The sequence below is a fragment of the bacterium genome, assembly GCA_026708055.1.
In the GTDB taxonomy this organism is placed as follows: Bacteria; Actinomycetota; Acidimicrobiia; order Acidimicrobiales; family CATQHL01; genus VXNF01.
Window position 1 is genome coordinate 1 of sequence record JAPOVS010000038.1, and the last position, 57,671, is coordinate 57,671.

At 72.1% G+C, this 57,671-nt stretch carries 44 protein-coding genes and 1 pseudogene (1 of these 45 running past the window's edge); 25 read left to right on the forward strand and 20 right to left on the reverse strand.

Translation table 11 applies throughout. The features are described 5' to 3' along the window. The 10 genes from OXG55_07160 to ccmA all read right to left on the reverse strand — a co-directional run. A partial coding sequence (locus OXG55_07160; protein ID MCY4103020.1) for a S8 family serine peptidase occupies nt 1-4,429 on the reverse strand: 4,429 nt, incomplete at its 3' end. Nucleotides 4,430-4,554: 125 nt separating this feature from the next. Then, a complete protein-coding gene (locus OXG55_07165) occupies nt 4,555-5,715 on the reverse strand; it encodes a tetratricopeptide repeat protein (protein ID MCY4103021.1) in 1,161 nt (386 codons plus the stop codon). A 4-nt stretch (nt 5,716-5,719) separates the two neighbouring features. Then, nucleotides 5,720-6,235: a cytochrome c-type biogenesis protein CcmH gene (locus OXG55_07170; protein ID MCY4103022.1), complete on the reverse strand. Its 516-nt coding sequence runs from the start codon at nt 6,233-6,235 to the stop codon at nt 5,720-5,722. Continuing rightward, entirely contained in the window at nt 6,232-6,837 is a 606-nt protein-coding gene (locus OXG55_07175; GenBank protein MCY4103023.1) for a TlpA disulfide reductase family protein, read from the reverse strand. Before OXG55_07175 ends, OXG55_07170 begins: the two co-directional genes overlap by 4 nt. Further along, complete coding sequence (gene ccsA, locus OXG55_07180) at nt 6,834-8,849, reverse strand: cytochrome c biogenesis protein CcsA (GenBank protein MCY4103024.1); 2,016 nt, start codon at nt 8,847-8,849, stop codon at nt 6,834-6,836. Before ccsA (OXG55_07180) ends, OXG55_07175 begins: the two co-directional genes overlap by 4 nt. A gap of 47 nt (nt 8,850-8,896) precedes the next feature. After that, nucleotides 8,897-9,505, reverse strand: a complete 609-nt coding sequence (locus tag OXG55_07185) for a cytochrome c maturation protein CcmE (GenBank protein MCY4103025.1) — start codon at nt 9,503-9,505, stop codon at nt 8,897-8,899. Nucleotides 9,506-9,511: 6 nt separating this feature from the next. Then, the gene (locus OXG55_07190) at nt 9,512-9,658 is read right to left on the reverse strand and encodes a hypothetical protein (protein ID MCY4103026.1); all 147 of its coding nucleotides are present in this window, start codon (nt 9,656-9,658) and stop codon (nt 9,512-9,514) included. Further along, on the reverse strand, nt 9,655-10,473 hold the full coding sequence (ccsA, locus tag OXG55_07195) for a cytochrome c biogenesis protein CcsA (protein ID MCY4103027.1): 819 nt from the start codon (nt 10,471-10,473) through the stop codon (nt 9,655-9,657). The genes OXG55_07190 and ccsA (OXG55_07195) overlap by 4 nt, the downstream gene beginning before the upstream one ends. Before the next feature lie 22 nt (nt 10,474-10,495). After that, nucleotides 10,496-11,164, reverse strand: a complete 669-nt coding sequence (locus OXG55_07200; GenBank protein ID MCY4103028.1) for a heme exporter protein CcmB — start codon at nt 11,162-11,164, stop codon at nt 10,496-10,498. Further along, nucleotides 11,157-11,840, reverse strand: a complete 684-nt coding sequence (gene ccmA, locus OXG55_07205) for a heme ABC exporter ATP-binding protein CcmA (GenBank protein ID MCY4103029.1) — start codon at nt 11,838-11,840, stop codon at nt 11,157-11,159. Before ccmA ends, OXG55_07200 begins: the two co-directional genes overlap by 8 nt. A 114-nt stretch (nt 11,841-11,954) precedes the next feature. Between ccmA and OXG55_07210 the strand changes: the two genes are divergently transcribed. Then, nucleotides 11,955-13,745 (forward strand): sortase, encoded by a 1,791-nt coding sequence (locus OXG55_07210; GenBank protein MCY4103030.1) that lies wholly within the window; start codon nt 11,955-11,957, stop codon nt 13,743-13,745. Further along, a complete protein-coding gene (locus OXG55_07215; GenBank protein ID MCY4103031.1) occupies nt 13,745-14,392 on the forward strand; it encodes a septum formation family protein in 648 nt (215 codons plus the stop codon). Before OXG55_07210 ends, OXG55_07215 begins: the two co-directional genes overlap by 1 nt. Before the next feature lie 210 nt (nt 14,393-14,602). On the opposite strand, the gene OXG55_07220 is transcribed toward OXG55_07215, so the two are convergent. The 4 genes from OXG55_07220 to OXG55_07235 form a co-directional block, all read right to left on the reverse strand. Further along, nucleotides 14,603-16,828, reverse strand: coding sequence for an arylsulfatase (locus OXG55_07220; protein ID MCY4103032.1), 2,226 nt, complete (start codon nt 16,826-16,828; stop codon nt 14,603-14,605). 96 nt (nt 16,829-16,924) lie between these two features. Further along, nucleotides 16,925-17,773: an ABC transporter permease gene (locus tag OXG55_07225; protein ID MCY4103033.1), complete on the reverse strand. Its 849-nt coding sequence runs from the start codon at nt 17,771-17,773 to the stop codon at nt 16,925-16,927. Continuing rightward, nucleotides 17,761-18,576, reverse strand: a complete 816-nt coding sequence (locus tag OXG55_07230; GenBank protein MCY4103034.1) for an ABC transporter ATP-binding protein — start codon at nt 18,574-18,576, stop codon at nt 17,761-17,763. Before OXG55_07230 ends, OXG55_07225 begins: the two co-directional genes overlap by 13 nt. A gap of 37 nt (nt 18,577-18,613) precedes the next feature. Beyond that, a complete protein-coding gene (locus tag OXG55_07235) occupies nt 18,614-19,612 on the reverse strand; it encodes an ABC transporter substrate-binding protein (GenBank protein ID MCY4103035.1) in 999 nt (332 codons plus the stop codon). 345 nt (nt 19,613-19,957) lie between these two features. Here OXG55_07235 and OXG55_07240 point away from each other — a divergent pair, with 345 nt between their 5' ends. Both OXG55_07240 and OXG55_07245 read left to right on the forward strand, forming a co-directional pair. Continuing rightward, nucleotides 19,958-20,524 (forward strand): hypothetical protein, encoded by a 567-nt coding sequence (locus OXG55_07240; GenBank protein MCY4103036.1) that lies wholly within the window; start codon nt 19,958-19,960, stop codon nt 20,522-20,524. A gap of 141 nt (nt 20,525-20,665) precedes the next feature. After that, on the forward strand, nt 20,666-22,354 hold the full coding sequence (locus tag OXG55_07245) for a D-alanyl-D-alanine carboxypeptidase (GenBank protein MCY4103037.1): 1,689 nt from the start codon (nt 20,666-20,668) through the stop codon (nt 22,352-22,354). Between the two features lie 35 nt (nt 22,355-22,389). On the opposite strand, the gene OXG55_07250 is transcribed toward OXG55_07245, so the two are convergent. Then, nucleotides 22,390-23,532: a hypothetical protein gene (locus OXG55_07250; GenBank protein MCY4103038.1), complete on the reverse strand. Its 1,143-nt coding sequence runs from the start codon at nt 23,530-23,532 to the stop codon at nt 22,390-22,392. A gap of 17 nt (nt 23,533-23,549) precedes the next feature. On the opposite strand from OXG55_07250, the gene OXG55_07255 reads away from it, so the two are divergent. From OXG55_07255 to OXG55_07280, 6 genes are all read left to right on the forward strand, one after another. Beyond that, entirely contained in the window at nt 23,550-25,088 is a 1,539-nt protein-coding gene (locus tag OXG55_07255) for an N-acetylmuramoyl-L-alanine amidase (protein ID MCY4103039.1), read from the forward strand. Between the two features lie 105 nt (nt 25,089-25,193). Beyond that, nucleotides 25,194-26,222, forward strand: coding sequence for a glycosyltransferase (locus tag OXG55_07260; protein ID MCY4103040.1), 1,029 nt, complete (start codon nt 25,194-25,196; stop codon nt 26,220-26,222). Nucleotides 26,223-26,347: 125 nt separating this feature from the next. Then, complete coding sequence (locus tag OXG55_07265) at nt 26,348-27,292, forward strand: ABC transporter ATP-binding protein (GenBank protein ID MCY4103041.1); 945 nt, start codon at nt 26,348-26,350, stop codon at nt 27,290-27,292. After that, the gene (locus tag OXG55_07270; protein ID MCY4103042.1) at nt 27,289-28,185 is read left to right on the forward strand and encodes an ABC transporter permease subunit; all 897 of its coding nucleotides are present in this window, start codon (nt 27,289-27,291) and stop codon (nt 28,183-28,185) included. The genes OXG55_07265 and OXG55_07270 overlap by 4 nt, the downstream gene beginning before the upstream one ends. Beyond that, complete coding sequence (locus OXG55_07275; protein MCY4103043.1) at nt 28,182-29,120, forward strand: ABC transporter ATP-binding protein; 939 nt, start codon at nt 28,182-28,184, stop codon at nt 29,118-29,120. The genes OXG55_07270 and OXG55_07275 overlap by 4 nt, the downstream gene beginning before the upstream one ends. Next, entirely contained in the window at nt 29,117-29,815 is a 699-nt protein-coding gene (locus tag OXG55_07280) for a hypothetical protein (GenBank protein ID MCY4103044.1), read from the forward strand. Before OXG55_07275 ends, OXG55_07280 begins: the two co-directional genes overlap by 4 nt. A 19-nt stretch (nt 29,816-29,834) precedes the next feature. Here OXG55_07280 and OXG55_07285 read toward each other — a convergent pair whose 3' ends face one another. Further along, complete coding sequence (locus OXG55_07285; GenBank protein MCY4103045.1) at nt 29,835-30,593, reverse strand: class II aldolase/adducin family protein; 759 nt, start codon at nt 30,591-30,593, stop codon at nt 29,835-29,837. 328 nt (nt 30,594-30,921) lie between these two features. On the opposite strand from OXG55_07285, the gene OXG55_07290 reads away from it, so the two are divergent. The 8 genes and pseudogenes from OXG55_07290 (at nt 30,922) to OXG55_07325 (ending at nt 42,834) form a co-directional block, all read left to right on the forward strand. Beyond that, nucleotides 30,922-32,103 carry an amino acid ABC transporter substrate-binding protein gene (locus tag OXG55_07290; GenBank protein MCY4103046.1) on the forward strand — a complete coding sequence of 394 codons (1,182 nt, stop codon included), beginning with the start codon at nt 30,922-30,924 and terminating at the stop codon, nt 32,101-32,103. Between the two features lie 298 nt (nt 32,104-32,401). After that, entirely contained in the window at nt 32,402-33,580 is a 1,179-nt protein-coding gene (locus OXG55_07295; protein MCY4103047.1) for an ABC transporter permease subunit, read from the forward strand. Continuing rightward, a complete protein-coding gene (locus tag OXG55_07300; protein MCY4103048.1) occupies nt 33,577-34,995 on the forward strand; it encodes an amino acid ABC transporter permease in 1,419 nt (472 codons plus the stop codon). The genes OXG55_07295 and OXG55_07300 overlap by 4 nt, the downstream gene beginning before the upstream one ends. 35 nt (nt 34,996-35,030) lie before the next feature. Continuing rightward, complete coding sequence (locus tag OXG55_07305) at nt 35,031-35,753, forward strand: amino acid ABC transporter ATP-binding protein (protein MCY4103049.1); 723 nt, start codon at nt 35,031-35,033, stop codon at nt 35,751-35,753. Nucleotides 35,754-36,118: 365 nt separating this feature from the next. Further along, nucleotides 36,119-37,408 (forward strand): DUF4143 domain-containing protein, encoded by a 1,290-nt coding sequence (locus OXG55_07310; GenBank protein ID MCY4103050.1) that lies wholly within the window; start codon nt 36,119-36,121, stop codon nt 37,406-37,408. Nucleotides 37,409-37,530: 122 nt separating this feature from the next. Next, a pseudogene (locus OXG55_07315) lies at nt 37,531-37,767 on the forward strand (helicase-related protein). A 400-nt stretch (nt 37,768-38,167) separates the two neighbouring features. Further along, nucleotides 38,168-39,463, forward strand: a complete 1,296-nt coding sequence (locus OXG55_07320) for a DUF4143 domain-containing protein (protein ID MCY4103051.1) — start codon at nt 38,168-38,170, stop codon at nt 39,461-39,463. A gap of 206 nt (nt 39,464-39,669) precedes the next feature. Then, nucleotides 39,670-42,834, forward strand: coding sequence for a valine--tRNA ligase (locus OXG55_07325; GenBank protein ID MCY4103052.1), 3,165 nt, complete (start codon nt 39,670-39,672; stop codon nt 42,832-42,834). Nucleotides 42,835-42,910: 76 nt separating this feature from the next. On the opposite strand, the gene OXG55_07330 is transcribed toward OXG55_07325, so the two are convergent. Continuing rightward, entirely contained in the window at nt 42,911-44,023 is a 1,113-nt protein-coding gene (locus tag OXG55_07330) for a mechanosensitive ion channel family protein (GenBank protein ID MCY4103053.1), read from the reverse strand. A 322-nt stretch (nt 44,024-44,345) separates the two neighbouring features. On the opposite strand from OXG55_07330, the gene OXG55_07335 reads away from it, so the two are divergent. From OXG55_07335 to OXG55_07360, 6 genes are all read left to right on the forward strand, one after another. Continuing rightward, complete coding sequence (locus OXG55_07335) at nt 44,346-44,789, forward strand: helix-turn-helix transcriptional regulator (GenBank protein MCY4103054.1); 444 nt, start codon at nt 44,346-44,348, stop codon at nt 44,787-44,789. Nucleotides 44,790-44,857: 68 nt separating this feature from the next. Beyond that, nucleotides 44,858-45,703 carry a molybdate ABC transporter substrate-binding protein gene (gene modA, locus OXG55_07340; GenBank protein ID MCY4103055.1) on the forward strand — a complete coding sequence of 282 codons (846 nt, stop codon included), beginning with the start codon at nt 44,858-44,860 and terminating at the stop codon, nt 45,701-45,703. An 89-nt stretch (nt 45,704-45,792) separates the two neighbouring features. Further along, the gene (modB, locus tag OXG55_07345) at nt 45,793-46,575 is read left to right on the forward strand and encodes a molybdate ABC transporter permease subunit (GenBank protein ID MCY4103056.1); all 783 of its coding nucleotides are present in this window, start codon (nt 45,793-45,795) and stop codon (nt 46,573-46,575) included. Between the two features lie 206 nt (nt 46,576-46,781). Beyond that, nucleotides 46,782-47,396: an ATP-binding cassette domain-containing protein gene (locus tag OXG55_07350; protein MCY4103057.1), complete on the forward strand. Its 615-nt coding sequence runs from the start codon at nt 46,782-46,784 to the stop codon at nt 47,394-47,396. 450 nt (nt 47,397-47,846) lie between these two features. Continuing rightward, nucleotides 47,847-50,153, forward strand: a complete 2,307-nt coding sequence (locus tag OXG55_07355) for a ribonucleoside-diphosphate reductase subunit alpha (protein ID MCY4103058.1) — start codon at nt 47,847-47,849, stop codon at nt 50,151-50,153. Nucleotides 50,154-50,301: 148 nt separating this feature from the next. Beyond that, nucleotides 50,302-51,261 (forward strand): ribonucleotide-diphosphate reductase subunit beta, encoded by a 960-nt coding sequence (locus tag OXG55_07360; GenBank protein MCY4103059.1) that lies wholly within the window; start codon nt 50,302-50,304, stop codon nt 51,259-51,261. A 132-nt stretch (nt 51,262-51,393) separates the two neighbouring features. Here OXG55_07360 and meaB read toward each other — a convergent pair whose 3' ends face one another. From meaB to OXG55_07375, 3 genes are read right to left on the reverse strand one after another with little or no spacing between them, the layout of a single operon-like run. Further along, complete coding sequence (gene meaB, locus OXG55_07365) at nt 51,394-52,428, reverse strand: methylmalonyl Co-A mutase-associated GTPase MeaB (protein ID MCY4103060.1); 1,035 nt, start codon at nt 52,426-52,428, stop codon at nt 51,394-51,396. Then, a complete protein-coding gene (scpA, locus tag OXG55_07370) occupies nt 52,425-54,587 on the reverse strand; it encodes a methylmalonyl-CoA mutase (GenBank protein MCY4103061.1) in 2,163 nt (720 codons plus the stop codon). The genes meaB and scpA overlap by 4 nt, the downstream gene beginning before the upstream one ends. Then, nucleotides 54,584-56,050 (reverse strand): methylmalonyl-CoA mutase family protein, encoded by a 1,467-nt coding sequence (locus tag OXG55_07375; GenBank protein ID MCY4103062.1) that lies wholly within the window; start codon nt 56,048-56,050, stop codon nt 54,584-54,586. Before OXG55_07375 ends, scpA begins: the two co-directional genes overlap by 4 nt. Before the next feature lie 47 nt (nt 56,051-56,097). Here OXG55_07375 and OXG55_07380 point away from each other — a divergent pair, with 47 nt between their 5' ends. Beyond that, a protein-coding gene (locus OXG55_07380) for a PQQ-dependent sugar dehydrogenase (protein ID MCY4103063.1) crosses the window boundary here: on the forward strand, nt 56,098-57,671 show its 5' portion. It continues 55 nt past the right edge of the window; only the first 1,574 of its 1,629 coding nucleotides appear in the window; its start codon is at nt 56,098-56,100; its stop codon lies off the right edge, out of view.

A 57,671-nucleotide genomic window follows, 5' to 3' on the forward strand; every position in this document is an offset into this window, starting at 1 on the left:
CGCTGTACTGCGCCGAGCCGCCCGTGGGCACCATCACAGTCTTGGAACCCGTTGAGACGCCGTAGTCGCCGCGCTGGGTGACGGTCACCGAGACCGCCAGCGGGGCCTTGGGCGCGGGGCTGGCGCTGACGGTGAAGGAGGCATTGCCGCCCTCGGTTATCCCACTGCCGGCGAGCACGCTGATCTCAGGGGTCGGGGTGGGCGTCGGATCGTCATCGTCGGAGACGGTGACCGATGCCGCGCCCTGGGACGGGGAGACGGTGTAGCCGCTGCCGGTGTTCGCCGTGAGGGTGACCGCGCCGTCTTCCTCGTCGCTACCGTCGTCCACCGTGGCCACGGCATGGCTGACGCTGCCGCTTGTGGGTATGGTCACCGTCTGCACCCCCGTTGAGACGCCGTAGTCGCCGCGCTGGGTGACGGTCACCGAGACCGCCAGTGGGGCCTTGGGCGCGGGGCTGGCGCTGACGGTGAAGGAGGCATTGCCGCCCTCGGTTATCCCACTGCCGGCGAGCACGCTGATCTCAGGGGTCGGGGTGGGCGTCGGATCGTCATCGTCGGAGACGGTGACCGATGCCGCGCCCTGGGACGGGGAGACGGTGTAGCCGCTGCCGGTATTCACCGTGAGGGTGACCGCGCCGTCTTCCTCGTCGGCGGCGTCGTCCACCGTGGCGACGGTGTGGCTGACGCTGCCGCTGGTGGGGATGATCACGGTCTTGGAACCGGTTGTACCCGGCGCGGCGTAGTCGCCCGTCTGGCCGATCGCGACGCGCACGGTCAGCGGTGCCGCGGGCGCGGGGTCGGCGGTCACAGCGAAAGCGGCAGAGCCGCCCTCGGTTATGCCGGTGCCTGCGGTGACGCTGATCCGGGGGGTCGGCGTCCGGCTTCGCGCGTCGTTGTCGTAGACCACGGCGCCGGCCGAGATGCGGGACCGCGAGACGGTGTAGCCGCTGTCTCGTGCCACCATGACGATGATCATGCCGTTCGATTCGGCGACGGCGTCGTCGTCGGTGGCGACGCTGTGCCGCGCCGAGCCGGAGACGGGGATGGTCACCTGCTGGACGCCGGCGGCTCCCGGCGCCACATGGTCCCCGATCTGCAGCACTTGCAGAGAGACCGTCAGCGGAGACGAGGGCGCGGGGCTGGCGGTGACGGTGAAGCGCGCGTCGTCGCCCTCGGTCAGGGAGACGGCGACGGCGGTGACGCCGACCTCCGGCCCTGACGTGTCGTTGTCGGCCACGGCCACCGTGGCCGCGCCCTGCGACGACGAGACCGTGTAGCCGCTGCCCGCATTCAGGGTGACGGTCACCGAGCCGTCGGGCTCGTCGGCGCTGTCATCCACCGTGGCGACGGTGTGGCTCACCACGCCGCCGATGGGGATCGTCACCGTCTGCCCGCCCGTCGCCACGCCGTAGCTGCCCGTCTGCACAACGGTCAGCGACACGGTCAGTGGAGCGGACGGGGAGGGAGTTGCGATGAACCTGAAGGAGGCGCTGCCGCCCTCGGTCACGCCGGGGCCGGCGGTGACGCTGACCACCGGAGGTGGCCGGTCGTCGTCCGCGACGGCCACGCTGGCCGCGCCGTGCGTGGCGGAAACGGAGTAGACCTGCCCCGTGCTGAGCATCGCACTGATGGCGCCGCGGTCCTCGCCAAGGGAGTCGTCGATGGTCGCCACGGAGTGCTGGACAGCGCCGCTCACCGGTATCGTCACCGTCTGCGCGCCCATTGTTCCCGCCGCGGCGTAGTCCCCCCGCTGGAAGACCATCAGCGAGACGCGCATCGGCGCCGTCGGCGCCGGGTCGGAGGAGACGGTGAAGACCGCGTCGCCGCCCTCGTCGATGGCACCGCCGGCGGTGATGCTGACCACCGGTTCATTGTCCGACACGGCCACGCTGGCCGCGCCGTGAGTGGCGGACACGAAGTAGCCCTGCCCCGGGTTGAGCATCGCGCTGATGGAGCCGTCGGCCTCGCCGGTGGAGTCGTCGGCAGTCGCCACGGAGTGCTGGACGGCCCCGCTCGTCGGGATCGTCACCGTCTTTGCGCCGACGGCGCCCGTCGCCGCGTAGTCCCCCCGCTGGGAGACCGTCAGCGAGACCGTCAACGGGGCCGCCGGCGCCGGGTCGGAGGAGACAGTGAAGACCGCGCTGGCGCCTTCTGTCACAGCGCTGCCCGCCGTGATGCTGACCTCTGGCCCTTGCTGCGCCGGTGCCGCGTTCTGCACACCGGTCGTCGTGAGCGTGAACGGTCCGGTCCTCCCATTTTGTCGGGTGGTCGCCTCGATGGTGTAATCCCCGGTGGGCAGCGACTGGCTGATCCGCGCGTCTCGGAGATGGCCGCTGTTATCGTCGGAGTGCAACCACGGGCCGGTTCGTTGTCCCCGCCCGCTCCGCAGGTAGAGGTACGTATCTCGTATTGGGGCATCGAGGTCGATCGTGACTTGGCGCTGCTCGTCCAGACTGAAGTTGTAGAAGTGGCTGTGTGCGCCGACGTTGGTGGACGGGCAGACTCCGTACCATCTCCCCTGGACAGTCCCTTCGCCGGTCAGGTCTGTCACGCAACCGACCTCGGGCAGGCCGGTGCCGGGCAGTCGGGCGAACCCATGACCCCATTCGTTGTCCGGGCCCTCGGCGCCGTGATCGGCTGCATTGGCCTTGAGATAGTCGGCCACCTGTGTGGGCGTGAAGGCGGGGTTCCGCTGCAGCACGAGGGCGGCCAGACCGCCGAGGTGCGGTGCCGCTGCGCTGGTGCCGCAGAAAGGTCGGCTGCCGTAAGAGCCCAGCGAGACGGACCCGCAGCCGAGGGCGACAAGGTCGGGCTTCATCCGCCCGTCGGGCGTGGGGCCGCGGCTGCTGTAGGTCGCAAGATGAAAAGAACCGAATGTCGGGGCATTCCTCAGTTCCATGGCGCCGACGGCCAACATCCCCGGACTGGCGCTGTCAGCGGGCGTCATGATGCTGTGGTGCGTGGTGTGATACTCCAGCGGCCGCCACCCCCATGTCCCCAATTGCAGCCATGACGGCGCCGCGCTGGCGCCCTTCTTCGTGACGAAGACGGCATACTCGCCCGCGGGACCCTCGTAGTCCACTATCGCCTCATACGGATAGTCCGTCGACCCGCCGCCCTGGCCGTCCGCACTCGCCGCCACCACTCGAAAGTCATTCTGGCTGTCGGGACGATACAGCAGCCCCAGGTCCAGGTCCTTGGCCGCGCCGCCCCAGGTGTCGTCCCAGCGCAGGAAGATCGTCATGCGGACTGGGCCGGCGAACCACCGCGCCTGGGTCTCGTCTCTGACGGCGTTGCGAGGCCCCCACTCGTGATAGCCGTTCATGTCGGTGTCCTTGAATGAGCCGTACCAACCGTGCCCCGCCCCGTTGCCGGCCGCGTTCACCCAGACGATCCCGTTGTCGGTCGCCCACTTGACGGTGTTCAACGGGCTCGGCGTGAGCGGCGACGTGCCGTCGGCGGCGCCGTGGAAAGTCCAGCCGATGGAATAGACGATCACCTTCACGCCCTGGGCGTGCATCCATTCGACCGCCCGCTGAAGGTCGGCCCAGGTGGAAGCGTTGGAGATGTACAGCGACGCCCGTGGGGCCATGTCCATCACCGTCTCCGCAACCCGGGTGCCGTGCTGAACTCCCCCCGGCCGGTCGCAGTCGGCCAGATCGAACGTGGCGCTTCCGGGGCCGGGGAAGCACAGTCCTTTCACGGTCCGCGGCAGCCCGACCCCCATCAAGGCGCGCAGACCAGTGAAACCGTCCGCCCCCCATCTCCTGACGCCGTTGCGGTCCTTCGGCCTCGAGACCGCATCGATCACGCCGATCTTGACGCCCTGCCCCTCGTACCCCGCGGCATGCCACCGGCCGGCCTGGTGCACAGGCACGCCCTTGGTGAAGACATTGTCCAGCAGCCGTCGCGGCGTGGGCATCTCGCGCACGCGCGCCACCCCGGTCTGCTCCGCCAGCGACGCCAGCAGCCCCGGCGGCAGCTCGACCTCCAGGTAGTTGGAGAGGGCGTTGGCCGGTGTGATGCCATGCCCGGCCAGAAACTCGACGACCTCGTCCTGGTTGCCGTCGAGCTGGATCGTGAGCAGCATCGGCTCACTCGAGTTCAAGGTCGAGTTGGTGCCGCCCGGTGGCGTCGGCGGCCCCGCGCCCTCGGTCATGTCCGTGTTAGGTGGACCCCCCCCTTCAGCGCCGTATTGACGAATGTCGGCGGCGACCGCGAGCGCGCTGAGCTGCGAGCCGAGATTGGGATAGGTCTGACCTGAGTCGGATGGGGACATCTCCGGGTCGAGGGTGTCAGGCAGCAAGCCCTCGTCCGGCGGCGTTGGATCCTCCGCGGTCGAGGAGCTGGAGACGTCCTCGGCCTGGGGCTGCGCCGCAGCGTCGCCGGAACCTGGAGCGAACACGGCGATGGCCACAACCAACGCCACCGCGGCACGCGGAGTCCGTAGACGAATCGCAACGCGGAGAATCGCCTCCAATCCGTTCCTCCTGTATCGATAAGTCGCTGTCGCCGGGCGCAGGCTAACTGTGACAACCCGAGAGGTTGTCACAACTAGCCGCTCTGCGCGGCGGCTCGGACCTCTTCGGCGAGGCGGGCGCCCTCGTCCAGCAGGCCGGCGGGGGCCGGGAGTGTGGCCAGATGGTCGAGGTCGGCGAGGGCGTCGTCGAAGAGACCCAGGCGGGCCAGGGCCAGGCCCCGCCAGAAGCGGGCCTCGGGGTTGTCGGGGGACAGCTCGACGGCCCGGTCCAGGGCACGCATCCCCTCGGCCAGCAGGTCCTCGAAGGCGGCGAAGTCCGACCGGGTCAGCAGCGCGCCGCGGCCCACCAGCGCCGCCACGTTGGTGGGGTCGGCCGCCAGGGCGCTGCCGAACAGCCGGGCGGCCAGCACCACCTGCCCGTCGTCGGCCAGCAGGCGGGCGGCGGTCGCCATGTCGTCGGACGTGGCGCCGGCCAAGAGTGTCTCGACGGCAGCCGTGTCGCCGGCCTCGGTGGCGGCGGCGAGGCGGCCCGCCAGGATCCGCTCGCGCAGCTCGTAGGACGCCACGAGCTCCACCATGATGGGCGCCGGGTCGAGGCCGTCGAAGACGTCGAGATGGGCGGCGGCCGCCTCCAGCCAGCCCAGGCGGATCGCCACGACGGCGCCGAAGACCCTGGCGTCGGGATACCGCGGATCGGTCGTGACCGCCGTCTCCAGACGCTCGGCGGCGGAGGGCAGGTCGCCCCGCAGGAAGTCCAGCCAGCCCCACCAGGCCAGCGCCTCGGCGCTGGAAGGTTGGGCGGCCACCACCGCCGCGTAGATCTGCTCGGCCTCGGCGAAGCGGCCGGCGGCCATGTGCTCCTGCGCCTCGAAGAGTTGGCCGCGGGTGCTCTGGCGGATGTCGCCGGTGGCGGTGTCAAGCGACGAGCGGCTGCCGAGCGCCGACGCCAGCCCCACCCCCAGCCCGCCGCCGACCATGGCCACGATCACCAGAACCGCGACCACGCGGCGCCAGTTTCGCGGCGACCGAGCCGGGCGGGCCGCGGCGGAGCGGTCCGAAGCGAACCCGGCCGCGGCCCCGCGGCGGCGCACGGCTGCGACGCGTTCGGCGTAGAGCGTCGAGAGCGAGCGGTAGTCGCCCTCGCTGATGTCGCCGGCGGACCGCTCGGCGTCCAGGTCGTCGAGCGATCGCTCCAGGAACTCCAGCTCCTCCCGGTCGGCGTCGTGGTCGCTCACGGCATCACCGCCAGCGCCGGAAGGCGAATCCGAGTGCCGCGGCGGCGGTGACGCCGACGGCGGCGGGGAGGATCCAGACCAGGCTGCCGAACCCGGTGGACGGCGGCGTCAGCAGGATCGCCTCCCCGTAGAGGGTGGCGTAGGCGGTCCTGATCTCGTCGTCGCTCTGACCGGCGTCGACGCGCCGGGCGATGTCGGCGCGGATCTCCCGCGCCACCGACACGTTGGACTCCGCCACCGACTCGCCGGCGCACTGCGGGCAGCGCAGGGTGCGGGCGATGGCGGCGGCCCGCTCGGCATCGCTCGGCGTGCCCCGGTCGTCGAGCGACCCGAAGGTCAGCAGGACCGCCAGGGCCACCAGCGCCAGCCCCCAGCCCAGGCGGCGGGAACGCGCCCGCCGGTCCCCGTGTCCGGATTCCGGCCTTCGCCGGAATGACGACGCCCCCGGGTCGCCGCCATCGGGTTCGGGGGCCCGGCCGACGGATTCCGACGGCGGAGGGACGATTCCGGAGGTGCTCATGGTGCGGTCCCGGCGGGATCGGCGAGGGCCTCCAGAGCGGCGATGCGACTGTCGAGCTGGTCGGCGGTCACCCCGGTGGCGCCGACGAGCTTGTCCACCACGTAGCCGGCCGGCGACACCAGGTAGGTCTCGGGCACGGCGGTCACGCCGTAGTCCACGGGCACCGAGCCGACGTCGCCGGCCAGCACCGGCCAGTCGCCGCCGGCGCGCTCGAAGAAGCCGCGGACCGCCTCGGGCGAGTCGTCGAAGGCCACCGTCACCACGATGGCGTCGCCGATGGCGTGGCGCTCGCTGAAGGCGACCAGCTCGGGGTGCTCGATGATGCAGCCGGTGCACCAGGTGGCGAAGAAGTTGACAACCACCCAGCGGCCGCGGTGGTCGTCGAGGTCGAAGAAGTCGCCGCCGAGCGTCGGGCCGCTGATCGGCGGCGCCGGCTTGCCGACCGCGGAGCGCCCGATGAGCGTGCCCCGCTGGGGATCCCCCGCCGCCAACACCGCCACGAGAATCGCCGTGACCGCGGCCACCGCCAGCGCCACGAGGGCCACCGACCGCGCCCTGGGGCGGCGGGACCGGCCGCCTTCGGCAACCATCTCGGCGCTCACGGCGACCCGCCTCCCTGCCCTCCGGGGCGGGGAGAACCCGTCGCCACGCCTGCAGGAGCCTCGACCGGTGCCGAATCGTCCAGCGCCGAGGTGGGGGCGGTGGGACGGCGTCGCCGGCCCGGGAAAGCCGCCAGCACGATGCCCACCAGCATCACCGCGCCGCCCACCCAGAGCCACACGATCAGCGGCTGCACCGTGATCCGCAGCACCAGGCTCCCGCCGGTCTCGGACGGGAGGCGCACCATCGACAGCTGCACGTCGCGGCGCGCCGATGTCAGGGTGGCGGGGTGGCCCACCACCTGCCCCCGCAGCGTGTAGCGGCTGATGGCGGGGGCTGCGCAGCAGGCACCGTCGACGGCGATCTCGGCGCGCACCTCGAGGCGCTCGTCGTGGACCACCTCCCGCACGCCCACGAAGCTGAACTCCTGGCCGGCGAACCGCACCGCCTGGCCCTCGCTGAGGGCCAGCTCGGCCTGCTGCAGGTAGGACCCGCTGGCCGCCAGTCCGACGGCGATGACAACCACCCCGATGTGGGTGACCATGCCGCCGTTGGCGCGCCCCAGCAGGCCCCGCCAGCCCTGGCGCCGGGACGCCAGGACAAGCTGCCGGGCCGCCGCCCCGCCGGCGAAACCCCCCAGCGCGAACGCCACCAGCGGCGCCGGCCCCCGGGCGCCCAGCCCTACCGCCACCGCCAGGGTGCCGACCCCGCACCACATCGGCCACAGCAGGCGCCGACCCAGCAACTCCGTCGAGGCCTTGCGCCACGGCAGCACCGGGGCGGCGGCCATCAGGAACAGCAGCAGCATGCCCAGCGGCATCGTCATGCGCTGGAAGTACGGCCCCCCGACGCTGAGCCGCTCGCCGGAGACGGCCTCGGCGACCAGCGGGAAGACCGTGCCCAACAGCACCACGGCGGCGAAGAGGGCGAACAGCAGGTTGTTGGCCAGGAAGGTGCCCTCGCGGCTGAAGAACGAGTCGAACCGCCCGGGGGCGCGCAGCCGGTCGCCCCGCCAGCCGATCAGCAGCACGCAGGCGGCGGCCACCACCCCGAAGAAACCCAGGATCGCCGGGCCGATGCCGGAGGCTGTGAAGGAGTGCACCGAGTCCAGCACCCCCGAGCGGGTGATGAAGGTGCCGAGGATCGTGAGCGAGAACGTGGCGCACACCAGCGACAGGTTCCAGACCCGCAGCATGCCCCGCCGCTCCTGCACCATGGCCGAGTGCAGGTACGCCGTCGCGGTCAGCCAAGGCAGCAGCGAGGCGTTCTCCACCGGGTCCCACGCCCAGTAGCCGCCCCAGCCCAAGGTGTCGTAGGACCACCAGGCGCCCAGCACGATGCCGGCGGTGAGGAATCCCCAGGCGAACAGCGACCAGCGGCGCGTCTCGGCCAGCCAGTTCTCGTCGGTGCGGCCCAGGGCGAGGGAGGACACGGCGAACGCGAACGGCACCGTGAAGCCCACGTAGCCCAGGTACAGCATCGGCGGGTGCACCGCCATGAGCGGGTTGTCCTGCAGCAGCGGGTTGGGGCCGGGCCCGTCATAGCCCGGCGGCGGGTCGAAGGCCACGAACGGGTCGGCGGGTCCGACCATCAGGCCGAAGAAGAACAGCACCACACCCAGCGCGCACATCAGCGCGCAGACGACCAGCGGGTCGTCGCCGCGCCGCCGGAAGCGCACCGAGGCGGCCACCACGAATCCCGCCAGGACCAGCCCCCAAAGCAGGATCGAGCCCTCCAGTGCCGCCCAGGCGGTGGCGACGTTGAACAGCGGGGCGGTGGCCGAGCTGCCGTTGTCCGCCACGTAGGCGACGGTGAAGTCCCGGTTGACGAGCGCCCGCTCCATGGCCGAGAAGGCCAGGGCGGCACCCACCAGCACCAGCCAGAGCAGGCCCCGCCCGATCGCCAGGAAGATGCGGTCACGCCGCCACAGGCCCAGCCCGAAGGACACCAGGGCGGCGAAGGCCGCGGCGACCGCGATCGCGATGCCCAGGTCGCCGAGTATGAGGTTGCTCACCGTCGGGCCGGTCCCAACCTCAAGTGCCCAACTTCAAGAGGCCGAACTCAGCAGCCTGCTGCGGTGCCGCCGGTGCCCGCCGCCTCGAGACGGTCGGGGTAGGTGTCGCGGTACTCGTTGTCGTGCTTCACCAGCATGTGGTCGCTGGCGAAGTAGTACCCGTCGTTGACACCGCAGGCGAACTCCGCCAGATCGGGGGGGCGGCCCTCGACCCAGCGCCCCTCCAGCACCACCGGCACCCCCGGCGTGAACAGGTCCGGTGGGCTGCCGACGTGCACCACGTCGGCGGCGACGCCCTCGAAGGACACCGTGAAGGCCACGGCCTGCTCGAAGTCCAGCTGCGTCGCCAGGACGCTGTGGGCCACCGGCGTGCCCTGCATGCGGAACCGCTGACCCGCCAACTCGTCGCGGCGCTCCACCGCCTCGTCGGTGTTCAGGAAGAACAGCGAGGCGTCGGTCACCAGGCGCACGAGGGCGAACGTGATGCCGCCCACCGCAGCGGCCACGACCAGCAGCGAGATGATCCGCCGCGCCGTCGGTGGCCGGCGGCCGTGGCGACTCTCGGCGCGGCGGGGCGTGAGATCAAGGCCCGGCGCCGCGTCACCGTCGGTGGCGCCCGCCGGCGGCAGCTCCGGATCGCCGGGAGTCTCGGGCACCGCCGGTCAGTCCTCGGCGGTCATCCAGCGGCGTCGGCGCGCCGGCACCCTGCCGCTGAGCCGGCGGCCGCGCAGCAGGATCATCACCGCATAGGACACCAGCAGCGCGGCGCTGATCGACCACCCGGCGGCGATGTAGCCGGCGTGGGTCACGGGTTCAGCCCCTCTGCTGCGGCGGCGGCCTCGGCGCGCCGCTCGGCGAGGGCGGCCTCCAGCCCGGCGCTCTCCGCCTCGGCCTCCAACCAGGCCACCCGGAAGCGGTGCACCGCCAGCCACAGCGCCAGGAGGCCCATGACGAGGATGCCCAGCACCAGCGTGAACAGGGTGAGATCCTCGATGCGCAGCTCCTCGAGGGTGGACTGCTGGTGCAGCGTCCGGTTCTCCCACCACTCCACGGAGCGGTTCACGATGGGGATGAGGACGGCGCCGCCGGTGCCCAGGATCGCCGCCCGGCGGGCGCGGGCCTCCGGCGCCGCCGGCACCGAGCGCAGCGCCAGGTAGCCCGCGTAGACCAGGAACAGCACCAGGGTGGTCACGACGCGCACGTCGCCCCACTCCCACCAGGTGCCCCAGACCGGTCGCCCCCAGATCATCCCCGTGAGCAGGGTGACCCCGCAGAACACCACGCCGATCTCGGCGCACGCATGGGCCAAGCGGTCCCACCAGGGGCCGCGGCGCCACAGGTACACCCCGCTGGCCAGGGCGCAGGTGCCGAGCGCCACGTAGGTCCAGATGGCGGCGGGAAGGTGGACGTACATGAGCCGCACGGCGTCGAACTGGCCGATGCGGGTGCCCGCCTCGGGGCCGGGCCGGGAGTCGGGCGGGCTGAAGATGAACGCGCACAGGCAGAGACCCACCAGCCCCGCGAGGGTGGCGACGCCGAGGATCCGCGTGGTGCGGGAGCCGGTGTCGGCGGGCGCGGCGTCCGGCGAGGAGCGGTCCGGGGAACGGCCCAGCAGGATGCTCATGGCGCCGTCGCAGTAAGTGCGATCACGACTCAGCCTCCAGCAGCGGACCGTAGGCCAGGGCGCCGAACACCGCGTAGACCAGGGCGAACAGGCCCAGCAACCCGAACCACGCCCAGCCGTTCACCGCCGCGGTTCCCAGCGCGTCGCCGAAGGCCCGGGTGGCGCCGATGAGCACCGGCGCGAAGACCGGCAGCAACAACACGGGCAGGAGGGTCTCGCGAACTCCGAGAGGGGCGGCCAGCACGCCGTAGAGGGTACCGGCGGCCGCGATGCCGACCGTCGCCGCGGCGGCCGACGCCACCGCCAGGCCGAAGTGCTCGACGCGGGCGTCGTACAGCACCACCATGGCCACGCCCAGCAGGGCCTCCAGGACGGCCAGCTGCGCCGCCAGCGCCAGGGCCTTGCCGGCGAAGATGCGGGACGGGCCGGTGGCGCTCAGCAGCAGCGCGTCGGCGGCGCGACCGGCGTGCTCCACGGCCACAGAGCGCTGGGCGGCCAGCAGGGCCGTGAGCAGCACCGCCACCCAGAACAGGCCGGGGCTGAAGTTCCGCAGGGCCGCCCGGTCGGCGTCCAGCGCGAAACCGAGCAGCACCAGTGTGGCCACGGCGAACGGCGCCACCTGGAACAGCAGCACCCGAGAGCGCAACTCGATGCGCAGGTCCTTGCCGGCGACCAGCAGCACCTCACGCATCGGCCGCCTCCGGCGAGGCCGATCCCGCCACAGCGGCGAGACCGGTGACGATCCCCCCGACGAGGTGGACGGTGCGCGTCGCCACCTCGGCAGCGGCCGGGGCCTCGTGGCTGGCCAGCACCACCGTGGCACCGCTGCCGGCGGCGTCGAGCACCAGCCGGTTGATGGCGCTGCGCCCGGACTCGTCGAGACCGGCGTGAGGTTCGTCCAGCAACCAGAGGCGCGGGCGGCGCAACGCCAGGGCGGCCGTGGCGACCCGCTTGCGCTGACCGGCCGAGAGGCGCCGCAACGAGACGTCACCGAGGCGCGGCGCCACCTCAAGGCGCTCCAGAGCGGCCCGCGACTCCGTCTCCGATGCGCCCGCCAGGGCGGCGAAGAAGCGCAGGTTCTCAACCACCGTGAGGTCCTCGTACAGCATCAGGTCGTGGCCCAACAGCCCGACCTGGGGGCGCAGCGCCCGCCGGTCGCTCCGCAGGTCACAGCCCAGCACCGTGCCCCGGCCGCCGTCCAGGGTCGCCAAGCCTGCAAGCAGGCGCAGCAGCGTCGTCTTGCCCGCACCGTTGGGGCCCCGCAGCAGCAGGATCTCCCCCTCCGCCACGTCGAGGTCGACGCCGGCCAGAGCCGGGAAACCTCCCCGGCAACTGACGGCATCACGAAGCCAGACAGCAGATTCCACGACGACCCCTTCGGAGAGAACTGCAGGCTACCGGTCCGGGCCACCCGTGCCCCGGTCGCCGGGACGCCGGTGGCCCGTCGCGGGCGACGCGAGGCGTGTCGGTACCATCGGGACGTGACGCTGCCGCGGATCCTCAGCGCCGTCGGGCGGACGCTGGCGATCCTCGGTGTCGTGATGCTCCTGTTCGTGGTGTTCCAACTCTGGGGCACGGGGCTGCAGCAGGCGCAGGCTCAGAGCAACCTGGAAGACGACCTCGCCGAGCGTTTCCGGCTGGCCGCCGCAGCCGGCCAGGCCGCCGGCCGGGTCTCCCCTGCGGCGCCTGCGGCTGCCGCAGCATCGCTGGAGCCGGAGGTCGGCCGGCCCTCCGCCCGGCCCGCCACAGCGGCGCCGGCCACGCCGGAGCCGGTGGTGGGGGAGGCCGGCGGGGCGCCTGCCGGCCCACCGGACGCCGCAGCGGGAGCCCCGCCGGCGGACGCGGAGACCGCACCGGCGTCGGGACCGGACACCCCGGCGGCGGAGACGGCGGGGCCGGAACTCCCGCGCATCGGCGAGTCCTCCCCCGAGCGGTCTGCGGCGCCGGCGACGCTCCCCGAGCTGCCGAGCCTCCCCTCGGTGGTCAGCCAGATCTCCGAGCCGGCCGCGGCGCGGGCCGTCGCCCGCCTCCTCGGGCCGGAGGTGGAGGAGCTGTTGCCGCTGGTCTACCCGGAGGCCGGTGAGGCGATCGCCCGGATCGTGATCCCGTCCATCGATCTCGACGCCATCGTCGTGGCGGGCGTCGAGATCGACGACCTCCGCAAGGGGCCCGGCCACTACAGCACCACGCCGCTGCCGGGCCAGCCCGGCAACGCCGCCATCGCCGGTCACCGCACCACCTACGGGGCGCCGTTCGGACGGCTGGCGGAGCTGAACGCCGGCGACGCGATCATCGTCGAGACGCTGCAGGGCAGGTTCGTCTACCGGGTGCTGCCCGGCCAGCCGGGTATGGCCGGCCACACCCTGGGGTTCCGGATCGTCGCCCCGACCGCCCTCGAGGTGCTCGACGACGTGGGCGACAACCGGCTCACGCTCACGACCTGCCATCCCAAGTACAGCTCCAAGAAGCGGCTCATCGTGCATGCCGCTCTCGTCGGCGATCCGGTGGTGCGCCTGCCCCGCCCCGGTGAGCCAATCGGCGCGGAGTTCGTCCGGCTCGCCCAGCCCGCGGGGCCGCTACCGGTCCCGCTCAACGTCGCCCCGCCGCAGGCGCCCACCCCCGAGGCGGACGCGCCGCAGGCGCCCGCCCCCGAGGCGGACGCGCCGCAGGCGCCCACCCCCGAGATGGCCGTCCCGGAGGCGGGCACCCCGGAGACGCTCGGACCGGACGAGGGCGAGCAGGCCCGCACCAGCCCCGGCACCGCACCCGAACTCGCCGGCGCCGGCGCGACGGCCGACGACGCCGCCGCAGGGCTCGCGGCCGGCGAGATCGACACGCCCGCAGCCACCGAGGCCCGGGATGACCCCGCAGTCGCCGCCGGGACCGCGGCACCGGGACCAGAGCCACCCAGCCCACCCCCGGAACCCGGGACACTCCCCTCGGGCGAGGCCATCCCGGCGGCCGCCGGCGACGTCCCCGGCGAGAGCCGGTCGGAACAGGGAGCCCCCCGGCAGGCCGCGGAGCCGGCAAGCCCGACGGCGCCGCGGGCTCCGGTGACCGACGTCGGATTCGGCGAGGGCCTCAGCGGTGACCGAGGCGCCATCCTGCCGGCGGTGCTGTGGGGGCTGGCCGCGGCGGCCGTCTGGGGGCTCGGCTGGAGCTTCGGGCGGTCGGGTCGCCGGGCATTGCGGTATACCGTCGCTGTCGTGCCGTTCCTGGTGGTCGTCTACGTGATGTTCACGTACGTCGACCGGGCCCTGCCCGCCTACTGATGCCGCGTCGGCCCGCACGCGGCGACGCCACCCGGCGCAGCAGCCGGACCCGCCGGCTCCTGGCTGCGGCGACCGCGGCGGTCGCCCTCGCCGGCGTCGTGGCCGCCTGCGGCGAGCAGGAGGAGGAGGCCGGGCCCGACGACCTGTCGCCGGTGCGGATCCTGCGACCCGACCCCGAAGCCGCCGACGACACCCAGACCCAGCGGCGCGACGGGCTGCCCGTGGTGGAGGGGACCGACCGCCTCGAGGGCCTCATCGTCAACCCCTTCGACCTGGAAGCCGGCCAGTGCTTCAACAACTACCTCACGGCACTGGGCGACAACACGTTCCAGGAGCTGACCACAGTCGTGGACTGCAGCGGACCCCACGACGGCGAGGTGTACTTCCAGGTCTTCCACCCGGCCGAGGCGGGTGAGCCGTACCCCGGCCCCGACGAGATGCCGGCCTGGGCGCAGCAGCACTGCTACGCCCAGTTCGAGGGCTTCGTGGGCCAGGAGTACGAACTCTCCGAGCTGGACATCGGCATCCTGCATCCCACCGAGCTGACCTGGTCCGATCCCATCGGGCGGCACCGGGAGGTGACCTGCTACGTCGAGGCCTGGCGGGGCGGCCGCCTGCTCGGCTCCATGCGCGGGAGCGGCTTCTGACCCGGTTGCCTCGACCGGTCGGGGACCCGGGGTGCCGTTCGCTCCTTCGCGCGGGCGCAAGGCGTCGCGAATCGCCCCCCGGTCTCCCTCCCTCGTTTCTTGCGACGGTCCGGTCGGGGCCGCCGGTGGCCGTCGGCGGATCGTCTGGCGAAATCGATCCGGCGCCGTCCCCCGGCGTCCCCTCCCTCGGTTGTTGCTGCGGGAGATCCGTCAGTCGTCGAGGGGGAGGTTGAGGGGGGTTTCCGGTCTGTCGAGTTCGATGGTGACCTTGTGGAGGTTGCCGGCGAAGGGGAACGGGGCGTCGTAGGAGGTCGAGACGGGGCTGAGGGCGTTGCGGCCGACGTCCGTTCCGCTGAGGGCCAGGAAGGCGAGGGTGCGTGGGATCTCGAACCAAGCGCCGTAGTGGCCGTTGGCGCCGAGGCGGGCGCGGGCGGAACGGTCGGGGTTGATCTGCATCTCGAAGGTTGCGGTGATGTCGTCGACCTCGGGCAGCGGCAGCGAGGCCGCGGTGATGTCGCCGGCGGCGTTGTACTCGTAGTGCAGGGCGCCGTCGGCGGCCCAGAGGACGAAGCCCGACTGCACGTTGCCGAAGCTGACGATGACGCCGCGCTTGTGGCCGGACATCTCGGCGGTGATGCGATGATCGGCGTGGCCGACAGGCGGCGCGGCGCTGGGCTCGATGTGGGAGACCGGGGGGTAGTACTCGAAGACGGCGCGGGTCTGGGGGGTGCCGGGCGGCGGCGGGGCGCTGAACAGCTCCCGGGAGCGATCGTCGAGCGGCAGGACGTCGTAGCGGCCCGCCTCCCTCCACCACAGCTCGGTCAGCTCGCGGAGCTTGTGGGGGTGGACGGCGGCCAGGTCACCGGACTCCGAGAAGTCCTCGTCGAGGTGGTACAGCTCCCACTCGCGCTCGCTGTAGTCGCTGCCGGGGTCGTGGTGCGTGACCACCTTCCAACCGTCGGCCCACAGGCCGCGGTTGCCGAACATCTCGAAGTACTGGGTGCGGCTCGGCGCCGGGGCCTCGGGGTCCTCGAACGTGTAGGCCAGGCTGCGGCCGTGGATCGGCATCTGCGGCACGCCCCGGTGGCTCTCCGGCGGCGTCACGCCGGTGACCTCGTAGACCGTCGGGGCGATGTCGATGATGTGGCCGAACTGCGGCAGGATCGCCCCCGGGCGCGCCAGGCGGCCGGGCCACGACACGATCAGCGGGTCGCGCACCCCGCCGCCGTGGGTGTGGTACTTGTACCAGCGCCCCGGCGTGTTGGAGGCCTGCGCCCAGCCGGTGGCGTAGTGGCTGTCGGCCAGGGGTCCGCCGATCTCGTCGAGGGCGCCGAGCGTGCGCTCGAAGTCCTCAGCCATGTCGTTGAAGAACCGGATGGCGCTGAACATCCCCAGGCGGCCGCCCTCCATGGCGGCGCCGTTGTCGGAGGTCACCACGACCAGCGTGTCCTCCCAGCGCCCGGTGGTGCGCAGGAACTCGAACAGCCGACCCAGGGCGGCGTCGGTGTGCTCGATGAATGCGGCATAGGCCTCGGCGAGGCGGGCCGCCACCCGCTGCTCGCCGGGCTCCAGTGAGTCCCACGGCGGCACGTCGGGGTTGCCCGGCGGCAGCTTGGTGCCGGCGGGGACGACGCCGGATGCGAGTTGGCGCTCGTAGCGGCCGAGGCGGATTTCCTCCCAGCCGGCGTCGTAGCGGCCCCGCGCCGCCTCCATGAACTCCGCGGGGGCGTGATGCGGGAAGTGGGCGGCGCCCAGCGGGACGTAGCAGAAGAACGGGCTGGCGGGCCGGTGGGCGATGTGGTCGGCGATGTAGCCGATGGCCCGATCCACGAGGTCGTCGGTGAGGTGGTAGCCGTCGGCGGGCCGCCCCGGCGGGTCGATGGCATGGTTGTCGCGGAACAACTCCGGGTAGTAGTGGTCGGTGGCGCCGTTCATGAAGCCGTAGAACTGGTTGAAGCCCCGCCCCAGGGGCCACTCCTCGTAGGGACCGGCGCCGGTGACCTGCCGCATCGGCGCCACGTGCCACTTGCCGACGGCGAACGTGTTGTAGCCGGCGTCGCGCAGCACTTCGGACATCAGGGCGGCCCGGCGGCTGATGCGGCCCCGGCCGCTGGGCCAGCCGGAGTCGATGTTGGACAGCATGCGCATCCCGACGGCGTGGTGGTTGCGGCCCGTCAGCAGGCACGCCCGCGAGGGCGAGCAGAGCGTGGTGGTGTGGAAGTTGTTGTACCGGTGGCCTCCGGCGGCCAGGGCGTCCAGGTGCGGGGTGCGAACCTCCGAGCCGTAGCAGCCCAGGTCGGCGAAGCCCAGGTCGTCGAAAAGCACGATCACCACGTTGGGGCCGCCGGGAACCTGCGGCTCCGGATACCACGGCTCGCTGTCGCGGTGGGTGCGCCCGAGGTGCCCGGGGAAGCTCCCGGCGGTGTCGTCGCTCATGCGGTGGGCCTCCGTGGCGGATCGGCGGATGGTCGGGGTTCGGCGGATGGTCGGGGCTCGGCGGATGGTCGGGCGGCGGGCGCAGACGACGGGGGCTCAGTAGCTGCCGACCCCGGTGAGGTAGCGGCGCAGCACGGTGTTGCCCAGCAGCTTCCAGAGCCGGTCGCAGGTGAAGCCCAGCACCCCGAAGCAGAAGATGCCCACGAACATGAAGTCGGTGCGGAAGAAGGTCCGGGAGTTCCAGATCAGGAAGCCGATTCCCTCCTGGGCGGCGATGGCCTCCGCCGCCACGATCACCAGGAAGGCGTTCGCCAGCGCCAGCCGCATCCCCACGAAGATGGACGGGAACGTGGCCGGCAACGCCACCTTCAAGAACACGTCGCGGCGGTTGGCGCCGAGCGTCTGGGCGCTGTTGACCTTGTCGGGATGCACCGAGGAGGCCCCGGTGGCGGTGGTGATCAGCACCACGAACAGTGCTGCGTAGCCCACCAGGTTCACCTTGGAGGTCTCGCCGATGCCGAACCAGAGGATGAACAGCGAGGTGAGCGCCAGGGCGGGCACGAACCGGAAGAAGTGGATGAAGGGATCCAGGGCGGCGCGGGCGAAGCGGGAGACCCCCGCCAGCAACCCGAGCGGGATGGCGATGCCCGAGCCCAGCAACCAGCCCTTGAAGACGCGCTCCAGGCTGATGGCGATCGAGTCCCACAGCAGCCCCGAGTCGGAGAGCTCCGCTGTGCCCGTGGCCACCTTGGCCGGCCCGGGCAGCAACTGCGGGTTGTAGTTCCACGAGCCGACCTGCCAGATACCGATGGTGATCCCCACCACCACCGTCGAGATGAGGATCGCCCCCCGCCGACCGCTCAGGCCGGCGCGCCAGCCGCCGCCCGCCGGTTCCGGTGTGGCGCCGGGCGCCGCGGCCGCCGTCGAATCGGTCAGTTCTGCCACGCCCGGGTCACCTCCTCGACGATCTCCGCCTCCACGGCACGGGCGACCGTGGCGAACTCGGGGGAGAACTCGTCGCGCGGGTAGCCGATCTCCACGCTGTGCAGCGAGCGGAAGTCGGAATGCGGGCCGGCGCGCATCACGCCGATGCGCTGGCCCAGCAGCACCGCCTCGCGGATGTCGTGGGTGACGTACACCACGGTGCCGCCCTCGGTCTGCCAGAGTTCGACGACCTGACGCTGCAGGATGCGCCGGGTCTGGGCGTCGAGCGCCGCGAACGGCTCGTCCATCAGCACGATGTCGGGTTTCACGGCCAGGATCCGGGCGATCTGGACGCGCTGCTTCATGCCGCCGGAGAGTTCGTGGGGCAGCTTGCCGGCCGCGCTGGTGAGACCCACCAACTGCAGCCAGTGGTCCACCACGGCGGGGTCGTACTCGGTGCCCTTGCGTTTGGCCTGCAGCTTGAGGCCGAACGCCACGTTCTGGCGCACCGTCAGCCAGTCCAGCAGCGGCCCGTCGACGCTCTGGAACACCATGGCCCGGTCGGGGCCGGGGCCGGTGATCGCCGAGCCGCCGGCGGTGACGGTGCCGCCGTTGGGCTCCAGGAATCCCGCCACCAGGCGCAGCAGCGTGGACTTGCCGCAGCCGGAGGGCCCGACGATCACGAAGAACTCTCCGGGGGCGATCTCCAGCGACAGGTCGGTGACGACAGGGGGCGAACCCTTGCCGTAGCGCAACTCCACGCCGTTGAAGGTCACGGAGCGGCCGCGGTCGTCGCCGGGACGCTCGCCGGCCGCTCCGTTCATCGTCGGGGTTGTGTGGGTGCCCTCGGGGCGCCGCCCGCTACAGGTCGGCCTGTATCGATCCCGGCACGGCCTCCTCCATGGCCCGGAAATCGATGAACTCCCGGATGTCGAAGTCGGCCGGCAGCACGCCGGAGTCGATCAGGAACTGGGCGATGGCGTCGAAGGAGTCGAGTTGAACCTGCGTGAACTCAACCTTGTAGCGCTGGTTCGGCATGATGTTGGCGAACAGCTCCTCGTTGCCGGACACGGCGTCCGCCACGATCTTCGCCGCGGCAGGGGTCTCGTTCTGGATCACCAGATTGGCCTTGTCGTAGGCCCGGACGATGCGCTCGATGATCTCCTGGTTCTCGTTGGCCCACTCCGTGCGAGACACCAGGTAGATGGCGACAGTGTCCAGCACGTTGGAGTCGTCGCCGAGGATCTTCAGGTCGGGATCCTCCTGAGCCTCGAGCGTGCCGTTGAGCCACACCCAGGCGGCCTGGATGTCGTTGGTGCGCAGCGCCCCGACCAACTCGAACAGTCCCGGCAGCGGGACCAGCTCGACGTCGTCGAGGCTGATGCCGTTCTGCTGGAGGTGGCGGATCGTCACGAAGTGCTCCGAGGTGCCCTGGACGTATCCGATCGTCTTGCCCACCAGGTCCTGGGGTCCGTTGATCTCGTTGCGTACCGCCAGACTGTGGAATCCCGGCCTCGGGGCGGCGATCGCCGCCACCACCCGCATGTTCTCCTCGGCCGCGGCGGCCAGGTTCAGCACGGCGAAGTCCAGCGCCGGGCCGATGTCGGCCTGGCCTGCGATCACCGCCTGGATGGCCTCGATGCCGGTGCCGTACTGCGACATGGTGACATCGAGGTTCTCCTCGTCGAAGTAGCCCCGGTCGATCGACACCCATGCCTGGGAGCCGAGCAGGAACCCGTCGGCGGCGATGCCCACCGAGAGGGTCTCGGGCTCGTCATCCCCGCAGGAGGCCGCCACCAGTGCCACGGCCAGGACCGCAGCCAGAAGGGTGGACCATGTCTTGGTCCTCTTGAGTCTCACGTTGTTGTTCCTTTCGTCAGGTTCGGCCTGCCCTGCCCCCAACCCGGGCCACCCGAGCACCTCCTTGCGTCGCCGATGCCTGCGGAGCCCGCTCCAACCCGGAGCAGGGCACCGGCTCCACCCGCCGCCACGCTGAGGCGGGCACGGCTGACCCTAGTTCGCCTGCGCGGTCACGGAAGCCTGCGGGTCGCCGGGAGGGGCTGCGCGGCGATCGACCGGTCGGGACCACCGGTGGCCGCCGGCGGATCGTCTGGCGAAATCGATCCGGCGCCGGCTCCCGGCGTCCACTCCCTCCCGGGTCATCGGTAAGCGAGGGCCGCTCGGTGCGCTCGTAGAGTGGCGGGCGTGGAGTTGCGGGACTGGATCCTGGCGGACGTCACCTCGCTGCGGGGGAAGCTGGCCGGCGGGGTTCTGGGACTGATCCCTGCTGAGCGGCTGCGGGAGCGGGTCGACGGGGGTGGGATCGCGCCGGTGTACGTGCTGTGGCACCTGGCCCGGCACCAGGACGTGGCCGTGAACGGGGTGCTGCGGGGCGTCGATGCGGTTGTGGACGGCTGGGTGGACCGTCTCGGCGTCGGTGAGGACCTGTGGCGGGGGCTGGCCGAGGGTGAGGACGCCGACCTGGTCGAGGTGCTGGACCCTGAAGCTGTGGGCGCCTACGCGCTGGCCACCTGCGACGCCACCGCGGCGTGGCTCAGCGAGGACGGGCTGCCGGCGATGGACGCCCGGCCCGAGACGGCCGGGCCGCTGGCGGCCATCGGCACGCCCACCGACCGGTTCGACTGGCTGTACTCCATGTGGGACGGCAAGCCGGCGTCGTGGTTCCTGCAGTGGAGCACCGTGGGCCACGGCATCAACCATCTCGGCGAGCTGGTGTCGATCCGCAATCGGATGGGACTGAGCCCCTTCTAGCCCCGCCTCGCCGGGGGATCGACCCGATCGATGCTCCCGAGCAACACCACCGGCTCCGGGTATCTTCTCGCAACTGTGGAGACGGAGAGGTGTCGAGCGGCCCCGCTGATCCGCCGGTTGCTCGCTCTGCTCGCAGCGATCGTGTTCGCTGCGGCGTGCTCGGACGGTCTCCGCCCGACGCTGGTCGACGAGCCGCCCCGTTCGCTCGCCCCCGCCTCCACCGCCGCGACCACCCCGGAACCCGAGCCGCCGCCGGTGGCGCCGCCGCCGACGGCGACGACCACGACCACCGTGCCCCAACCGGAGCCCTCCGGGGAGTCGACGCTGCCGACCGACGGCGACGTGCCCATGGACCGCACCGAGCCGGCCGAACCCGGCCCGACCGAGCCTCCCGAACCCGAGCCTCCCCAGGTGACCGAACCGGAACCGACCGAGCCTCCCGAACCCGAGCCGGCCGAACCCGAGCCGGCCGAACCCGAGCCGGCCGAACCCGGACCTCCCGAGGTGACCGAACCCGAGGTGACCGAACCCGACGACCCGGGCACCGACGACGAGCCCCCCGAGGATGCGCTCGAGGTTCCCCGACTCAGCGGTCCCTCGGGCGGGTCGGCCAGCCCGAGGGACACGGCACTCGTCAGCGCCCTGGATGCGCTGGTGGCCCGGGCACCGGCGGGTGGATGCCTGGTGGTCCGCCGGGCCAGCGAGACGGTGTTCTCCCGCAACGCCGACGCCATGCTGATCCCGGCCTCGCTGCAGAAGCTGCCGCTCGCCGCGGCCGCGCTGGAGATCCTGGGCGCCGGCTACACGTTCACCACCGTCGCGCTGGCGGAGACCGGATTGACCGGCGGCGTCCTGGACGGCGATCTGTACCTCGTAGGCGGCGGCGACCCGCTGCTGTCCACCCCGGACTTCGTAGCGATGCTCGCTGAGCACGACTCGGCGGGAAGCCCGCTGGCCGACCTCGCCGCGGACCTCACCGACGCCGGCCTCACCCGCATGACCGGCAGCGTCGTGGCCGTAGCGGACCGCTACGACACCCTCACCACGGTTCCCACCTGGCCGGCCCGGTTCGCCGGTCAGAGCGTCGCCGGGTCACTGAGCGCGGTCAGCGTGAACCAGGGGTGGCGCACCCCGCCGGGGCTCCTCTCGACCTGGGGGCTGCCACCCGTGCCCCAACCGGCGCTCCGGGCGGCGGAGATCTTCGACGACCTGCTGGAGGCTCGCTCGGTGCGCATTCCCCTCGTGCCCCGCGTGGCCGAGGCCGGCGGGGACTACAGCAACCACGAGGTGCTGGCAACTCTGGAATCGGCACCGCTGGCGGCCAGCCTGCACTGGCTGCTCGCCGAGAGCGACAACACGCTCGCCGAGATGTTGCTGAAGGAGATCGGCCTCGTGGCGAGAGGCGCCGGCACCTCGGCCGCCGGCGCCCTGGCGGTACACGAGGCGCTGGCCCCCAGGATCGCCGGGCTCGCCGTTCCGGCCGACGGTTCGGGACTGAGCCCGTCGAATCGCCTGAGCTGCTCGCAGGTGATCGACGTGCTGGAACTCGGCGGTCCCAACGGCCACGTGGGCGTCAACCTCGGGGTGGCCGGGCGGACGGGGACGATGGAGAACCGCTACCGGAACTCGCTGGCGAAGGACTTCGTGCAGGCCAAGACGGGGACGCTGGCGGGGGTGCGCTCGCTCGCCGGATTCGCCCGGGCCGCCAGCGGCGACGTGTTGAGCTTCGCGGTGATCCTCAACAGCGGAACGGAGTGGATCGACAGCGACGCCGCCTTCGGGTTCTTCGCCGACCTGATGGAGGTTCTGGTGGCCGCCACCGGCGGCTGAACGGTCTGAACGCCCCGCCGCGGCGGCGGATGCCGTCAGGCCATCAAGAGGGCCAGACCGGCCCAGCTCTGGGGAATGGCGCCGAGGCCGGCGCCGTCGTCGCTGTCCCAATACTCGGCCAGGCCCGACTTCTCGGCGCCGGCCACGATCGCCCGCGCCAGCGTCGCGGCGGCGTCGTGGTGCCCGGCGCGCCGCAGGCCCAGCCACAGCAGGTAGTCGAGCTGCGGCCACGACGGGCCGCGCCAGTAGGCCCCGGCGGCGAAGGACGGCTCGGCTCGGTGTACCCCGGTGGGGCCGAACGCACCCCCGTAGGCGCGGGAGTCTGTGAGTGCTGCGGCGACCGCGGCGGTGCGCTCGGCGTCTGATTCGATGAGCAGGCCCAGCAGCCCGTAGGCGGTTCGGGTGCGGCCCGAGCCTCCCTCGGCGTCGCCGGCGTCGGTGTAGCTGCACAGGTCGGCGTCCCAGCGATCGCGCACTGCGTCGGCCAGGCGGAGGGCGGCAGCTTGTTCGATGGCACCGGTCGCTTCGGCCAGTTCGAGCGCGTTGAAGGCCACGAGCGCCGAGAAGCCCGCCGAGGCGGCGGCGAACTTCGGATTGACGAGCGGGGCGCCGCCGGCGCTGCGCTCGATGCCGTCCAGCAGCTCCCCCTTGCGGTCGAACCAGCGCTTCTCGTCGAAGCCGCCGTCGCCGAAGTCGTCCCAGCGCGGATCGTTGTCGGCACCGGACTCCCAGGGATGGCACAGCAGCACCAGGCCGGACTCCGTGTGGCGCTCCCGGCGCTGCAGCAGGAACTCCAGGCCGCCCGCGGCGGTCGCCAACAGGCGCTCGGGCACATGGGCCCCGCGGCGGTGCAGCTCGGCGAGGGCGTGGCCGTACATGGGTGGCCCGGTGATGCTCGAAGCGCCCGCACGGCCCCAGAAGTCCTCGTGACAACGCGGATCCAGCTGGTAGGCCATGTGCGGCACGCAGCCCGAGGCGTCGGCCGCGCCCAGGATCTGCGCCAGTTCGTCGAGGCCGCGGTCGTCGCCCAGCTCCGCCCAGATGAGGGCGCAGAAGCACGAGTCCCACAGCCACTGCCACGGGTAGCGCACCCGGTTCGGCGCGGTGTAGCCCCCGCCCGGCGGGATGTCGACCCAGTGCCGCCGCAGCACCGCCAGCACTCGGTCCCGCAACTCCACCGCTGTATTATCCCCCGGTGCCTCCGAAGCGAAGCGGCCGCCGCCGGGTGTGGATGGTCGCCCTGATCGCCGTCGCGGGCGTCCTGGCGACCTCGCTGGTCGCCGCCGCCGAGACAGGGCCGCAACTCCGGCTCCAAGCCCGCGTCCTGAGCAGCGGACAGACCGAGGTGGCACTGCAGCAACGCCTCGACGGCGGGCAGTGGGGCGACCGCCTGCTTCCCGCGCGGCGCCTCGTGCCGCCCGGCGCCCCGACCTGGCGCTGGGTCCAGAGCACGCCCCTGGAGGTGCAGACCGCTGCCGGCCCGCGGGAGATGCGCATCGCGGCCCGGCGCCCGGCCGGCGGCGGGCGCATCGAGGTTGGCCTCCAGCAGCGGCGCCCCGACGGCAGCTGGTCCGAAGTCATCCTGCCCGCCTTGCGGGTCGTGCCCGCGGGCGCCCTGGCGGGAAGGTGGCTGGCAAGCTCGCCGCTGCACGAGCCGGTGTTCCGGGAACAAGCGATGGAGGCAGGCCCCGCCGATCAACCCGACGACCCAAGCCCCGCCGACCAACCCGACGACCCAAGCCCCGCCGACCAACCCGACGACCCAGCCCCCGCCGACCAACCCGACGACCCAGCCCCCGCCGACCAACCCGACGACCCAGCCCCCGCCGACCAACCCGACGACCCAGCCCCCGCCGACCAACCCGACGACCCAGCCCCCGCCGACCAACCCGACGACCCAGCCCCCGCCGATCTGCCCCGCGCTCTGCTGACACCGACCGGCGTGCCGGTCGCCGTGATCGGGCGCGCCGGCGGCGGCTACCTGGTGCGCACGCCCTGCGGCAACGCCGCTGAGGTCACCGGCGGCGATCCCATCGACGGCATGCGGGTGGTGCTCGACCCCGGTCACGGCGGGCGGTTCGACGTCGGCGCCGTGGGGCCCAACGGTCTCGCCGAGGATGTGCTGAACCTCACCCTCAGCCGCGCCATCCTCGCCGAACTCGCTCGCCGCGACATCCCCGCCGCCGCCGCCCGCACCGGCGACTACGGATCGCTCCTGTCCGTGCGCGCCGCCCTCGCCGACGCCGTGGGCGCCGACGCACTGATATCGCTCCACCACAACGCGCCGACTCACCGGCTCGGCGACTCGCCCGGCACCGAGGTCTACGTCCAGTCCGACGACGACGAGACGCCGCGGAGCGACTCGGCCCGCCTCGGGGGCCTGCTCTACGAGGAGATCACCACCGCACTCAGCATGTTCGCCGACGTCAGCTGGAGCCGCCTGCCCGACGCCGGCGTGCTGCGCGTGCTGTTCCCCTGGGGCGGCGACGCCTACGGCATGATCCGCCGGCCCGCGGTCCCGGCCGTCCTGGTGGAGTACGGCTACCTGTCGAACCCTTCCGAGGCGGAGCTGTTCGCCACCGACGACTACATCGGCATCGCCGCGACGGCCACTGCCAACGCCATCGAGGACTACCTCAACACGGACCGCCCCGGCAGCGGGCTCGTCGAGCGGCCCCGGCGGTTCGATCCCGCCCGCGCGCCCAGCCGCTGCGCCGAGGTCCCCCTGGAGTGACCCCCCGGCGCCCACATCCTCAAGGGCGCCGCCGCCAGGTAGGGCGAGCGACCTCCCCGTGGGGCCGGACCACCCGGCCCAGGTGCCGGCAGTAGCGTCGCCGCGGTGGCCACGGTTGCGATCGTCTCGTTCCGGCTGGGCCTGACCGACGGGGTGTCGGTGGCGGCGGGCCGCTGGGCGGTGATCCTCCGGCGGCTGGGTCATCGGGTGATCACGGTGGCCGGCGAGGGTCCGGTGGACCGGCCGGTGCCCGGCCTGGAGATCGGCGCCGCGCAGCCACCCGATCCGAGCGCGGTGGCCACCGCGCTCGCCGGCGCGGACCTGGTGGTGGTCGAGAACCTGTGCACGATCCCGCTGAACCTGCCCGCCGCGCGGGTGCTGGCCGGCGTGCTGGCCGGACGGCCGGCCGTGCTGCACCATCACGACCCGCCGTGGCAGCGGGAGCGGTTCGCCCACGTCACCGAACTGCCTCCCGACGACGGGGCCTGGCGTCATGTCACCATCAACCGGCTGACCGAAGCCCAGATGGCCGCTCGGGGGATCGGCGCCGGCACCATCTACAACCCCTTCGAGGTCGCAGACGTGCCGGGCGACAGAGCCGCCACACGGCGTCTGCTGGAGGTCGCGCCCGCCGAACTGCTCGTCGCCCACGCGGTGCGCGCCATCCCCCGCAAGGACATCCCCCGCGCGCTGCGGGTCTGCGAGGACCTCGGCGCCACCTACTGGCTGACCGGTGCCGCCGAGGAGGGCTACGAGGCGACCCTCAGGCACCTGCTGGCCGAGGCACGCTGCCGCGTCCTGCGGCACCCCGCGCCGAGCGCCGCCGACATCTACGCGGCGGCCGACGCGGTGGTGTTCACGTCTCTCTGGGAGGGATTCGGCAACCCCCCGGTGGAAGCGGCAGTCCACGGCCGCCCCGCAATAGTCAGCCACTACCCCGTGGCCGACGAACTGCGCGCCCTCGGCTTCCGATGGTTCGACCCCGACGACCTCGACCCCCTGCGCGAGCACCTGGCCGGCGGCGACCCCGGATTGATCGAGCACAACCGCCGGATCGTCCAAGAACATCTGTCCATGGAGGTGATCGGTGCCCAGATCGCCGATCTCCTGGCGGACATGGGCATCCACGCCTGACTCGCGCCGACAACCGAGATCGGGGCAGACAACCGAGGGCGCCGCCCGGTCCACCACCGACCGGCGCAGCGCGGACAGCGACAGGTTCCCGCCCGCACTGAGAGACCGCCGGTAGACTGCCGGACGTGGTGATCGTGGAGTCGGCGGGCGTGGTGAAGCGCTTCGGCTCCACCGTGGCCCTCGGCGGCGTGGACGTCACGATCGGCGAGGGCGTCACCGGCCTGCTGGGCGCCAACGGCGCCGGCAAGACGACGCTGCTGACCCTCATCCTGGGGCTGCGCAACCGCGACAGCGGCGAGTTGCGCGTGCTCGGCGCCGACCCCGGCACCGCAGGGCCCGAGGTCCGCCAGCGGCTGGGGTTCGCCCCCGAACACCACCAACTCCCCGGCGACATGACCGCAGCCGACCTCGTGGCGCACATCGCCCGGTTGCACGGGCTGCCCAAGGTCGGCGCCACGCAGCGGGCCAGCGACACGCTCTGGGAGGTGGGGCTCGGCGAGGAGCGCTTCCGCCCCATCGGCACCATGTCCACGGGGCAGCTGCAGCGGGTGAAGCTGGCGCAGGCGGTGGCGCACCATCCCGAGTTGGTGATCCTGGACGAGCCCACGGACGGCCTCGACCCGATGCAGCGCGCCGACATGCTGGCGCTCATCAGCCGGCTGGCGACCGAGCACGGCATCAACGTGCTCATCAGCTCGCACCACCTCACCGAAGTGGAGCGGGTCTGCAACAGCGTGGTGATGCTGGACGCCGGACGGGTGGCTCGTGCCGGGCGGGTCAGCGACCTCACCGTCGGGGGCACCGGCGTGATCGTGGAGGTGTACGAGCGGGCCGCCGATCTGGCCGCCGCCCTGGTCGGGTCGGGTCTCGAGGCACGCGCCGAGGGCGACGAGGTGGTGCGGCTGGCGACCGCGGCAGAGCCAACCGGCGAGCCGGCCGACGCCGTGCGCGACGCGGTGGCCGACCTGGGCCTGCGGCTGCGGTCGATCCTGCCCGAGCACACGTCGCTGGCCGAGGTATTCAGCGCCACCCAGACCGGGCCCGAGGACGGCGGGGGCGGGTCCCCATGAGCACCTCGACCGGCGGGCAGCAGGCGCAGATCTTCGAAGGCGGCTTCCGGCCCTATGTGGGTCCCCGGCTGGCGCCCAGGCGCTGCTTCCGCTCGCTGTACACCTACTCCCTGGGCCGGCTGCTGGGCCGCAAGCGCCGCTTCCGCAGCAAGCTGATCGGCATCGCCGCGTTCTTCGTGGCCTGGATCGGCGCCGTGGTGCAGATCTTCCTGGCCGGGCTGTTCTCGGAGTTCGGCGACCTGGGCTTCGACACCGTCCGGGACTACTACACGCAGGTGGGTGTGGGGGTGGTGCTGCTCACCGTCCTGGCCACGCCGATGCTGCTGAACACCGACCGTCGCAGCGGGCTGCTGAGCCTCTACCTGGCATCGCCGCTCAGCCGCCGCAGCTACCTCAACGCCCAGACGTCGGCCATCTTCTCGCTGCTGATCGTCATGTCGCTGGTGCCGGTGCTGGTTCTCGGCATCGTCTACACGTCGCTGGGCGGGGGGCCGGGACACACCGGGGACTTCTTCCTGTTCGTCCTGCGCACGCTGACGGCGGCCCTGGCGCTGGCGGCGGTGCCCACGGCCCTGGCGGTGGCGGTCTGCAGCCTGGTGCGCCGCGCCGGCATGGCCATCGTGGTCGTCGCCCTGTGCCTGCTGGTGCCGGCGGGCATCACGTCGCTGCTGATCGCCGAGGCCGGCGTTGCCAGCGAGATCGCCGTGCTGGACCCGCTGCGGCTGTCGCGGGCGCTGGCCAAGCGCTCGCACGCCCTGCCGCTGACCGACGACAGTCCCGGAACCCTGGACGCCGTGGCCACCTGGGTGGTGGTCCTGGCCAATCTGGCGTGGGTGGCGCTGCTGTCGGCCGTCGCTCACTTGCGCTACGGGCGCATGGAGGTGGAGCGGTGAACACCTCCGGCAGGCCCGGACCGATGCTGGAGGTCACCCGGGTCTCCAAGCGCTTCGGCGACCTGGTGGCCGTCTCGGACGTGTCGTTCCGGCTGGGCGCCGGCGTGACCGCGCTGCTGGGCCCCAACGGCGCCGGCAAGTCGACGATGCTGCGGATGCTCGCCGGCCCCGCCGCCCCGAGCGAGGGCACCGTCCGCGTCCTCGGCAGCGACCCGCGCGCCGACGTCGAGCTGCGCCGGCGCATCGGCCTGGTGCCCCAGCAGGAGTCGCTGTTCGAGCACCTGCGGGTGCGGGAGTTCGTGCGGCTCGCCGCCGATCTCACGGGCGTCGCCGACGCCGAGGAGGCCACGGAACGGGCGATCGGCACCGTCGGCCTGGACCCCGACGACAAGCGGCGCCTCAACACCTACTCCAAGGGCATGCGCCAGCGGGCGAAACTGGCCTCGGCGATCGTGAACGGCCCCGACGTGCTGTTCCTGGACGAGCCGCTCACCGGCCTGGACCCCAACCAGCGCAACCTGATGATCGACCTGTTCCACCGCATCGGCGGCAGCGGGCGCTGCGTGCTGGTGTCCAGCCACGTGCTCGACGAGGTGCAGCGCCTCGGCACCGACGTGCTGGTGATGGGCAAGGGACGGCTGCTGGCCGAGGGCGACTTCCGCCGCATCCGCGACCTCATGGACGACCGGCCCAGCCGCTTCCGCATCACCACCGACGAGCCGCGGGCGCTGGCGGCCGGGCTCATCGCCGAGGGCCTCGCCGTCGGCGTGGAGCTCCACGAGCCGGACGCGCTGACCGTCGCAACCGCCAGCGCGGGCCGCTTCGCCGCGGCCATCGCCCCGCTGGCCCGCGACAGCCGGGCGAGCCTGCACGAGTTGCGGCCGCTGGACGCCGACCTGGAGTCGGTCTTCCGCTACCTGGTGGAGGGACGGTGAGCAACGCGGCGCGGGTCTTCCGCTTCATGTCCCAGAAGCTGCTGCGCGACTGGGGTCGCATGGCCGTGCTGGTCGTGCTGGCGGCGCTGGCGATCGTGATCGCCATCGTGATGCGTACCAGCGACGACGGGGTGACGCCCGAGGACGGGGCGGGATTCCTGGTGTGGTACGGCCTGTCGATCATCCTGCCGTTCGGCTCGCTGCTGGTGGCCTCCGACGCCTTCGGCGACCTGCGCGACGAGCGCACGCTGGTGTACCTGTGGCTGCGGCCCATGCGGGCATGGTCGGCCACCGCCGGGGCAGCCGGCGCGGCGCTGACCGTCGTCATCGTGCTGCTGGTGGTGCCGCTGATCGTGGCCGGCCTGATCCTGGACGTGCCCGTGGCGGACGGGGCGCTGCTGGCGGCGGTGGCCTACACCGGCGTCTTCCTGGCCTTCGGGCTGCTGCTGTCGCGCCCGCTGCTGGTGGGCCTGCTGGTGCTGCTGGTGTGGGAGAACGTCATCGGCACACTGAGCGCCGCCACGGCACGCCTGACGATCCGTTCCTACGCCGCCAGCCTGGTGGTCAGCGAGGGCTGGGACGTGGGGACACCGGTGGGGCGATCATTCGCCGCCTCGCTGGCCGTGCCGCTGGCGGTGGGCGTCGCCGGGCTGCTGCTGGCGACCTGGGGCTGGCGGCGCGCCGAGGTGGCCTGAGCCCGGCCGGGCCGCGCTCTCAGCCCACCACCGAGGGGTCGGGGATCAGCGAGTTCACGAGCCACTGGAACCTCTTCCAACCGTCACCGGGCCCCAGGTCGTCGCGCGTGTAGCGGGCGGCCTCGTCGGGGATCGGCTCGGCCTCGGGGGCCTTGATGTGCGCCTCGGCGGTCCGCTCGGCCATCACGAACCAGCCCACCGCCTCGTCCACCGAGGCGCCCACCGTCAGCAGGCCGTGGCTGCGCAGGATGACGGCCCGGTGGTCGCCGAGGGCAACGGCGATGCGCTTGCCGATGTCGACGCTCTCCACCGACAGCTCGGTGCCCTCGAAGACCCCGTGCCGCTCGAAGAACTGGCAGGCCTCCTGGCAGATGGGCCGGAACGGCCGGTTGAGCGCCGAGAACGGTGTGCCGTAGGGGGTGTGCGTGTGGGCCGCCGACACCACGTCGGGGCGGGCATCGTGGATGGGGGCATGAATCGCATGGGCGGCGGGCATGTAGCCGAACTCGGTGTAGCCGTCCACGGCGGCGCCGTCGGGGCCCAGCAGGACCATCTTGTCGACGGTCGCGGCGCCGAACGGCACGCCGTGGCCCAGCATCCAGAAGTGGTCCGGCCGCTCGGGGTCGCGGGCGGTGATGTGGCCGTCGCTCATCTGGCCCCAGCCGAGAGCGGCGAACACCCGGTATCCCAGCGCCACACGCCGCTTCCGGAACAGGCGCAACTCCTCGAGCGAGCCGAAGGTGAGCTCACCGATCAGTGGCTCGTGATAGGAGAACACGGCGTCACCTCCTCCGGGGCGGCCGCGGCGGCCCCGTACGATCCGAACAATCTACTCGTGGGCGGCAATGCACAAGCAGCGCCCGCGGCGGCGCCGGGCGCAGGAAATATGCGTGCTCTCAGGCGACGCCGACCCGATCACCCCCCAGCACGCGCCCGGCACGAGACACGTCACCAAGTAATACCACCACTGGATATCTAGCGAACTACCTGGCCAGCGATTATCGGATGCACTCGATGCGTTCGTTCGATAGTCTCAAACGCGCAGTTCCATCCGCGAGAGGTAAAGAAAAGCACCGACACGCGAGCGTGTCGAGTGGGAGGAAGACATGATCATTCGAAAGACCGTTCTCTTGGCGGCGGCCGTGGCTGTGGCTCTGCTGGCCGCGGCCTGCGGGGGTGACGACGGGGAGACGACCACCCCGGCGCCGCCGCCCGCCACTGAAGCGCCGGCGCCGCCGCCGGCCACCGAGGCAGCGGCACCCCCGCCCGACACCGAGGCGCCGGCAGCGCCCGCCGACACCGCGGCACCCGACGAGGACGCCGTCGAGCTGTCGCAAGCCGGCGGCCGCCTCGCCGAGGTGCAGGCCCGGGGCGACGTGCGCTGCGGCGTGCGCGACGCCCTGCCGGGGTTCAACTTCCTGACCCCCGACGGCGAGCACGAGGGCTTCGACTCGGACTTCTGCCGGGTCATCGCGGCCGCCGTGCTCGGCGACGCGAACGCCGTGGACTTCGTGGACCTCGCCACTGCGGACCGCTTCACGGCGCTGCAGTCCGGCGAGATCGACGTGCTGGTGCGCAACACCACCTTCACCGCCAGCCGCGACGGCAAGGAAGCCGCCAACTTCGTGTACACGACGCTCTACGACGGCCAGGGTGTGGTCGTCCCGGCGTCGACGGGCATCACCGACCTGGAGGGCTTGGCGGACGCCAACATCTGCGTGGCGCAGGGCACCACCACCGAGCTGAACCTCACCGACGTGATGCGCTCGCGGGGCATCCCGTTCAACCCGGTCACCTTCGGCGAGTCCTCCGAAGCCCGCGTGGGCTACACCGCCGGGCAGTGCGAGGCGTTCACGTCGGACAAGTCATCCCTGGCTGTGTTCAAGTACGAGATCGAGAACGGCGGCGGTGAGGATCAATTCATCCTGCCCGAGACGATCTCCAAGGAGCCGCTCGGTCCGGCCGTGCTCGACGGTGACACCGAGTGGGCCCAGGTCGTGCAGTGGGCCGTCATGGCCACGATCCAGGCCTGGGAGTTCGGCCTGGACTCCGGCAACATCACCTCGGCCACCGGCGACAACCCCGCCCTCGCCCGGTTCCTGGGCGAGGAGGGCTTCGATCCGGGCCTCGGCCTGCCCAGCGACTTCGCCGTGCAGGTCGTCGCTCAGGTCGGCAACTACGAGGAGATCTACCGCCAGCACCTCGAGCCACTGGGCCTGCCGCTGGACGGCTCGGTCAACGACCTGTGGACCAACGGCGGACTGCTCTACGTGCCGCCCTACCGGTAGGAAAAAGTTCCGGGGCCATTGTCGGCCCGCACAACTGAACGCCCGCCCGTGCGGTTCTCCTCAGGGGAGCCCGGGCGGGCGTTCCGCTTCACCCGGCGATGACCGGGCGGGGCCGCCGGTGCCCGTCGGCGGATCGTCTGGCGAAATCGATCCGGCGCCGGCCCCCGGCGTCCCCGCCCTCGCGCGCGGTGCGTGTCCGGGAGGCAGTGCCGGACCCCTGTACTAACTTGCGAATCCGATGTCGCTGAGCAGCCGGAGCGCTCCTTCGCCGGTCGCCGGTGGGCCGTCGGCGCCGGCCATGAGCAGTTGGTGGCGGCGCACCGGGTTCCTGTCGGCGGTCGGCCAGGCGGCGCTGGTGGCGGGGATCTGCCTCGCCGGCTGGTGGCTCTACGGCAACCTCGTCGACAACCTCACCCGCACCCGGATCCCGACCGACTTCGACTTCCTGACCCAGCCCACCGGGTTCGCAATCCCGGAGAACTTCGGCTTCGACCCGGACCTGCCGATCTGGCGCATGGTGCTGATCGGCGTGCAGAACACGTTCCTGGCCGGACTGGTGGGCGTGCTGCTGGCCTCCATCGTGGGGCTCGTCGTGGGCATCGCCCGGCTCTCCAGCAACTGGCTGGTGGCCCGGCTGGCGCAGGTCTATGTAGAGGGGTTCCGCAACACGCCGCCGCTGGTGGTCATCGTGTTCTTCAGCTTCGCGGTGTTCAGCTTCGGGCCGCTGCCGGTCTTCCCCGAGGCGCTGGACCTGAAGCTGCCCGGCAGCGACAGCAACTGGCTGGTGCTGTCCAAGAGCCGGATCGGCATCCCCAGCCTGTCGGCCGAGCGCCACGTGGGACTGTTCTGGATCGTCGTGCTGTGCGGCGCCGTCGCCGCGGCCGGGGTGTGGATCTGGCGCAGCCGGCGCCACGTCCGGACGGGGGAACCCCACCACCGGGTGCTGTGGGCCCTCGGCACCTTGGGGCTCGTGGTACTGGTGGCCTTCGTGTCGCTCGGCGGGCCCTACGCCTGGTCGTGGCCGGCCCGATCGGAGAACGGGCGACGGCTCATCTCGGGGTTCGGAACCAGCGCCGCCTACCTGTCACTGACCCTGGCGCTGGCGCTGTACACCGCCAGCCACATCGCCGAGGTGGTGCGCGCCTCCATCCTGGCGGTGCCCAAGGGCCAGAGCGAGGCCGCCGGGGCGCTGGCGCTGTCACCGTTCCAGCGCTACCGCCACGTGATCCTGCCCCAAGGGCTGCGCATCGCCGTGCCGCCCACCATCAACCAGTACCTCAACCTGGTCAAGAACACCTCGCTGGGCACCGTGGTGGGCTACGCGGACGTCACCAACCTCACCCGCACCTCCATCGGCAACGCCAACCCGGCGCCGCAGTCCATCGCCGTCCTCATGGGCGTGTACCTGGTGTTCTCGCTGGTGATCTCGCTGCTGCTGAACGTCTACAACCGCACCGTGCAACTCCGCGAACGATGACCGCCACCGTCCCCTCCGATCCGCACGCATCGGGCGATCAGCCAGGCCCGCCGCCGCGGCAGACCGCCGGCGCCTGGGCGCGGGAGAACCTCTTCAACAACCGGCACAACTCGGCGCTGACGGTGCTGCTCGGCGCCGGCCTGGTGGTGCTGGCGATCTACGGCGCCCGCTTCCTGTTCGTCACCGGGCAGTGGGAGCCGGTGCGCACCAACCTCACGCTGCTGATGATGGGCACCTTCCCGCGGGAGGAGCAATGGCGGATCGTGGTGCAGGTGTACCTGCTCTGCGCCTCCGTCGGGCTCCTCTGGGGCGGCCTGACGGCGTCGTCGCGCGACCACGCCCGCGACGCCGGCGTCCCGTTCAGCCGCGCCCGCCTGCGCGACGGCGTGCGGCGCTGGTGGCCCGTCTTCGTGCTGCTGGCGGTGCTGCTGGGCATGACCCGCACCTGGCTGCCCCTGGCGTTCACAGCCTCGGCGCTGGCTCTGGGAGTGGTGGCCCGGCGGCTCATGGAGGCGCTGCCCGAAGCGGGGCGCCGCGGCGCCTGGTTCGGTGCCGGCGTCTGCGCCCTCGCCGGCTGGCAGGTTCTCTCCGGCACCGGCGGCATCGCCTGGTGGTGGGGGTCCGCGCTCGTGGCGGCGGCGGCGGTTCGCCTCACCCGCAACGTGCGCACCGACGCCCGCTGGCAGCCGGCGGCGCGCCTGGCCCTGGTCGCCGGCTCCGTCGCCGCGGTCCGGGCGATCTACGCGCAGTTCGACTTCGGCGGCGTGGGCTGGGACGACTGGTCCGGATTCCAGCTCAACCTCGTGGCGGCGGCCGCCGCCATCGTGCTGGCCTTCCCGGTCGGCCTCCTCGCCGCCGTCGGCCGGCGCTCGCAGCTGCCCGCCGTGCGCTGGCTGTCGGTCGGCTACATCGAACTGATCCGCGGCGTGCCGCTGATCACGCTGCTGTTCATGGGCGACCTGTTCCTCGGCTTCTTCCTGCCCACCGAGGATCCCCTCTCGAAGGTCACCCGTGCCATCGCCGTGATGACGCTGTTCACCGGCGCCTACCTCGCCGAGATCGTGCGCGGCGGCCTGCAGGCCGTGCCCCGAGGCCAAGTGGAGGCCGCCCAGGCGATCGGCCTCAGCGCGCCCCGAGTCCTGAGCCTCATCGTGCTGCCTCAAGCCCTGCGAGCGGTCATCCCCGCCCTCGTCGGGCAGTTCATCAACCTGTTCAAGGACAGCACGCTGCTCTCCATCATCGCCCTCACCGAGATCCTGCGGATCCGCGAGAGCATCCACGGGCAGCGGGAGTTCCTCATCGTCGGCATCGCCGAGACGCTGGTCTTCGTGGCCTTCGCGTTCTGGGCGCTGGCGTTCACCATGTCACGCGAGAGCCAGCGGCTGGAACGCCGGCTGGGAGTGGGAGAGAGATGACGAACACCGCACCGACCAACGGGGCCGCACGGCCCATGGTGACCCTCGAAGGGGTCGACAAGTTCTTCGGCACGTTCCAGGCGCTGCGCAACATCGATCTCGAGGTCGCCCGCCAAGAGGTCGTGGTCGTGCTGGGCCCCTCCGGCTCCGGCAAGTCCACGTTGATCCGCTGCATCAACCGCCTCGAGCACCACGACCGCGGCCGCATCACCGTCGACGGCATCGAGCTGAGCAATGACGTGAAGGCCATCCGTCAGGTGCGGCGGCTCACCGGCATGGTCTTCCAGCAGTTCAACCTGTTCCCGCACCTCACCGTGCTGGACAACATCACGCTCGCCCCCCGGCAGGTGCGGCGCATGCCGCGGCACGAGGCCGAGGAACTGGCCATGCAACTGCTGGAGCGGGTGAAGATCCCCGAGCAGGCCCGCAAGTATCCCGGCCAGCTCTCCGGCGGCCAGCAGCAGCGTGTCGCCATCGCCCGGTCACTGGCCACCGAGCCCCATGTGATGATGTTCGACGAGCCCACCTCGGCGCTGGACCCCGAGATGATCAAGGAGGTCCTCGACGTCATGCAGGAGCTGGCCCGCAGCGGCATGACCATGATCTGCGTGACCCACGAGATGGGCTTCGCCCGGGAGGTGGCCAGCCGGGTCGTCTTCATGGACGAGGGCGAGATCGTGGAGGTCGGCGCGCCCGAGCATTTCTTCACCGACCCAACCGAGGAGCGCACCAAGCGCTTCATGGAGCAGATCCTGTAGCCGCCTGCGGGGCTCTCGGCTCGCCACTCGTCGGCAATCACCAATCGGTGGCGCCTGGGGTCGGGGTGCCGCTCTGCTCCTCCACGCGGGGCGAAGAGTCGTCGCAGCCCGGTCCCCCGACCCCGGCCTCATCCCGCGTTCTTCCGCCACCCTCGTCCGTCTCGCAGCGGCCCGGGCAGGGACGCCAGTGGCGCTCCGGGACTGCAGGGTTTCAAAGCGGGCGCGGTCATACCGTGGATTCGTAGCACAGCAGCTTGCGTACAAGTAGTGTAGCGAGACGTGAATTAGTAGTGCTGCAATACGTGGCATGGTAGCGTCAAGAGAGTGAGGCGCAGCCGAGTGCCGCGGGCGAGAGTACGGATCCGATGGTGAAGGCCGACAGCCGGGCGTACGTCCGGCGCGTCGTCGACGAGGAACTCGACGCGTTGCTGGACGGGCTGCCCGCCATCTGCATCGAGGGGCCGCGTGCGGTCGGAAAAACGCGAACCGCTCGCCGGCGCGCCCGCACGGTGCACGATCTGGACGACCCCGAGACGCTGGCGCTGGCTCTGGCGGAACCCTCCCGCCTCGTCCGGGGAGCAGAACCGATCCTCATCGACGAATGGCAGCGCTATCCGCCCTCGTGGGACCTGGTGCGCCGAGCAGTGGACGACGACCCCCGGCCCGGTCGATTCCTGCTCACCGGTTCGACCGGGCCGGACGTGCCGCCGACCCACTCGGGCGCGGGCCGGATCGTCACCCTCCGAATGCGACCCATGAGCCTCTTCGAACGAGGCTTGCAGGAGCCGACCGTGAGCCTTCGGCACCTGTTCACCAGCGACCGCCCGGCCGTCGACGGCCGGACCGACGTTGCCCTCGATGACTACGTCGCGGAGATCGTCGGGGGCGGGCTGCCCGGATGGCGAGCGGGTGACGCCCGGACACGGCAGGCCGCACTCGACGGGTACCTGAACCGCGCGGTCGACCACGACGTGGCATTGATGGGTTACCGGGCTCGACGGACGGGCGTGATGCGACGGTGGCTGACCGCATACGCCGCGGCCACCGCCACCACCGCCACTTACGAGACCATCCGCGACGCCGCCACAGGAGACGAGGGAGACAAGCCGGCCAAGACGACGACAATGGCCTACCGAGACCTGCTGGAGGTGATGTGGCTGGTGGATCCGGTGCACGCCTGGTGGCCCGTCGGCAACCCGCTGGGCCGGCTCAAACAGTCGCCCAAACACCATCTCGCCGATCCGGCGCTGGCATGTCGACTGCTGGAACTCGGCGCCGACGATCTCCGCGCCGCACACCCGGGCGCGACGGTCGACCTCCCGCGGAACCAACCGTTGCTTGGCGCCCTCTTCGAGTCGCTGGTCACCCTCGACGTGCGCGTCCACGCCCAGAACGCCGGGGCCGCCGTCAGCCACCTTCGGACCTGGAGCGACGACCGGGAAATCGATCTGATCGTCTCGGCCGGTCGGCGACTCCTCGCAATCGAGGTCAAGCTGGCAGCCGTGCCCGACCGGCGCGACACCCGCCACCTCAGATGGTTCCGCGATCAGGCCGCTCCCGATCCGGTGGACGCAATGATCATCACCACGGGCCGCTACGCCTACCGAGACCCCGACGGAATAGCCGTCGTCCCCGCGGCCCTCCTGGGCCCCTGATCCCGCAGCGCCGACGAGCCGCCGTAGACGGCGCGCCGCGCGCGCGGCGGCCAGAATTGCGATGGCCCCCAACGCAGGAGGGCCACTAGTCGGAAACCAGCGATGCCTGCGGTTCGGGCGCGGCGGCCGTGACGGGCAGCTCGCCGGACCCCAGCGCCCTGGCGCGGCGGTTCTCGCCGCGGTCGGGCCGAGACCAAGTGGCCCCCGGCGAAGAACTGCGGGTCCTCGTCTCGACCGACGTGCTCTCGGATGGCCAGAACCTCCAGGATTCCCGCATCGTCGTCAACGACGACCTGCCCTGGGCTGTGGTGCGCCTCGTGCAACGCGCCGGGCGGGTAGACCGGATCGGTCAGCAGGCCGCCATCAACGAACGCCCCCTGCTCGAGTCCGCCACGCAGCGGTTCGCCAACGCGATCCGGGAACGATCCCCAACCGACGTCGCGGCGCTCCTCGTCGAACTCTGGCGAGACGACCGTCTGTGCGTCCCACCCGAGGATGCCGGTCCCACAGAACCGTCGATCATCTGCTCGATGGGACTGCAGCTCCAGCAGACCGGTGGGTAGTCCCCGAATCCAGCGTTTTCCGGCCGCAAGATCCCCGATTGGAGCATTCGGTATCGGCCACACAGCCTGTAATTCTTCGAGTGATATGACTGCAAACCTATGGGTGAAATCGCTGTAATTCTTCAAGTAGACTGGCAGCGACAGCCACACCGAAGTCGGACCAGAGGACTCGGCGCGCCGCCGATGAGGGGTTGCCATGAGCATCCTGCCAGAGCACTTCGAGTACCGCAACCGGGTGGTCGACGCTGAGGCGGAGCGATTCCTGCGGCTGCTGCCCACCCTGGTCATCGAGGGCCCGCGTGGCTGCGGCAAGACCACGACGGCGCGCAGGCTGGCCGAACGGGAACTCCACCTCGAGACCGACCCGAGCGCGCGCGGCCACGCCGAGCACGGCACGCTTCCACTCGGTGACGGCCCCTACCCGTTGCTGATCGACGAGTGGCAGTTGGCGCCCGCTGCATGGAATGCGGTGCGTCATGCGAGTGACCTGCTCCAGGGGCCGGGCCGTTTCATCCTGACCGGCTCGGCCAGCCCTAGCGACGAGGTGACCCGCCACTCCGGAGCGGGCAGAGTCGCGCGCGTCCGGATGCGCCCGATGTCCCTCTTCGAGTCGAGTGACTCGACCGGTGACGTGAGCCTCGGCGCCCTCCTCGACGGCGGATCGTGCTCGGCCCTGAACTCCCGTGAACATGACCCCAGAAATCCCGACACCCAGTTGCGCCGCGTCATCGATGCCCTGTGCCGGGGAGGGTGGCCGGCTTGCGGCGACCTGTCACCTGCCGAGGCGCAGGAGTTCCTGCACCTCTACCTCGAGGAGTTGTGCCGCGTGGACGTTCGCAGGGTCGCGGGCACGCGGCACGATCCACTGCTGGTGCGCCGGGCGGTCACCTCGCTGGCGCGCAATACGGCTACCTCTCCCAGCAGCGCCACGCTGGCGGCAGACATCGGTGTGCAACGCCCGGTCGCTCCCGACACCCTCGCCGGCTACCTCGACGCCCTGACCCGCAACTTCATTCTCGAGGACCAACCCGCATGGACTCCCCGGCTGCGCTCGCGCGCCCGCCTGCGGAGAGCCCCCAAACGTCACCTGGTAGACCCGGCCCTGGCCGTTTGCGCCCTCGGTGCCGGCCCGAGCCAACTGTTCAACGACCGGGAGACTCTCGGATTCCTGTTCGAGTCGCTGGCAGTCCGCGACCTGAGGGTCTACGCCGGGAGCGCCGGGGCGACCGTCTCCCACTATCACGACAGCAACCACCTCGAAGTGGACATCATCGTCCAGCGACGTGACGGGGCGTGGCTGGCCGCGGAAGTGAAGCTCGGCCGCCCGGCGGCCGTCGACCAAGCCGCCGACGCGCTGGCGCGGCTGCGCCGTCAGATAGACGTCGACCGCATGCCCGAGCCGGCAAAGCTGCTGGTCATCACTGCCACCGGGCACGCCTACGAACGCCCCGACGGCATCGCCGTGGCACCGCTGACCATGTTGGGCCCGTGAGGGGGCGCCCGGCGGCGAGTCCGGCTCTCGCCCCCGTCGTCGATCTTGAGGGCGACGGCAGGATCACACGCCGGCTCGACGCCGTGTACGGCACGCAGGACTCCCGCTCGGATGCCGGCCTGCTCGCTGCACAGGCCGAAGCGGTTCGCGAGCAGCGGTTTGGGCGGGGACGCCGGGGGACGGGCGGCGCCGGTAGCTTTCTTGCGATGGATCAGCCTGCCGGTGCGAGGCGTGTTCCGGAGCGGCCGACTCTGGACGGGTTGGAGGCTCGGTGGGGGGAGTGGTGGGAGGCTGAGGGGGTCTACCGGTTCGACCGGCGCCGGGAGCGGTCGGAGGTGTTCTCGATCGACACGCCGCCGCCGACTGTCAGCGGTTCGCTGCACGTGGGGCATGTGTTCAGCTACACCCACACCGACCTCGTCGCCCGCTACCAGCGGATGCGGGGGCGGGAGGTGTTCTACCCGATGGGCTGGGACGACAACGGCCTGCCCACCGAGCGCCGGGTGCAGAACTACTTCGGCGTCCGGTGCGACCCGTCGGTGCCGCACGACGATGATTTCCAGCCGCCCGCGGAGGCCACCGGTGAGCCGGTGCCGGTGGGCCGGCGGAACTTCATCGACCTGTGCCTTCAGCTCACCGAAACCGACGAGCAGGCCTTCGAGAACCTCTACCGGCGCCTCGGCGTGTCGGTGGACTGGAGCCTGACCTACACGACGATCGGCGAGCGCTGCCGGCGGGTGTCACAGCGGGCCTTCCTGCGCAACCTGGCCCGCGGCGAGGCCTACCAGGCCGAGGCCCCGTGCCTGTGGGACGTCACGTTCCGGACCGCCGTGGCGCAGGCCGAATTGGAGGACCGCCCCCGCCAGGGCGCCCTGCACCGCCTGACCTTCGCCCGCGTGGGCTCGGCCGCCGGCGAGGGCAGTGCCGGCAGTGGGAAGGCCCGCGGGGACCCCGCCGACGACGGAGATGCCGGCGGGGGCAGCGGCACCGGCGGGAGCAGCGGGAACGGCGGCACCGGCGGGAACGGGCACGTCCTCATCGAGACGACCCGGCCGGAGATGCTGGCCGCCTGCGTGGCGCTCGTGGCGCATCCCGACGACGAGCGTTACCGGCCGCTGTTCGGCTCGACGGTGCGCACGCCGCTGTTCGGCGCCGAGGTGCCCGTGGTGGCACACGCCCTCGCCGAGCCCGGCAAGGGCACCGGCATCGCCATGATCTGCACCTTCGGCGACACCACCGACGTCACCTGGTGGCGAGAGCTGGAACTGCCGGTGCGCCCCATCATGGGGCCCGGCGGGCGGCTCCTTCCCGAACTGCCCGACGCCGCCTGGGGCAGCGGCGCCCGGGCCGCCTACGCCGAGATCGCCGGGCTCACCGCGAACGCGGCCCGCCGGCGCATCACCGAACTCCTCGAGCAGTCCGGGGAACTCGTCGGGGAGCCGCGGCCCACCGAGCAAGCCGTGAAGTTCTTCGAGAAGGGCGACCGGCCGCTGGAGATCATCACCACCCGCCAGTGGTACCTCCGCAACGGCGGGCGCGACCTGCCGCTGCGCGCCGAACTGCTGGACCGCGGCGTGGAGTTGGCCTGGGTGCCGGACTTCATGCGCACCCGCTACAGCAACTGGGTGGAGGGTCTCAACGGCGACTGGCTGGTGAGCCGCCAACGCTGGTTCGGGGTGCCGATCCCCGTTTGGTACGCCCTCGACGGCGACGGGCGGCCGCAGTACGACCGGATGCTGGTACCCGCCGAGGCGTCACTGCCGATCGATCCCGCCTCCGACGCCCCGCCGGGCTACGAGGAGTCGCAGCGGGGCCGGCCGGGCGGGTTCATCGGCGACCCCGACGTGATGGACACGTGGGCGACCTCGTCGCTCAGCCCGCAGATCGCCTGCGGCTGGGAGGAGGACCCCGACCTGTTCGCCCGCACCTTCCCGATGGACGTGCGCCCGCAGGCACACGAGATCATCCGCACCTGGCTGTTCTCCACGGTGGTGCGCGCCCACCTGGAGCACGACTCGTTGCCCTGGCGGCGGGCGGCCATCTCGGGGTGGGTGCTGGACCCCGACCGCAAGAAGATGTCCAAGTCGAAGGGCAACGTCGTCACGCCGATCGGGCTGCTGGAGACCTACGGCGCCGACGCGGTGCGCTACTGGGCAGCCTGCGGGCGCCCCGGCACCGACACCGCCTTCGACGAGTCACAGATCAAGGTGGGCCGCCGCCTGGCCATCAAGCTCCTCAACGCCGCCCGCTTCGTCCTGGGCCTAGCGGGCGCCGCAACCGACGACGACCCGACGACCTCCACGGCCGCCGCCCGCTCCCCGTCATTCCGGCGCAGGCCGGAATCCACCGGCACCGACGACCAGGCCGGCGGCGCGGGCGACGTGACCGAGCCGATCGACCTGGCGCCCACTGACGGCGCCGACTCGACGACCTCCACCACCGCCGCCCCCTCCCCGTCATTCCGGCGAAGGCCGGAATCCACCGGCACCGACGACCAGGCCGGCGGCGCGGGCGACGTGACCGAGCCGATCGACCTGGCGCCCACTGACGGCGCCGACTCGACGACCTCCACCACCGCCGCCCCCTCCCCGTCATTCCGGCGAAGGCCGGAATCCACCGGCACCGACGACCAGGCCGGCGGCGCGGGCGACGTGACCGAGCCGATCGACCTGGCGCCCACTGACGGCGCCGACTCGACGACCTCCACCACCGCCGCCCCCTCCCCGTCATTCCGGCGAAGGCCGGAATCCACCGGCGACGGTCCGACGACCGGTGCCGACGCCGTCACCGAGCCGATCGACCTGGCGCTGCTCGCCGGCGTGGGCGAACTCATCGACGCCGCCACGGAGGCCTTCGAGGCCTTCGACTACGCCCGGGCGCTGGAGCGCACCGAGCGGCTCTTCTGGGACTTCACCGACGACTACGTGGAGCTGGTGAAGAACCGGGCCTACCGGGACGGCGCCGACGGGGCGAGCGCCCGGGCCGCCCTGCAGATCGCCCTGAGCGCCCTGCTGCGGCTGTTCGCACCCTTCCTTCCTTTCGCCTGCGAGGAGGCGTGGTCGTGGTGGCAGGAGGGCTCCATCCACCGGACGTCGTGGCCCGAGCGGGATGAACTGCCCGCCGAAGGCGACCCCGCCGTGCTCGCCGCGGCCTCAGTGGTCCTCGGCCAGGTGCGCCGGGCCAAGAGCGAGGCCCGCCGCAAGCTGCGCACCCCCGTCGAATCGGCGCACGTGCAGGCGGGCTCGGAATTCCTGTCCGCCCTGGCGGCGGCTCAACAGGACCTCTGCGACGCCGGGAACATCCTGGATCTCCAACTCAGCGCTGACGGCGATAGCGGTCCGACCGTCCAGGTTCAACTCGCCGCCGAGTAGGCAGCACCGGCACCCCGACCGGACCCGACCAGAGCCCGACCGGACCCGACCGGAGCCCGACCGCGGAGACCGAGGCTCAGTCGCCGTCGGCGTCGGAGACGACGGTCTGGTGGCGGGGGGGCTCGACGGTCTTGATCGTTGAAGGATCCGGGGCCTCGCCAAGCTGGTGCTGTCCCTGGTCGCGCAGCCACAGCGTGCGCTGCGGGAACGGGATCTCGATGCCGGCCTCGTCGAAGGCCTCCTTGATGCGCAGCCGCAGCTCCCGCTCCACCTTCCACTGCACCGACGGCTCGGTCTTGACGACGAGGCGGATGGCGATGCCGCTGGCGCCGAGGCTCTGGATGCCCCACACCTCCGGCGCCTCCATCAGCTCGTCGCCGCCCCATTCGGGGTCGTCCCACATCTCGTTGGCGACCCGCTGGATGACCCCCTCGGCGAAGCGCAGGTCGGTGTCGTAGGCCACTTCGATGTCCAGCAGCGCCCGCGACCAGAGTTGGGAGTAGTTGCCGACCCGGGCGACCTCGCCGTTGGGAACGTGCCAGACGGTGCCCGAGACGTCACGGACGGTGGTGGTGCGCAGCGACACCGCCTCCACGGTGCCCGTCACGGGACCCACGTCGATCACGTCGCCCACGCCGAACTGGTCCTCGATCAGCATGAACAGACCCGACATGAAGTCCTTCACGATGGTCTGGGAGCCGAAGCCGATGGCCACGCCGACGATGCTGGCACCGGCCAGCAGCGGGCCGATGTTGATGTCGAAGACCCCGAGCATCATGAGGATCGCCACACTCCAGACGACGGCGGTGATCACGCTGGACAGCACCGAGGTGAGCGTCTGGGCGCGCGCCGCCGAGCGCTTGTTCTCCTCCGCCTCGGTCAGGAGCCGCACCGGCCCCTGGTTGCGGATCCTCGCGAGCCGGTCGCTGGTGGTGGCCGACATGATGCGATTGGCCACCAGCTTCACGCCACGGCGCGCCAGGCGGTTCACGATGTAGGCCCCGAGGCCGATCAGCACCACCTTCAAGGGTCGCTCGACCGCCCACTCGGTGGCCGCGGCGAGGAAACCGTTGCTCGTCTGGTCGTAGACCCAGTTGCAGATCCGCGACGGATCCTGGCCGCAGGCGTCGAGCAGCCCGGCGGCGTCGTCGATCTCGGTGGCCTGGGCCAATTGTGCGGCAGTGCTCATGGTGGCACTCCTCAAGGTGGGTGGAGAAGCCCCGCCCGGGGGCACTCCGGTCGAATGGGTCGGTCCGACACCCTAGGAGACTGCTGAGCAATGCTCCCGACGCCCTGACACGTCATTCCGGCGAAGGCCGGAATCCAGGAGCTGGCCACCCGACCGGCGCTGCCAGTGGATTACTCAGCACACTCCTAAGCACCGGAGACGTTCCGATGTGCGTCGCCTCGAAGCGGCGCTTACTGGCTTTTCGTCCTAGAATCCTACTATGACCGAGTTATTTGTCGACCAAAGCTCCGAAGAGCCAGACTCTGCGGATCTCCGTCCCACAGTGGCGGGCGGCGAAGGGGGCGCTGCCGGGACGCCGGCTTCGCAGCAGGATCCCCTCTACCGGATCGGACACGCCGCCGAACTCCTGGGCGTCTCAGTGGACACCGTGCGGCGCTGGGCCGACGAGGGCCAGCTCGCAGTGGTGCGCAGCGCCGGCGGCCAGCGGCTGGTGCGCGGCGGCGACCTGGCCCGCATGGCCACCGAGCGATCCGAGGATCCCGGCGAGGGCCGCGCCACCACCTCGGCGCGCAACCGCTTCGGCGGGCTCGTGACCAGGGTTCGGGCCGACGAGTTGATGGCGCAGGTGGAGATCCAGGCCGGGCCCTACCGGGTGGTCTCGCTCATGACGCGCGAGGCGGCCGAGGACATGGGACTGGCCCCGGGCGTCGAGGCGGTGGCGGTGGTCAAGTCCACCAACGTCGTGGTGGAACGCGTCCGCGCGTGAGTCCCCCACCGAAGGAGTGCCCGCCATGGCCCTCCCCCGCCCGCAATGCCCCCGAGCGTGGGCCGCCCATGCCTCGCACCTCCCCGCCGCGCCCGCGCCGCCTGCTGGCGACCCTGCTCACGGCGGCGCCGGCTGCGTGCGGCACCGCCCACCGGCGGCGACAGGCGCGTCCAACTCGGCTGCCTCTGCGCGCGCTGGCGCTGGCTGCGTGCGGCGCGGCGCTGGCAGCCGCAAGTTCCTGCGCCGACGGGGGGAACGGGCCCGCGACCAGCCACCGCGGCGTGACCGTCTTTGCAGCCTCCTCGCTGACCGACGTGTTCGGCGACATCGCCGGCGCCTTCGAGGCGGTCCATCCGGGCGTCGAGGTGACGCTGCAGTTCGCCGGCAGCAGCCGCCTGGCCACCCAGATCAACGCAGGCGCGGCCGCCGATGTGTTCGCCGCGGCCGACGAGCGGACCGCGGCCCAGGTGGACGCCCGGCAGGTGACGGTCTTCGCCCGCAACCGGCTGGCCATCGCCGTGCCGTCGGGGAATCCCGCCGGCGTGACCGGCCTGGACTCGCTCAGCGCCGACGACCTGGTGCTGGCCCTGTGCGCCCCCGACGTGCCCTGCGGCGCCCTGGCGGAGCAGGTCGGCGGGCCGCAACTGGTGGCGGCGGCCGACACGCGCGAGCCCAACGTGCGGGGCGTGCTCACGAAGGTGCTGCTGGACGAGGTGGACGCCGGCGTCGTGTACGTGACCGACGTGCGAGCCGCCGGTGAGGCCGTGACGGGAATCGACATCGACCACCCCGCCAGCACGGCCTACCCCGTGGCGCTGCTCAGCGACAGCCCCACCGCCGCCGAGTTCGTGGCGTTCGTGCTGTCGCCGTCGGCGCAGGAGTTGCTCGCCGCGGCCGGCTTCGGGGCGCCGTGAGTGCCACCGACCCCGGGGTATTGGGCCGTGGGGCGTTCGATGCGCCCGCACCGGCACCGTCCCCCGGCAGGTCGCCGCGGCGGCGGGAACTGCGCCGGCGCGCCGTGGGCGGGCTCTGGCTGCCGGCGGGGGTCGGGCTGGCGCTGCTCGTGGTGCCGGTGGTCGGCCTGCTGCAGCGGGCCCCCTGGAGCGACCTGCCGTCGCTGCTGGGCTCGGCGCGCCTGCGCGACGCCCTGGTGATCTCGGCTGTCACCAGCGCGGTCGCAGCGGGGGCCTCGGTGCTGCTGGGGCTGCCGCTGGCGCTGGCGCTGTCACGCTGCGGAGTGTCGCTGCGGCGCCTGCTGCGGGTGGCCGTGCTGCTGCCGATGGTGCTGCCGCCGGTGGTGGGCGGCACCGCCCTGCTGTTCGCCCTGGGGCGGCGCGGGCTGGTGGGGCAATGGCTGGACGCCTGGTTCGGCTGGTCGCTGCCGTTCAGCACCGCCGGCGTGGTGGTGGCCGCCACCTTCGTGGCCATGCCGTTCTTCGTGATCACCGCCGAGGCGGGTCTGCGCAGCGCCGACGCCGGGCTCGTCGAAGCCGCCCGAACGCTGGGGGCCCGCAGGTCGGTGGCCTTCCGGCGGGTCATGCTGCCGCAGGTGGCACCGTCGCTGGCCGCCGGCGCGGCGCTGGCCTGGGCGCGGGCCCTGGGCGAGTTCGGAGCCACCATCACCTTCGCCGGCAACCTGCGGGGCCGCACGCAGACGCTGCCCCTGGCCACCTTCGAGGCCCTGGAGGCGGGACGGCCGGCCGAGGCCGTGGCCCTCAGCGTGGTGCTGCTGGCCGTCTCGATCGTGGTCCTGGTGGCCCTGCGCGACCGCTGGCTGACCCGATGAGGTGGGGGGGTGGCCGGCGGGGCGCCGGTCGTCGCGCGGGTGTCCGGGCGGCGCTGCCGGTGGCGCTCCGGCGGCCACGGAATGGCCGCCTGCGCCGGCCCCCGGCACCCCCACCCTCGCGGGTTCGTCAGGATGGCGCAGCCGCCGACAGTGGAGGGGTTGGAGAATGTATTGGGGAGAACGGTGGGATCGAAGCGGATGTCCGTTTGCGCCTCGGCGAGTTCACCCTTGAACTGGAGCTGCACGTCCCGGCCGGGTCGATCACCGCGATCATGGGCCCCAACGGATCGGGCAAGACCACGCTGCTGCGGTGCCTTGCGGGGCTCGAGGCCACCGAGGCGGGCCGGATCAGTCTTGCGGGATGTGTCGTGGACGACCCCGCCGAGGGGATCTGGGTGCCGCCCGAGCGGCGGCGCGTCGGCTACGCCTATCAGGACGTGCGGCTGTTCGGGCACCTCAGCGCGCTCGAGAACGTGGCGTTCGGCCCGCGCTGCCGGGGCGCCGGCCGGGCCGCAGCACGTCGCAGCGCCTCGACGGCCCTGGACGCCGTCGAGATGACCGCACTGGCCCGGGCCAAGCCGGCCCGGCTGTCGGGCGGGCAGTCACAGCGCGTGGGTCTGGCACGGGCGCTCGCCGTCGGACCAGAGGTGCTGCTGCTGGACGAGCCGTTCTCCGCCACCGACATAGACGTGCGGCCGCTGCTGCGCCGCCATGTCCGCGACGCCGGTGCCACCGCCGTGCTCGTCACCCACGATCCCGCCGACGCCGAGGACCTGGCCGACGAACTGCTCGTCCTGGAGGCAGGCCGTATCGCGCCCTGAGGCGCCCGCCCCGGACACCGGCCGACAACCGGGGGCGGGGATGCCGGTGCACGCCGTGGGCGGCCATTCCGAGGCCGCCGGAGCGTCACCGGCAGCGCCGCCCGGACACCGGCCGACAACCGGGGGCGCCACCCATCGCGCGAACCGTCCGCGAAGCCGTCACCGCCTGGATCGCCGGCGCGGCGAACCCCTGAGCAGCACATTCACCTCCCCGCTTGATTCGGGGCGCGGGCGCAAATTACAATCCTGCAACTACACGTAGGTAGTTCCGGAGGCGGGCCAGAGCCACTCTCCGGGCTCTGGCCGGGAGCGGGAGGCATCGGGGTGACCGTCGTCGAGCATTCAGGCAAGCAAAGCGCCGACGCGGCGACGGATCCGGCAGCCAACAGCCGCACCGCCCGGGTGGCGATCGATCCCGGCCCGCCCGAGGCCCGGCCGATCAACTCCCCGATGCGGGTACGCAAGCGCGACGGCAGCCTCGAGCCCGTCGACGTCACCAAGATCGTGCGGCGCGTGGAGCGCTGCAGCAGCGGCCTCGACAGCGTCGACTGCATGCGCGTCGCCACCCGCACGATCAGCGGGCTCTGCGACGGCGCCAGCACCACCGAACTCGACGAGTTGGCGATCCGCACCGCCGCCTCGCTGATCTGCGAGGAACCCAGCTACTCCCGGCTGGCCGCCCGGCTGCTCGCCACCTACACCGAGGAGGAGGTCCGCAACCAGCGCATCGGCAGCTTCTCCCAGTCCATCGCCGCCGGCCGCCTGCTGGGGCTCATCGGCGACGAGGCGGCCGACTTCGTGGAGGCCAACGCCGGCGTGCTGAACGAGGCCATCGACAACGAGCGCACCGACCTCTTCGAGTTCTCCGGCCTGCGCACCGTCTACGACCGCTACCTGCTCCGCCACCCCGAGACCAGGCGGGCCATCGAGACGCCCCAGTACTTCCTGATGCGGGTCGCCTGCGGGCTGTCCACCGAGCCGGCCGAGGCCATCGACTTCTACCGGTTGATCTCCTCGCTGGAGTACCTGCCGTCGAGCCCGACGCTGTTCAACTCCGGCACGGCGCACCCCCAGATGTCCTCGTGCTACCTGCTGGACTCGCCGGCCGACGACCTGGAGGCCATCTACAACCGCTACACCGACGTGGCCAAGCTCTCCAAGCACGCCGGCGGCATCGGGCTGTCCTACAGCCGGATCCGCAGCCGGGGCTCGCTCATCCGCGGCACCAACGGCCTGTCCAACGGCATCGTGCCGTGGCTGAAGACGCTCGACAGCTCGGTGGCGGCGGTCAACCAGGGCGGCCGCCGCAAGGGTGCCTGCTGCGTCTACCTGGAGACCTGGCACGCCGACATCGACGAGTTCCTGGAGCTGCGGGAGAACACCGGCGACGAGGCTCGCCGCACCTACAACCTCAACATCGCCAACTGGGTGCCGGACCTGTTCATGCAGCGGGTCGAGAACGACTGGCAGTGGTCGCTGTTCGACCCCAAGAAGGTGCCCCACCTGGTGGACCTCTACGGCGAGGACTTCGAGCGCGCCTACGTGGAGGCCGAGGAGGCGCGCCTATACGAGCGGCAGGTCCCCGCCCGGCACCTCTACAGCAAGATGATGCGCACCCTCGCCCAGACCGGCAACGGCTGGATGACCTTCAAGGACGCCTCCAACCTGAAGTGCAACCAGACCGGCGGCGAGGGCCGGGTGGTGCACCTCTCCAACCTGTGCACGGAGATCCTGGAGGTGACCAGCGCGGACGAGACGGCGGTCTGCAACCTGGGCTCGGTGAACGTCGGGCGCCTGGTGCGCGACGGCCGCTTCGACTTCGACCGTCTGGGCGAGGTGGTGCAGACCGCGGTGACCTTCCTCGATCGGGTCATCGACATCAACTTCTACCCCACCGAGGAGGCCAGGGCCTCCAACGAGGTGTGGCGCCCGGTGGGGCTCGGGCTGATGGGCCTGCAGGACGTGTTCTTCAAGCTCCGGCTGCCTTTCGACGGCGACGAGGCGCGCGAGCTGTCGCGACGCATCTCCGAGGAGATCTACTACTGGGCGCTGTCCACCTCGGCGGAGTTGGCGAAGCGCTTCGGCGCACACCCCAACTTCGCCGAGACCCGTGCCGCCGACGGGCAACTGCAGATGGACCTCTGGGGCGTCGGCGTCAGCGACGAGGCCCGCTGGGACGCCCTGCGGGAGCGCATCGCCGCGCACGGGCTGCGCAACTCGCTGCTCATCGCCATCGCCCCCACCGCCACCATCGCCTCCATCGCCGGCTGCTACGAGTGCATCGAGCCGCAGGTCTCCAACCTGTTCAAGCGCGAGACCCTCTCGGGGGAGTTCCTGCAGATCAACCACTACCTGGTGCGCGACCTGCAGTCCCGGGGGCTGTGGACCGGCGGGATGCTGGAGGCGCTGAAGCGTTCCCAGGGCTCGATCGCCGAGATCCCCGGCCTCCCCGAGGACGTGAAGCTGCTCTACCGCACCGCCTGGGAGCTGCCGCAGCGGGCGCTCATCGACCTGGCCGCCGACCGGGGCGCCTTCATCGATCAGAGCCAGTCGCTGAACCTGTTCCTGGAGACGCCCACCATCGGGAAGCTCTCCTCGATGTACGCCTACGCCTGGCGCAAGGGCCTGAAGACCACCTACTACCTGCGCTCCCGGCCGGCCACCCGCATCAACCAGGCCACCCTCGCCAACGGCAACGGCGCGGCCGCGGTGACCTGCTCGCTGGAGAACCCCGAAAGCTGCGAGGCCTGCGAGTAGCGGGCCGGAACGGAAGGAAACCCTCGTGACCATCCTCGAGTTCCCGATCCGGGAGATCGCCCCCCAGCCGGCGCAGGCGCCGGAGGGCCAGGCCGCGCCCGGGAAGGCCAACCTGCTGGACCCGGGCTTCGAACTGACGCTGCGGCCGATGCGCTACCCGGTGTTCTACGAGATGTACCGCGACGCCATCAAGAACACCTGGACGGTGGACGAGGTGGACTTCTCCGACGACATCGTGGACCTGGACCGCAAGCTGCTGGCCTCGGAGAAGCACCTGGTGCAGCGGCTAGTGGCGTTCTTCGCCACCGGCGACTCGATCGTGGCCAACAACCTGGTGCTGAACCTGTACAAGCACATCAACGCCCCCGAGGCCCGCATGTACCTGTCGCGGCAGCTCTACGAGGAGGCGCTGCACGTGCAGTTCTACCTCACGCTGCTGGACAACTACATGCCCGACCACGCCGAGCGCCACGCCGCCTTCGCCGCGGTCGAGAACATCCCCTCGATCCGGCGCAAGGCCGAGTTCTGCTTCCGCTGGATGGGCTCCATCGACAGCCTGGACCGGCTGGAGGGGGACGAGGACCGGCGCAGGTTCCTGCTGAACCTCGTCTGCTTCGCCACCTGCATCGAGGGGCTGTTCTTCTTCGCCGCCTTCGCCTACGTGTACTTCCTGCGCTCCAAGGGGCTGCTGAACGGGCTGGCGGCCGGCACCAACTGGGTGTTCCGCGACGAGAGCTGCCACATGAACTTCGCCCTGGAGGTGGTGCGCACCGTGAAGGAGGAGCAGCCGGAGCTCTTCGACGACGACCTGGCGGCCGAGATCGGCGAGATGCTGGCCGAGGCCGTGGACTGCGAGCACCAGTTCGCCGAGGACCTGCTCGGCGAGGGCGTGCCGGGCATGTCGGTGGCCGACACCCGCCAGTACCTCGAGTACATCGCCGACCAGCGGCTGACCCAGCTGGGCCTGCCCCCCCGCTACGGCGCCCGCAACCCGTTCTCGTTCATGGAGCTGCAGGACGCCCAGGAGCTGACCAACTTCTTCGAGCGCACCGTCTCGGCGTACCAAATGGGCGTCACCGGGGCCATCAGCTTCGACGAGGACTTCTAGAAGACGGCCCGACCGCACAGTCGAGGCCCGACAGATCGCCTCTCTCCCCCAAGAGGCAAACGGCCAGGCTCGGTTCTCACCCCCGACCGGGCCTGGCCCTCTCTCCGGGTCGGCTCCCCGCAGCCAGCGGTCTCAGGTGCCAGCGGCGCCGACGAGCCGGGTGAGTCGGGCGGCGGCTCGGGCGGGTTGGAGTCGGCCGGTGCGGACCTGCTCGGTGAGGTCGGGGAGCAGGACTTGGACATCGGGGTCCTGGCGCAGGGCGGCTAGGAGCTGTTGGTTGGTGAGGTGCCACATCCAGCGGACGCGCTGGTCGCCGCGGCGCGTGGACCACTCGCCAGCGGCCCGCAGCGCCTCGGCGTGGGCCTGCACCTGTGCCCAGACATCATCCGGACCGCTGCCTTCGAGAGCGCTGGCGGCCAGCACCGGGGGCGCCCAGCCGGACTCGGTGGACTCGCCGGACCCCCTCGGATGCAGCAGCCGCAGGGCGGCGGCGTAGTCGGCGACCGCACGCCGCGCGGCCGAGGCCAGGTCGCCGTCGGCCTTGTTGACCACCAGCACGTCGGTCACCTCGAACAGGCCCCGCTTGATGCCCTGCAACTCGTCGCCGCCGGCGGGGGTGGTGACCGTCAGCACCGTGTCGCAGATGTCGGCGACGCCGGCCTCTGACTGGCCCACGCCGACGGTCTCGATGAACACCACGTCGTAGCCGGCGGCCTCGGTCACCTCGACGGCCTCCAGGGTGGCGCCGGTGACCCCGCCCAGCGCCCCGCCCGACGGTGACGGACGCACGAACGCCTCCGGGTGCGCCGCGAGGTTGGCCATGCGGGTCTTGTCGCCCAGGATCGAGCCGCCGCTGACGGCGCTGGAGGGGTCCACCGCCAGGACCGCCACGCGGTGGCCCTGCTCGCAGAGACGGGTCCCGAGCGCGTCGATGAGGGTGCTCTTGCCGGCTCCCGGCGGGCCGGTGACACCCACCCGGTGAGCGTCGGCGGTGTGCGGGGCCAACCGCTCCAGCACTTCGCCGGCGACGGCGCGGTGGTCCGGGTGGGTGCTCTCGACCAGCGTGATGGTGCGCGCCAGCCAGGTTCGGTCACCGGCCAGCACGCCGGCCACGTATGCGCCCGCCGTCTCCCCCGCCGGCGGCCCGGGGTGCGCCGGGTCGCTCACGCCTGCCGGGCGGCGAGGGCGTCGAGCAGCTCGCCGGCGGCCTCGGTGAGTGGCGTGCCGGGGCCGAACACCGCCGCGGCGCCGGCCTCGAACAGCACCGGCCGGTCCCGCTCGGGGATGACGCCACCCACGACGACCATGATGTCGGGCCGGCCGAGAGCGGCCAGGTCGGCGATCAACTCCGGCACGTGGGTGAGGTGACCGGCGGTCAGCGACGACACCCCCACGATGTGCACGTCGTTCTCGACGGCCTGGCGGGCCACCTCGGCAGGCGTCTGGAACAGCGGGCCGATGTCCACGTCGAAGCCCAGGTCGGCGTAGCCGCTGGCGACGACCTTCTGCCCCCGGTCGTGGCCGTCCTGGCCGATCTTGGCAACCAGGATGCGGGGCCGGCGACCACCTCGGGCGGCCAGCTGCTCGATCCGGCGGCGCACCGCCGTCACGGACTCGTCGGCACCGGCGGCCTGGCTGTACACACCGGAGATCGTACGGACTTCGGCGGTGTGGCGGCCCCATGCCCGCTCGAGGGCGTCGCTGATCTCGCCCACGGTGGCCCACGCCCGGGCCGCCCGGACCGAGAGGTCCAGCAGGTTGCCGTCGCCGGCGTCGGCGCAGCGGGTGAGCGCCGCCAGGGCGGCGGCGCAGGCTTGCTCGTCGCGCGCGTCCCGCACCTCGGCCAGCCGGGCGGTCTGGGCGGCCAGGACCTCGGCGTTGTCGACGGCCAGCAACTCCACCGACTCCCGCACCTCGGGGCGGTAGCGGTTCACGCCGATGAGGGCCTGCGTGCCGGCGTCGATGCGGGCCTGAGTGCGGGTGGCGGCCTGCTCGATGCGGGCCTTGGGCACGCCAGCCTCGATGGCGGCGGCCATGCCGCCCATGCCGTCGATCTCGTCGATGTGGGCCGCGGCCCGGCGGGCCAGCCGGTCGGTGAGCCACTCCAGGTAGTAGCTGCCGCCCCACGGGTCCACCGGGGCGCAGGTGCCGCTCTCGTGCTGCAGCACCAGTTGGGTGTTGCGGGCGATGCGGGCGGAGAAGTCGCTCGGCAGCGCCAGCGCCTCGTCGAAGGAGTTGGTGTGCAGCGACTGGGTGTGGCCCTGGGTGGCGGCCATGGCCTCGATGCAGGTACGCGCCACGTTGTTGTAGACGTCGTCGGCGCTGAGGCTCCAGCCCGAGGTCTGGCAGTGGGCGCGCAGCACCGACGAGCGGGGGTCGGCCGGGCGGAACTGCCGCATCAGGCCAGCCCACAGCAGCCGGGCGGCCCGCAGCTTCGCCACCTCCATGAAGAAGTTCATGCCGATGCCCCAGAAGAAGCTGAGCCGGGGGGCGAAGTCGTCGATGTCCAGGCCGGCGTCGAGGCCGCAGCGCACGTACTCCAGGCCGTCGGCGATGGTGTAGGCCAACTCCAGGTCGGCGGTGGCCCCGGCCTCCTGCATGTGGTAGCCGGAGATGGAGATGGAGTTGAAGCGCGGCATCTCCGCGGCGGTGTAGGCGAAGATGTCCGACACGATCCGCATGGAGGGCCGCGGCGGGTAGATGTAGGTGTTGCGGACCATGAACTCCTTGAGGATGTCGTTCTGGATGGTCCCGGTGAGCGCCGAGTGCACCACGCCCTGCAGTTCGGCAGCCACGATGTACATGGCCAGCACCGGCAGCACCGCGCCGTTCATGGTCATCGACACGCTCATGCAGTCCAGCGGGATGCCGTCGAAGAGGATCTGCATGTCGGCGACCGAGTCGATGGCCACGCCGGCCATGCCCACGTCGCCGGTCACCCGGGGATTGTCGGAGTCGTAGCCCCGGTGGGTGGGCAGGTCGAAGGCGACCGACAGGCCCCGCTGGCCGGCCGCCAGGTTGCGCCGGTAGAAGGCGTTGGACTCCGCAGCGGTGGAGAAGCCGGCGTACTGGCGGATCGTCCAGGGGCGGGTGAGGTACATGGTGGGGTGCGGGCCGCGCAGGTAGGGGGCGAGGCCGGGATAGCCGTGGGGGGCCTGGAGATCGGCCACATCGGCCGCGGTGTAGAAGGGCTGCAGGTCGATGCCCTCGGGCGTCCGGTGCGGTTGGCCGTCACCGTTGGACGACCCGCCGGCGGCGGTGCCCGGCGGTCTCGACCGGGACCCCTCCGAGGAGGCCGGCGCAGCGAAGTCGGGGATCGAACTCACGCCGGCGCCTCGGGACGGCGCAGCGGCAGCGGGGGGATCCGCACGGCGGCATCGGTGGGAGCGGCCGCGGCGACCGGCGGCGACGCGGGGCTCGCGGGCTCGGAGCCGGCACCGTCCGGTGGCGGGTAGCACGTGACACCCACGACGTGCTCGTCGCCGCCGGCCAGGCGTTCGCTGCGGTGCCCGGCGGCCTCGGTGATCGTGCCGGCCAGCGAGCCGTCCAGCAAGGTCTCGGCGATGCCGCCGGCGGCCTCGATCTCCCGGAACTGCTCCCAGGCCACCTCGACGAGGCGGGCCGTGCGATCCTCGACGTACCACGAACCGCCCGCCGGATCGATCACGGCGCCGAGGTGGGTCTCGTCCGCCAGCAGGTGACTGATGTTCCGGGCCAGCCGCCGCCCTCGCTCACCGGCGGGACCCACGGCAACGTCATGTGGCAGGACCGTGAGGCAGTCCGCCCCACCGGCGGCCGCGGCGAACGCCGCCGTCGTGGCCCGAACCAGGTTCACGAACGGATCCTGCGCCACGAAGGCGGCCTCGGAGGTGACCGCCCAGCAGCGCAGCCCCCGCCGCTCGGGATCCGCCGTGCCGCAGGCTGCCAGGAGGCGATCCCAGAGCGCCCGGGCGGCGCGGAACTTGCAGATCGTGGCGAACTGGTCCTCGGTCGCGCCCAGGCGCGCCTCGATGTGCCGCGCCGCCTGCGACGGCACGACGCCGCCGTCCTCCAAGGCCCGCAGGTAGGCCACGCCGGTCCCCAGCATGCACGCCAGCTCGAGCGCTGGCGGCGCACCGGCGTCGCCGTAGACGGTGACATCGACGGTGACCGCCCTGCCCCCTGCCGGCCCGGCAGACCCGCCGTTGCACTCCACCGCCCCGATCGCCTGCACCGGTGGGGCCAGTCCGGCGAGCGTCTCGTCGAGGTCGCGCAGCAGGAACCCGTCGCGTGCCAGCGCACCGAGCGGGTCGGCGCCGGCGACCAACCCGCCGGGCGGTGCGGCCGCGGCCAGCGCGGCGGCGGCCTCGCCGGCGGCGGCGAACCACGGGCCACCGTCGACGAAGACGGAGGTCTCGCCGAGATTCACCCTGGCGAGGGCGGCCAGCAACTCTCCGGGGACCGGCGGGCGCCGCAGCCGCAACCAGACGCCGGAGACGCCGCCGGCAACGTCGGTCCTGATGGCGTCGCCCGTCTCGGCGGGGTCGCCGAGATCGTGGCGCTGGCGCAGCTCCCAGCGCTTCGGGCGTGCGCCCGCGCCGCGTGTGAACGGCGCCAGCCCGGGCAGGCCCGCGGCGTCACCGCCGGAGGGCGCGGCGGTGTACAGCGGTTGGATGTCGAGGCCGTCCGCGGTGCGGCGGACGAGACTGTCCAGCGGGTCGCCGCGCAACGAGCGCCGCACCAGGTCCTCCCAGTCACGGCGCGGGGGAGCATCGAACCGCAACTGCGACGCCACACCGTCGGAAGTCACCCACCCAAGGGTACGACCGTCGCCGGCCGGCGCGCGAGAATTCGCCGGTGCCCCCCGTCGCGACGCGCCGAGCCCGCCGAGCATCGCCCCGGCGCGCCGTGCCGGCCGCCCTCCTGGCCGCGGCGGTGGCTGCGGCAGCGTGCGCGGCACCTCCGATGAGCCCGACGGGCTCGCAACGCAAATCGTCGTCAGGAGCCCGCAGCGAGCCGCAGCCGGCGGCTCCGGCGCAGCCCCGACGCGACAGCGGGCAGGGCACCGCCGGCGATCAAGCGGGCGGTCGAGCGGGCGGTCAAGCGGGCAATCAAGCGGGCGGCGACGGGCAGTTCGAGCCCTCGCCGGGCCAAGACGGCCCGGGCCCGGATGTCAGCCCCGCCGGCGAAGTCACCGGCGCGGCGCCGGACGACGGCACCGGCGCGGCCGGCGGCGGGGCGAGCGACGACGACGGACCCCGACGTGACGGCGGCGGCACTCCCCCGGCGGGTTCCAGTGCCGCGGGCGGCACGAGCGGCACCGACGACGCCGGCGCCGGCGACGCCGCCTCTGCTCCGCCGATCACGTCCCCGGGGGCGCGCTTCCCCGAGCCCGTGGGCCTGACGCTCACCCGCCTGGCCGAACTCCCGGTGCCGCTGGCGCTCGCCTTCCGGGCCCAGGAGCCGGAGTCGCTCTACGTGGCCCTGCGCCACGGCGAGGTGGTACGCCTCACCGCCGACGGCGGTCGCGCCGACTCCGCGGCAGTGCTGCACCGCGACGTCGAGGCGGTCCTGGACATGAGCGCCCGGGTGGACACCCGGGGCGAGATGGGCCTGCTCGGCCTCACCTTCTCGCCGGCAGGCGACAGGCTCTACACGTCCTCGGTGAACCGCCGGCAGGTCAGCGAACTCTGGGAGTGGCCGGTGGCGCCCGACGGCAGCGTGGACGCCGGCGGCGGCCGCCTCGTGCTGAGTCTGGAACAGCCCTTCTGGAACCACAACGGCGGCGACGTGACCTTCGGCCCCGACGGCTACCTGTACCTGGGATTCGGCGACGGCGGCGGCGGCGGCGATCCGCTGCGAGCCGGGCAGGACCCCCACGACTGGCTGGGCACGATCCTGCGCATCGACCCCCGTCCCGGCCCCGCCGGCGAGCCCTACACCATCCCCGCCGGCAACCCCTTCGCCGACGGTGCCGCCGGGGCACCGGAGGTGTGGGTGTGGGGGGCGCGCAACCCGTGGCGCTTCTCCTTCGACCGGATCACCGGCGACCTGTGGGTGTCCGACGTGGGCCAGGACCTGCTGGAGGAGATCAACCGCCTGCCCGCTGCAGATGGCGGAGCCGGACGGGGCGCAAACCTGGGCTGGAGCGACTACGAGGGCAGCGCCCCGTTCTGGTCGAACACCGAGCCGCCGGGACACGTCCGCCCCGTCGTGGAGTACCGCCACGGCGCCGACGCCCGCTGCTCGGTCACCGGCGGCTACGTCTACCGGGGCAGCCGGCTGCCGGGCCTCAGCGGCGTCTACCTCTACAGCGACTTCTGCGACGGCACCCTCTGGGGCTACAGCGACACCGCCGGCGCCCATCCGATCCCGCTGGCGAACGGCGCGCCACCCAAGTCTGTGCTGTCCTTCGGTCAGGGCCCCGACGG

Excerpts from the sequence above, each read along its gene's own strand:
- OXG55_07230 (MCY4103034.1), bottom strand. The coding sequence starts at position 18,576 with ATGAACGGAGCGGCCGGCGAGCGTCCCGGCGACGACCGCGGCCGCTCC.
- OXG55_07170 (MCY4103022.1), bottom strand. The coding sequence starts at position 6,235 with ATGAGCACCTCCGGAATCGTCCCTCCGCCGTCGGAATCCGTCGGCCGG.
- OXG55_07310 (MCY4103050.1), top strand. The coding sequence starts at position 36,119 with ATGGTGAAGGCCGACAGCCGGGCGTACGTCCGGCGCGTCGTCGACGAG.
- OXG55_07355 (MCY4103058.1), top strand. The coding sequence starts at position 47,847 with ATGCGGGTACGCAAGCGCGACGGCAGCCTCGAGCCCGTCGACGTCACC.
- OXG55_07305 (MCY4103049.1), top strand. The coding sequence starts at position 35,031 with ATGGTGACCCTCGAAGGGGTCGACAAGTTCTTCGGCACGTTCCAGGCG.
- OXG55_07200 (MCY4103028.1), bottom strand. The coding sequence starts at position 11,164 with ATGCGTGAGGTGCTGCTGGTCGCCGGCAAGGACCTGCGCATCGAGTTG.
- OXG55_07270 (MCY4103042.1), top strand. The coding sequence starts at position 27,289 with ATGAGCACCTCGACCGGCGGGCAGCAGGCGCAGATCTTCGAAGGCGGC.
- OXG55_07300 (MCY4103048.1), top strand. The coding sequence starts at position 33,577 with ATGACCGCCACCGTCCCCTCCGATCCGCACGCATCGGGCGATCAGCCA.
- ccsA (MCY4103027.1), bottom strand. The coding sequence starts at position 10,473 with ATGAGCATCCTGCTGGGCCGTTCCCCGGACCGCTCCTCGCCGGACGCC.
- OXG55_07215 (MCY4103031.1), top strand. The coding sequence starts at position 13,745 with ATGCCGCGTCGGCCCGCACGCGGCGACGCCACCCGGCGCAGCAGCCGG.
- OXG55_07360 (MCY4103059.1), top strand. The coding sequence starts at position 50,302 with ATGCGCTACCCGGTGTTCTACGAGATGTACCGCGACGCCATCAAGAAC.
- OXG55_07295 (MCY4103047.1), top strand. The coding sequence starts at position 32,402 with ATGAGCAGTTGGTGGCGGCGCACCGGGTTCCTGTCGGCGGTCGGCCAG.
- OXG55_07320 (MCY4103051.1), top strand. The coding sequence starts at position 38,168 with ATGAGCATCCTGCCAGAGCACTTCGAGTACCGCAACCGGGTGGTCGAC.
- OXG55_07330 (MCY4103053.1), bottom strand. The coding sequence starts at position 44,023 with ATGAGCACTGCCGCACAATTGGCCCAGGCCACCGAGATCGACGACGCC.
- OXG55_07220 (MCY4103032.1), bottom strand. The coding sequence starts at position 16,828 with ATGAGCGACGACACCGCCGGGAGCTTCCCCGGGCACCTCGGGCGCACC.
- OXG55_07325 (MCY4103052.1), top strand. The coding sequence starts at position 39,670 with ATGGATCAGCCTGCCGGTGCGAGGCGTGTTCCGGAGCGGCCGACTCTG.
- modA (MCY4103055.1), top strand. The coding sequence starts at position 44,858 with ATGCCTCGCACCTCCCCGCCGCGCCCGCGCCGCCTGCTGGCGACCCTG.
- OXG55_07290 (MCY4103046.1), top strand. The coding sequence starts at position 30,922 with ATGATCATTCGAAAGACCGTTCTCTTGGCGGCGGCCGTGGCTGTGGCT.